Below are 57,671 nucleotides of genomic sequence, written 5' to 3' on the forward strand. Positions count from 1 at the left end.
TCCATGCCGATGCCGTCATCGCTAATTACAAATATGGCGTCCATGCCATTATTCCAAGCGGCAATCGAGATGGTTCCCGGCTTCTCCTGCTTCTCCAGTCCATGAAATACCGCGTTCTCTACAATCGGTTGAAAGATCAGCTTGATGATCGACAGGTGATAGAAGGTATCCGGGACGTCGATACGGAAGTCCAATTTGTCCGGAAAACGAATTTGCAGCAGCTGCAAGTAGTTCCGGACATGGTTTAGCTCCTGCTCGATCGTTACCGTTTCATCGCTTCGTGTGATGCTGTATCTTAGGAGCAGCCCAAGCAGGTAGGTAAGCTCGGCCACGCGATCGTCGTCATTTAGCTCGGCCAGCATGCGGATCGATTCCAGCGTGTTATATATGAAGTGCGGATTGATCTGGTTTTGGAGCGCCAGCATATCCGCTTTTTGTTTGCTTTTCTCGGTTTCGTATACTTCCTGCAGCAGACCTTGAATCCGGTCAATCATGCGATTGAAATGACTGCCGAGCCTGCCGATTTCATCGTTATATTTCACCTGAACCTGGACGTCCAGATTGCCGCGCTGCACCTGCTTCATTAATCGTACCGTTCGGGTGAGCGGCTTGGTCAGAGCATAAGAAATGAAAATAGCTACCGCTAAAGCGAAGAAAATAATGATCAACGTCGTAATCATAAGGGCGTTGCGGCTTTGCTTCATCGGAGCGAGCAATTCGGTAAGCGGGATGTAGGTTATTGTTTTCCACCCGGTGCTTGGAGACGCGCTGAACACCGAGATATACGGCTTGCCTTCGATTTCCAGTTCAAAATGGCCCCGCTGACCGGTGGCTTGCTCCAGCAGAGGACTGCCGCTTAAATCTTGACCCAGCATCGAAGGATCGTTATTATAAACGACTTTTCCATGCTCATCGACAATCAAGGTGTTGCCGTGGGTAACTGTGTTTAGCGGCTGGATGATCTCCTCGAACAGGCGAATATCCACATCGATAACGATGATCCCAATGTTCTTCAGCGTGCTGACCGATTGAATGGCCCGCATCATCGTGAACACCTGCCTTTGCTCCGAGCCGTTGATGCGAATCGGGTACGTGCCTAGCAGGACAGGGGAGACGCCGGCCTCTCGTGTCCGGATCTCCCACTCTGCAAGCCTTTCTTCGGGATACATTTCGTTGATGCCGGGTTTTGTATTATAAAAAATCGTTCCAAACCGATCGGTCATATAAACCGCGGCAATTTCCTCCTTCATGTTCGCCAGGTACATCAGAAACATATAGATGCTCGTGTTTTTATCCCAATCCGTTTCGCGCTGATCCAGGTGCTTCTCCACGTCTTTGTTGTATAACGGAAGTATGGTATACCGTTTCAGATCCGCGATGTATCGATCCACCTTATCCATCGCGTTGTCGGTCATTTGGCCAGCCGAGCTGGTCATATTGTTCAGGATGGAATTGGAGTTCGCCCGGTAAGAGGAGTAGCTGACATACGTGATGGGCAGGGATATCAGAAACACGAAGATGATGACCAGCTTTTTTTGCATAGACAGGTTAGCGAAGAACACCCAGGCTTTTCGGAATAAGTAGGAAATGAATGAAATCATGGGGATATCGTCCTTCCTTCCTGTACAGAATGCCGATTATTTTACCGCACCGCTGGTTACGCCTTCAAAAATGTATTTCTGCAGCACAAAGTACAGAATGACGGTTGGCAGCAAAATCAATAATATAGCCGCACTAATCAGGTTCCAGTCTGCGATGTTGACGCCTTGGAAGCGCATGAGCACCGTTGTGACCACCCCAAGGCTTTGCTTCGGCATATAAAGGTAAGGGGTGTACATGTCGTTATAGATGCTGATGGATTTCAGAATGACGAGCGTGGCCGTGGCTGGGGTCAGCAGCGGGAAAATAATCGAACGATAAATCCGGAACAAGGTTGCCCCTTCCGCCATGGCATTCTCGTCGAGGTCGACAGGAATGTTGCGGATAAACTGCAGGTACAGAATGATTTGAATGACGTCGGCTCCGATGTACAGAATAATCGGTGCCCCCAGCGTATTATATAGTCCCAATTGCTTGATAATTCCGAACGTAGCAACCTGGGTAGTGATGCTTGGAATAACCGTGGCGAACAGGTAGGCTCCGAATACCGCTTTTTTCAGCTTGAAAGTAAATCTGCCCAGCACGTATGCGACCATGGTTCCAAAAATGATGTTGAATAGGAGAGTAACGCAAATAATGATCAGCGTATTGCCGAAGCCGTTCAGCAGTCCGCCCCGTTCGAAAACGATCTTGAAGTTGTCGAAATTAAAAAAACTGTCAGGCAGCGCCATCGTACTGGCTGTATTGAACTCGTCACTTGATTTAAAGGAGTTCACGATGATCACATAAGGAGGGAACAAGACGACAAATACTCCGATCAGCAGAGAAAGGTATTTAATGATGTCAAGGCCGCTGAATTTTTTTGTGTTCACTTGCTGCTCCCTCCTCTGCTAAGAACGAATTGCTGAAGACCCACCACGAGAATGACAAAGAACAACAGAATGATGCTCATGGCTGAGGCCAGGCCGTAATGATTATAGGCAAAGGCAGTTTCTACGACGCGCTGCACATAGGTTTGCGAGGCTCCGGCTGGTCCCCCCTTGGTAAGTACGAAGGGCAGATCGAATACTTCTAGAGCTCCGGTAACGGTAAGGAACAGATTGAGCTGGATGACCGGCTTCATATTAGGCAGCGTAATCCGCCAAAAGGTCTGCCAGGCATTGGCACCGTCAATCTTTGCCGCTTCATAGATATCGCGCGGGATGGCCTGCAGGGAGGCGATGTAAATAACCATGTTGTAGCCCATGAACCGCCAAAGCCCGGTGGAAGCCAGCGAATAGTTGACCAGGCCGGGCGTGCCGAGCCAGCTGGTCTCGCCTAGCTTAGTTAACCCGAGGCTCTGCAGCAGTAGATTGAGCGAGCCCTGGGTCGTATCGAACACGTAGCCGAACATGAAGGCTACCGCGACGCCGTTCATAATATATGGAAGAAACAGCAGCAGCCGAAATACGTTCCTTCCACGCAGCCGGCCATTCAAGAGGACGGCGAAATAAATCGCCACGATATTTTGGATGATACCCATAACAAAATAGGCGAAGTTATGAGTGAACACGCCGAATATATCTGGATTGGAGAACACTTCTTTATAGTTATCCAGACCTACCCAAGGCTTTTCCGGGCTATAGCCGTCCCAATCGGTGAAGCTGAACCAGACCAGCTTGAGGGCCGGATAGTAGGTGAAGAGCAGCAGGAGTGCAACCGGTATAAGTAAAAAGGAGAAGATAATGATACTTTTCTGCGTTTTATATGACAAGGTTCCAAACATTTTCGAATCCCTTCTTTCTATCCGCCGAATTGACAGCAAAATGGATTATCGTCAAATCGATAACCCATTTTGCGTGATGTTCAAGGTTCTGCTAATTGATTAAAAGATTAATATCCGAGATCCTGTTTTGCTTTGGTCCACGCTTTATTCCATTTATCAAGCACGGTTTGCGGATCCTTCGCCAGCACGAATTCCTGGGCGATCGCCGGCAGATCGATTTGTGCCTTGTTGGAAATTTCAATAACCTTCGGATCGTCCGGTGCGCCTTCCTGGAGCTCCACTCCGGTAGCCTGGAATTCGGCGAGCTGAGCCAGCTTGGATTCACGACCTTCGAGCGGAGAGATGAATCCGGCGAAATCCTCATAGCCGGAGTCCTCCAGCATCCAGGTCAGGAATGCTTTGGTGGCTTCTAGATTTTTGCTGTCTTTGCTCACGGCATAGAAGAAGTCTGGATTGAAGGCTGCCCTGATTTCGCCGGAGTTGTCAAAAGGAAGCGGGAAGAAGCCGATGTTTTCCGATTCCGCGCCTACGCCGATAACCTGGTTAATGACCCAGTTGCCAAGGAAATACATGCCCATCTTGCCGTTCGCAACATCTTTCTTGGATTGCTCCCAGTTGGTAGAGTTAATGTCCTTCTCCAGATAGCCCTTCTCGGCGAGCGTTCTAAGCAGGGACATTGCCTTACCGTATCCGTTGTCCATCGAGAAAGGAGCGTCCATATTCAATCTGGCATTAGGAAAGTCTTTATTGTTCTCGATTACCCTTGGCATATCGTAAACCCAGTTCCCTAGCGGCCATTTGTCTTTAAAGTTGGAGGAGAGCGGAATAACGCCGTTTTGCTTCAGCTTCTCGCAGGCCTCGAGGAATTCATCCCAGGTTTTTGGAATCTCTGTAATTCCGGCATCGGCAAACGCCTTTTTGTTATACACGATCCCAGATGTCGAATTACCTGTCGTTATTCCGTACAGCTTGCCGTCATAAGACTTGAAATCTTTAAAGGTGACCTCCGCGCTTAAGCCCAGATCATCGAGCGGCGCAAAATATTTAGGCAAGTCAGAGTTTGGAATGTCCGGGATGAACATCAGATCCGGCAGCTCGCCGCTGGCCATGCGGACTTTGATTTGCTGATTGTAATCCGTCTGGCTTGCTTCGAATTCGATTTGAATGTCAGGATACTTCTCATTGAAGCGCTTGACGTACTCGTCATATTCTTTGCCGATCATGTCTGTCCGGTTGGTTAGGAAGGTCACCTTTCCGCTAAGCTTTGCGGATACGTCTTTGTCGGCTGAATTTGGCTCTGTCGTATTTGTCGAGCTATTGTTCGTTACGCCATTTCCGCCATCTCCGGTGTTGTTCTTGCCTCCGCTACAGCCTGTTAGTGCGGCGGTTAGTGCAAAAGCCATCATGAATGCGATCAATAAGCCTTTCTTTTTCATCCTGTTATCGCCCCTTATACCTAATTTGATAGCGCTTACAGTTGAATTGTATCGCTTTGTTATTTCGCTTTAAATGCACTGAGTTGCTATTTATTGTCTTTAATTGGCTTGTTATAGGCGGGAAGGAAAAGCATAGCTACAAATGGGGTTATTTTGTTTTGTTAATAAGATAACAAAATGATAACAAATATCTTCGATAATGTAATATAATAAATCATAATTCAAGTGAAGGAAAGAGGAACTTGAATAAGCGATGTGAAATAATGAAGTCAGGAAAATCACGTTATTTGATGGAGGACTTATGAACATTCAACAGCTGGTATTGGATCATTGGAGTTTTAAAGCTAGTGATGAGATGGAGTGGCTTTCCGCTGCAGTTCCGGGGACGGTACATACGGATTTGCTCCGGCATGGCTTGATCCCAGCTCCGTTTTACGGCACGAACGAGCATGATTTACAGTGGATCGATAAGAAGGATTGGGAATACAAATCGAGCATTGTGCTGCCGGACGGGTGGCAGGAAATGACTCGGATTGAGCTCGTATTTGACGGTCTGGATACATACGCGGACGTATATGTAAACGGGCAGCATGTACTATTTGCCGACAATATGTTCAGAGGCTGGCGGGTGGATGTCAGGAAGCTGCTGATCGCGGGGAATAATGATATCCTTATTCGATTCCGTTCGCCGATTATGGAGGATTTGCCCAAGCTTGCACAGCTTGGATATGATCTGCCGGCTTCGAATGACCAATCCGAGTTAGGGGGCTTGGAGGAGAAGAAGGTCAGTATTTTTGCTCGTAAAGCGCCTTATCATTATGGCTGGGATTGGGGGCCGCGCTTTGTGACCAGTGGCATTTGGCGGGAGGTTCGCCTTGAGGGCTGGTCAGTTCCTAAGATTAGCGATCTATTTATTCGGCAGGAGGAGGTAAGCTCGGATAAGGCTAAACTCACAGGCATAATCGAGGTGGAGGCCGCAGCTGCCTGGAGTGGGAGGATACGCATCGGGACGGAGGACATGAGCTGGGAACAAGAGGTGGAGCTTGAGCCGGGGCTGCAAACGATAACGCTGGATATGCAGGTTGCTGAGCCAAGGCTATGGTGGTGCCGTGGGCTCGGTGAACCGTCCATGTATTCATTCCATGCAGCCTTGCTGCAAGACGAGGAGATTGTATCTGAGCGAAGCGTGCGAACGGGACTGCGCCAAATTGAGCTTGTTCGCGAGAAGGATGAGGCGGGGGCATCTTTTTACTTCAGGCTGAATGGAGTTCGGGTATTCATTAAAGGCGCTAACCACATTCCTAATGACAGCTTCGCGACAGAGGTTACACGTGAGCGTTATCGCCATGAAATCGCCTCGGCGGCAGAGAGCAATATGAATATGCTGCGCGTCTGGGGCGGGGGAATCTATGAAGAGGATGCTTTTTATGAGCTTTGCGATGAATACGGGCTGCTAGTGTGGCAGGATTTTATGTTTGCCTGCAGCATGTACCCGGGGGATGAAGCGTTCCTTGGCAACGTAGCCGCCGAGGCTGAGTATAATGTAAAGCGTCTGCGGAATCATCCTTCTATCGCTTTATGGTGCGGAAATAATGAGATCGATTCGGCTTGGGCTCATTATACCTGGAATACAGGCTGGGGCTGGAAGGAGAAATACGACAGCTCCGAGATTAGGGATAAAATTTGGGCCGACTATAAGGCGGTGTTCCACCGTATTCTGCCGGAAGTTGTAAATGAATGGGCTCCGGGCACTGATTATTGGCCGTCCTCGCCGCTGCGCAGTCTCACAGGGGATGAGAATCAGCATGCTACCCAAATAACGGGGGAAGGGGATGTTCATTATTGGGGCATATGGCATGCGGTGGAGCCGTTTGACAATTACAATATGAAGATAGGCCGTTTTATGAGCGAATATGGCTTTCAATCCTTCCCTGAACTGAATACCGTGCTGAAATATGCGTCGGAAGAGGAACTGGAGCTGGAGTCCGAGGTCATGCTAGCCCACCAAAAGAACGGCAGAGGCAACCAATTGATCAAGGAGTATATGGGGCAATATTTGCCGGAACCCCGGGATTTCAAATCATTCTTGTATATGAGCCAAATTCTGCAGGCTCAGGCGATCGAAACGGCCATCGAAGCCCATCGGAGGCATAAGCCTTATTGCATGGGAACGCTGTATTGGCAGATGAATGACTGCTGGCCTGTCGCTTCCTGGGCGGGCATGGACTACTATGGTCGCTGGAAGGCATTGCAATACACGGTACGCAGAAGCTTCCGGGATGTGATCCTGTCGATGGACGGAACAGAGAAAGGAGAAGTAGCGGTGTATCTAGTTTCTGATCGCCAGCAGTCGATAGAGGGAGTTTTGAAGCTGAGACTATACGATTTCAGCGGCCAGCTGCTTCATACGATGAAGCAGGAGGTCACCGTCGGTGCGGATGCTGCGGACAAGGTGCTTTCTGCCCGAACAGACGAATTGCTGGGAAGTCATGATCCCAAGCGTGTAGTTTTGCTGGCTCAACTGGAGCAAGACGGCGCGGTGCTGGATAGCAAGCATTATTATTTTGAGAGCCTGCGTGAAATAGAGTGGCCGGAAGCGGCCATTACCGTTGAGGAGGTTCCAGGAAGCGGCGGCACGTCCTTTATGCTTAAGAGTGATGCACTCGCAAGACAAGTTTGGCTGTCGGCTGAAGAGGAGGGGATCTTCTCCGATAACTTCTTCGATCTGATCCCAGGGGAGCCGCATGTGGTAAGCTTCCACCGCCGCAGCAACGGAAATGAAGCGTTTAGTCAGGGCAAGCCGGGATTGTTGACAGTAAGATCAATGAAGGATTTTATAATCTAGAAACGCAGGCTATGAATTTCTAGCGCCAAGCCAATAGCATTAAAGCCCTCAAGAGTCCGAAGCAGTGCTTCAGGCCGCTTGGGGGCTTTTTGCAATGACTGAGAAAATGGAGTTCTATTCAAACAGTCCTAAGGCTTCATATACTTTCAGTGAGACGACGCCGTTAGGAATGAAACCGTGTTTACGTTGATATTGTTTTAGGGCAGCCGTCGTATCGGCGCGGAATTTACCGTTGCAGACTCCGTTGAAATATCCAGCGCTTTTCAGCCGGGTCTGGATGAGTTGAACGTCTCCGCCGACATCTCCTTCAGCTAAGGCCCTGGGATCATGCTTGGCATTGCCCAGAACATGTCCGTAAATCGTCACTTTGGTGCCTACCGGAATCATATCGTACAGTTCGAGCACGTCTCGATTACGCATTCGTACGCAGCCATGACTTAAATGCTGACCTATCGAATAAGGCTTATTCGTACCATGAATGCCGTAGGTTCCCCAAGGCACGTTCAATCCCAGCCAACGAGGGCCAAAGGAAGGGCCCCAATCGGTACCCTTGTAAATGACTTTGTATTCTCCGACGGGCGTAGGCGTGGCCGGGTTTCCGACTGCGACGGGATAGGTTTTAAACATTTGTCCTTGTGCGCGAACGATAAGCTGATGATCCTGTGGATAAATTTCAATCGTATAAAGACCCTCGTCCGCAACGATTGGCAGGGAGGGATCTTCATAAGCGGCAGCGTATAAAGGTGTTCCCCAACCGCAACTTCCCATCCAAATAAGACCAAAGGCTAAGACAACGGATCTAAGCGGTATACCGATTTTGGCTATGTTTTTTAGATTCATAATTTCACCATAGGTTGTATTTTAATTATAGAATTCATAAGTTTTCAGCGGAGCTGAAGGATTCTATAATCGCAAGAATAACTACCGTTAAATGCGGTCTGTCTTCTCAGAAAGTACATCGAAAGACGTTCTTCCTTTGTGTAGTTTGTACCGAAGCCGGATTTTCATACCGTCTCGAGAAACAGATCAAAAAAAGGAGAGCTTTCGCTCTCCCCTAAAATCACTGCTTATTCAACTAATCCAGCCTGGCGAAGGAATTGACGAAGCGCTGCAGCCGCTGTTTCTCGTGTTGTTGGTGCATTAGGAAGGAAGCTTTGGCCATGGTCTTCGGGATCGCCGCTGATGATGCCTGCAGCAGATAGCTTCTTGACGCTTTCTAAAGCGTAGCCGGCGATGCTGCTTTCATCTTTGTAAGCTTTTATAGACGGATTGGCTGTCTTAAGCTCTGTGCCTGTAAGCCTCAGGGCTCGAGCTAAAATGGTGCTGAGCTCCTGGCGGGTGACGTTGGCATTCGGCGAAAATTTGTCATTGCCTGTGCCCTGGATCAGCCCTGCCTCAAAGGCCGCTGCAACATCACTCGCATACCAAGCCGTAGAGGACACATCCGAAAATGTCACGGATCCGCTTGCTTTAAGGCCCAGCGATCTTACAAGCAGGGAGGTGAACTCGGCGCGCGTCAAATTGTTTTTCGGCGAAAACGTCTCCGCTGAGGTTCCCTGAATGATAAATTTGTTCGCTAAAGCCGTAATGTCGGATGCAGCCCATGAACTGGCGATATCCTTGAATTGTACGGAACGGCCGGCCGCAGCATATACGGAAAAGCCGGGACGGCTAACCGTCACTAGCGTGGAGCCATCCGCCTGCGCTTTGACTACGGAAGCTACGGGGCTGATCTTACCGTTGCCCTCGTAGAGGACGCCTGCCTGATTAGCCCCGATTTTTCCTGGGATTGTAAAGGAACGCTTGATGAATGTGCTGCTTGGTACCTCAATCGATTTCTTTGCTGAGCCAACAATCCAATTTGCCTCGAATGCAATTGGAGAACCGATGACCTTGCCTCCGGAAACATTAGAATTGAATTTCGATCTGCTGGACTCTGCTTGCGAAATATGAATTTCGAGCTCAGCGCCAGACGGAGCCCCGTTCAGCAAGGATGCTGGAACCGCAACGGCCGAGCCCTCAAAGCTAACGACGATCGTACTCTTTGCGTTCAATTTCTCCAACAATTGCTTGATTTGATTCGAGCTAAGCCTTACCTCGCTGCGATGATCGTCATTATCGGGAACTGGAATGATCAGAGCTGCTGCCTCATCGCCGATGGAAGAGAGCGCGGTTTTTAAATCACCGTCATGAATAGTCAAGATCGTAGAACTCCCAGCTTCATCAGCAATCGGTGCGACAACCACTTGCTTCTGCCCTTGTTCAATCACTGCACTAGCTGCTTGGCTAACGTCAGCCGTCTGATTCGGTGCGGGTTTGGCCGGGGCGGTTGGTGTTTGTGCAGGATCTCCGCCACCAATTCCCCCGCCGCCAGCGCCACCACCACCGCCGCTTCCTCCGCCAGTACCGCCTCCGGAGCCCCCGCCCTCGTTGTTCACGCTAAGGTCTACCCGAAAAGGGGAAGCGGCCTGGTACACAATCTCTCTTTCGCCGTCCTTGGCTATATTACCATCTGAGGTGATTTGAGCAGCGTATACGACAACTTTATAATTTCCATCACCGAGCTGCGCTGTAGTCGACGTACCGTTAGAGTTAATACGGGTATATGTTCCGCCTATGCCTGGAACAGTATACACGCCAGGTGCTAAACGCTGGTTCAGATCATCGGTCGTATCACTCGCGAAATAGCCCAGCGTTTCACCCTCCAAGCTTACTACTTGAATGACATAATAGTTCGTGTCTGTTGCGGTTAATTTAAAAGTTAGATCCATAGTTTTCTGGCTGCTGCGCTTTGGATAGATGATCGAATTCGTCAGCTTTATTTCCTGAATGCCAAGCCCCTTTTCCGGAAGCTTGCTGCCTACATATATCGTAAAAGGCAAATGAAGTGCAGGTTGACCGAGGCTGGTCAGGTTAACTTGTCCTTGATAAAAACCTTCTTTCGCCTGATTCTCAACATTTAAATCTAGCTTAAGAGTAACAGACGATTTAGCTGCTGCTGAGATGATGACTTTATCAAGCGATACTTCTACCCCCGAATGAGCCTGATGCCACTCTACGGAAGCTTCATAGGTTACATTCTTCCCGGAAGTGTTCTTCAGCTGCAGAGTTTTAGCCGATATACCTCCCGGAGCGATAACGCCAAAGCTTGCAGAGGAGTTGTAGTTAATGACATTTTTCGGCGAATAATTGTGGTCGAGAATCGTAATCGGCTCAAGAGCTTGCAGTAATGCCGGGGTATTGATCGCATTTCCTGCATTGACGCGTCCGGCTCCCTGCTGATACACATCATAGAGATCATTATTCTCATCCCTAATCACATCTGCCGTATTGGCTAGGGCAGCCCGAATGTCAAACGGCGTCCAATCCGGGTGCTGCTCTTTGAGAAGAAGCGCTAGACCCGATACATAAGGGGCAGACATACTGGTGCCGTTGGAGCGCATATAAGCCTCATCATAAGAAACGTTTGTATTTTTTTTGCCATAGGCCGGATAAGTGGACAAAATATTTACGCCCGGAGCCATGACATCCGGCTTAATGCTCAGGTTTGCATCTCCGTTTGGCCCCCAAGCGGAGAAGCTGGCCAAGGTATCCCCGGGAGTAATTATGGCTTCATAATTCGGCCCGAAAGTAAACTGTAGCGATAGCTCCGGGTTCTCGATAATGGCTTTAGCTAAAGCGCGCCCCTCTTTTCCCTTCATGTCAAAAGCAGGTATAAATAAAGGGTTGTCGCCGAGAAAAGTGTCGATATGGCCGTCTCTGCCCGGGATGGACAAGCTTAAGTCTACAGCATTCCCCTTTTCTATTCCATTAAAAATAACGACTGCTTTTGCGCCGAACAATCCGGCATAAGCTACTTTCTCAATAAGGGATTGCTTGCCGCGAGAGACGAGGACGACTTTACCGGCCACATTCTTGTTGGCGTAATCTGAAACCTCTCCAAGGCCTGCATAAACCACATCAATGGGGTCAGTTCCGAGAATAAGCCCCAAATTCTCTTTTCCGCTCTCCCAGCCAAAGGCAAGAAGGTCGGTCGTTTCATAGGTGCTTAACGTCGCAGAGGTTGGAACCTGGATATAGGTTGCGTCTGTTGCTGACCTGGTTTTATCCACGAAACTATAGGATAACTCGTTCTTATACAGCCTGCTTTCGCTCGTAACCGCTCCAACGGCAATGGCCAGCTGCGATGTTGCCGGTGATCCCATCGTGTAGTAGCCAGGCCCGGCATTGCCGTTTGCCGAGACAACGATTACGCCGGACAGGACGGCGTTATTGATCGCGATGGCATCCGGGGAGTTAACGTTCTTCTCCTCGTCCGAGCCCAGAGACAGATTGATAACGTCCATGCCATCCTTGACAGCACGCTCAATGCCGTCAATAAGCTGGGCGGAAGTGCCGGTTGCTGTTAGAGGCTTTTCCAAGTCGCGCCCAAGCACCTTGTAGGCGTAAAGCTCTGCCTCGTAGGCAACGCCTTTCTGAGCGATGCTGCCCGACGAATTGGCGGCTCTTCCGACGAGGATTCCCGCAACGTGGGTTCCGTGCGATGTTCCGCCGTATCCTTTCCCATAAGGGTCTTCGGCAGGTGTAAGCGGGATCTCCTCATAGGGATCATCGTCGTTGTAAAATGAATCATATCCGCCTTTAAAAGCATCCTTCAAATCAGGGTGAGTATAATCTACCCCTGTATCAACGACGCCGACTTTGAGGCCTTTGCCTGTCAATCCTCTAGCCCAGGCAACATCGGCTCCGATTTGCTTTAGCGGCGTGTCGTCATAGTTGATCGCCTCGTCTAAGGAGGTAGAGGCAATCGGAGAAGGATACCAAATACTGTTTTCTTGGATGGACTTGACTCCCGGAATTTGGGCAAGGGAAGGGATCTCGTTGGCAGGAATCGTTACTTCGAAGCCGTTCAATACCGTATTATATTGATAATTCACTTGCAGATTCAGCCCTTGGTCTTTTGCTTCATCAAGAAAATCCTGCTGCTCAAGGCGAACTGCAGACTCTGTCGCTGTCGAAGCGAGTGATCTTATGCCTATTTTGGCAGCGTATTTGCCGATCGCGGCCGGCTGGCCATCGAGCTGTACAATGACCCGAACCTTGCTTGCTGAGCTGGTATCAATTTGTGGCGAAATGAATGTCTCTGCTTGTTCGGATTGGATAAATAATGGATCCATTCCCTGCAGCGGTGGCGACACAGAAACCGTTGCGCTGCTGCCAACGGGAAAAGCTCCGATTAGTAGTCCGAATGCTAGAGTAACAACAAACCATTTACGAATCCAAAAACTTTTCTTCAAATAACTCCCTCCACTTAGTTCAATAGATTTGGATTGAATTTCAATTTGTGTTTGATAAGACATGATGGACTAGTGTAAAAACAGTACCAATTCCCCTCGCACGAAACTGCTTAAATTTTCCTAGATTAATAGGGAAAAAATACTAAAGAAGATTTTACCATCAATAATAGAGAATTACCATCTACACTTATAGGTTTACAGAGCAGTATTTTGTATTTTTTTGTCACATTATCGGATATAATGAAATAACTATATAAAAGGGAGGTTTTTCCTATAAGTTGATAGGATTGTCATGACTAATGTAATAATGATAATGAATGAGAGGGACGTGTAGCTTTTGGAAAGGAATGAAACGTACAGAAACATGCAAGAACCGCCACTAGGTGTATCGGGCCTAGGAGGATGGTTGGTTTTAGTACAGATTGGTCTGTTTATTTCGCTTATCACAAGAGTAGTGACGATGTTTCAAGCCATGTCTATCATGGGAGGGTCGGAAACCGGAAATCTTCTAACCTCACCTAGTTCGCCGTATTATCATCCGCTTTGGAAAACTTCCTTTATTATTGAAGGAGTATCCTCGGCGGCCATGCTTCTATTTACAATTATTATTCTAGTGAGCTTCTATCAGAAAAAAAGAGTGTTGCCGCGTCTAATGATCATTTTCTATGTTGTCAATTTCCTATTGCTTTTGATAACTGTCTTAATACTGAATCAAATTCCTCTCGCCAAGGAAGTGCAAGGCGTAAACAGCATTTCTACGTTGATTGGCGGTATTTTGGGCTGTGCGATATGGATCCCGTATTTCATCAGATCAGAACGCGTCAAAAATACATTTAGAAACTAATCGAATTAAGTACATAATTCTATCGAGAAAGCTTAAGAGAGGGTGAGAATTTATGATCAATTACAATGGTAAAATATTCGCCTCCGTGCAGACGACGGAGAACGGCGAAGTTAACGGCAATACGATCTTCAAATACTATCAGGAAGGCAGCGTCGTCTGGGCCGACTATTCGGGAGGAGGGATCCTGAAGGGGCATCTGATCGCCACCGTCAACCAGCACGGAGAACTGGATATGCGATATCATCATGTGAATGAGAAGGGGGAAATCATGTCAGGCAAATGCTATTCCCGTCCAGTCCTTTTGCCTGAAGGCAAGCTTCAACTGCATGAGGAATGGCAGTGGACCTGCCGCGATTACTCGAGTGGCCACTCCATCATTGAAGAGCAATAAGCCCGGCTGATCTCTGCAAAGAGATTCGCCGGGCTGCTGGCGTTTACTCGGATAATTTTCCTTCCTGGATATAGACGATTCGGTCGCAGAGATCCTGCATCCGCTGATCATGCGTCACCATCACGGCGGCTTTGTCGCGGAGCTTCACTTCGTCCGCCAGCTTCTGCACGACATCCCGGCCGCGATCCGAATCAAGACTGGCCGTCGGCATGATAATAGAATTCAATTAGCGAATTGGAAGATATACGTGAAACGTAGTTCCCTTATCCAGCTCACTGGTCACTTCGACGCGGCCTTGATGCAGCTCAACGATTTTCTGCGTAATGGCCAGCCCAAGCCCGCTGCTGCCTTCCTTGCGATCCCTCGCTGGGTCTACCCGGTAGAAGCGGTTGAACACGTATGGGAGATCCGCTGCCGCTATGCCAATGCCGGTATCTGCGATGTCCACGCGGCATTCGCTTTCCGTCTGGCGCAAGGAAATCGCGATGGCTCCTCCGGGTTCCGTGTATTTAATGCTGTTCGTAATGAGGTTAATCCATACCTGATGCAGCAGCTTGTCATCGCCGGCGATGAAAGCGGGAGGGAGGTCGAGCTCGACCGCCAGCTCCTTCTCGCGCCAGCTCCATTCCAGCATGAACAGCACCTGCCGGATTTGGGCAGACACATCGAACATCAGCTTGTCCAGAATGGTCTCTTCCTTATCAAGCGAGGCGAGCATGAGGAGCTGCTTGCCGAGCTGGGACATACGTCGGCTCTCGTTCTCGATGATTGCCAAATAGCGCTTCTTCTGCTCCTCCGTCAAGTCGGCGGATTGCAGCGTATGCGAGAAGCCTTGAATTGAGGCAAGCGGCGATTGGATTTCATGCGACACGTTCGATACGAATTCCTGGCGCATTTGATCGAGCTGCTCCAGGCTTCTGGCCATTTGCATAAAGGTTCCGGCCAGCGTGCCGATCTCATCCCGTCGCTTGACCTCCAGCTTGATGTTGTATTTTCCCTGGGCGAGGATTTTGGTCGCCTCGGTCAATTTCACGATCGGGTTCACGATATAACGAGTGCTGATGACGACGAACAGGATGCTTAACAGAACCGAGAGAATAACCAGCACCGCGAAAAAAATTCGCAGCTCGCCGAACAGCACGCCCACGTTCGGTCTCAAGAACAAGGCATAATCCTGCCCGCCAGCGTGCAGCGGGACTCCGACTGTGTTGATCAGCACATTGTCAAAGAAGCCGGTCACGAACGGCCCCGTGGTAAATTTGGAGACGCCGTGGTACTCCTCGCCCCGGATAACGCTTTGGACGACGGCATCGTCGAGCTCCGTCTCCCGGAAAGGGCCGCCGTAGAATTTCCCTTGCTCCAACGTCTCCACTAAAAACATTTGGAAGCCGAGCTCCCCGATATGGTTGAAATACGACTCCGGATGAAGCTCTGGGTTTTCCTCGTAAAAAGTGCTGATGCCCTTGGCCATGGCCGTAATCTTCTGATCGTTAAAGGGCTTCAAAAGGTGCTGGTAATATAGATTAGAGCCGATAAAGGCGATGAGAAAGCTTAGGATCATGACAAAGATCGTGGTAATGACGATGCGCAAATACAGCGTCTTCATTGGGACGCAACCTCCAGCTTGTAGCCTACGCCTCGTACTGTAGTGATGCGGAAATCCTGATTCCGCTCCCCGAAACGATCGCGCAGGCGTTTAATATGCACGTCCACTGTTCGGTCATCCCCGTCGAAGTCGGAGCCCCACACGAGCTGAATAAGCTCTTCCCGCGTGAAAATCCGGTTCGGATAACTGGCGAGCTGAGACAGCAAATCAAACTCCTTCATGGGCAGCATGAATAGCTTGCCGCTGCTGTGCACCTCGTAGCTTCGCCGGTCAATGACGGTATCGTTCAGCCGGATCGTCTCGGAGTTCACCATTTGATAGCGGCGCAGCAGGGCTTTAATGCGGAATAGAAGCTCCTTGGGTTCAAAGGGCTTCGTCAAGTAATCGTCCGTTCCCACGGCGAAGCCTCTCTCCTTGTCCACCAGCTGATCTTTGGCCGTGAGCAGAATAACGGGGAAGTCATAATATTGCCGTATCTCCTCGCACAGCTGGTAGCCATCCTTGTCCGGCATCATCACGTCCACGACGGCAAGGTGGATTTGCTGGGCGGCAAGGCGCTCGGAGGCCTCCTTTCCGTCAGCCGCTTCAACTACGGCATAGCCTTCCGATTCAAGATAATAGCGCACAAGCTCGCGAATATGCGGGTCATCATCGGCAATAAGAATATGGATCACGTATTATGCATCTCCTTAATTGAACTATAGAGCGGTTAACTTCATCTCCAACTGATGCCAATATACCGCAACTCCCGGCTTTTTCACAATTAGAAGGCGGCAATTATGAAGTTTTTGCAAACGTATGTGTGCATCGTTATGGTAAAATAATGCTATTCCTGTATTTGAAAAAAAAGGAGGTTCTTTATTAATGATGATAACCAAAGCCGAGAGAGCCGATTTGCCTCATATTCTAAAGCTCCAATATCAAGCCTACGAGAGTGAAGCTCAAATTTATAACGATCACCAAATCCCCCCGTTGACACAAACCTTGGAGCAGCTCGTTGAAGAATCGCACTCGCAGATCATTCTAAAGGCGGAGCAAAGCGATGGGCGAATTATCGGTTCGGCAAGGGCCCATGAGGGGAATGGAACTTGTTTTATTGGAAAAGTCATTGTCCATCCAGATTATCAGAATCAAGGGATCGGCACTGCGCTCATTCGAGAACTGGAGCAGCGCTTTGCTCACTGCGAAAGAATAGAGCTGTTTACGGGACATCAGAGCGAAAGAAACCTGTACCTTTATAAGAAGCTCGGTTATAGCATTTACCGTACGGAGCCGGTGCATGACCGATTAAATCTCGTATACCTGGAGAAACTTATGCACAAAGATGAGAAAGCGGAGCTTCTTGCCTCGTTTCAAGACTGGATTCACTTCATGAGAAAGCGACGAGAGCAGAGCGATAGCGTTTGGGACGTGCCCCTCTCCCCGGGAAAATGGTCTTTGCGTGCCGTTGTCAGCCATATTATGCTATGGGATAAATATTTCTACGACCATGCGATCGATAAGGTACGGAATCAAGAGCCGCTTACCTTGAAACATACCGATTACGACGAATTCAACAAAAACGCGCAATCATATAGCGAGCAAGTAAGCGTAGAGGAGCTGATCCGCCAGTCCATCTTCTATCGGGAACAGATCATAGCTGCCATCCAATCCCTCTCGGATGAGCTATATGAAAAGGAATATGTGGACGGGGATGGACACCCTTTTTTCGTAGCACAATATTTAAAGGATTTCATCTGGCACGATCAGCATCATATGGCTCAAGTAGAGAAGAAGAATGGGGAATAATATGCATACGTTCCGGACTTTCCGCCACGTGTGCTTGAGATGGGGAAAACGGCTGTTGAAAGCGAACCTGATAGCGATTTTGATTTTATTCGGACTCCTCAGTTTTCTGCAAATTGCATTCGCCACTGTCATGTGGCTTTACTCGATCAGCTAGACATACGAACAGACAGGAGGCAGTTTCATGAAGCAGTGGTTACGTTCAGGGTTGATTATTTTATTCGTGCTTGCATTAACGACGGCCTGTGCGCCAAAGCAGGCTCCGGGTGCGAACCAGGGTTCAACGGCGCCGAATGCCCCGCAACCGGATACTTCGGCGTCTGATGCCGGATCAGGATCGGGCTTGGCGGAGGGCGAAAATAACGGCGGCCAGGAGAAGAATTCCGTCCGAAGCAAGCTGGAGCAATTAAGCACGGCCGAAAAAATCGGCCAATTGGTATTGGTCGGGGTAGAAGGCACGGCACCTGATGATACGGCTCGGGAATTTGTGGAGGAGTATCATGTTGGCGGCTTTATTTTTTACAAAAATAATATGGAAAATGCCAAGCAGGCAGCTGCCTTCTTCAATCAGTTGAAAAAAATGAATGCGGGGAACAAGGTACCTCTATTCCTGAGCGTAGATGAAGAGGGAGGCCGCGTTACGCGAATGCCCAAAGAATTCAAAGCACTGCCGGCTGCGCAAATTATCGGTGCTTCGGGAAGCACAGAGCTGGCGTCCGGTCTGGGAAGCGTGATTGGCAAAGAGCTGGCCGGCTTCGGCTTGAATATGGATTTTGCTCCGGTACTGGACGTAAATAGCAATCCCGATAATCCGGTCATCGGCAGCCGTTCCTTCGGAAATAATACTGAAATCGTCAGCGAAATGGGCCTTGCCATGCTGCAAGCGATTGAGCAGGAAGGCGTTATCCCGGTAGTGAAGCATTTTCCTGGACATGGCGATACTTCGGTCGACTCCCATTTGGGTCTGCCCGTCGTGAAGCATGGTTTGGAAAGGCTCCGGGAGCTGGAGCTCCTGCCCTTTGCCAAAGCTATTGATAATGGCGCGGACGTAGTGATGATTGCCCACTTGCTCATGCCGGAACTGGATAGCGAGCACCCTGCCTCGTTCTCCAAAGCGGTAATAACCGATTTGCTGCGCGAAGAGCTGGGCTTTCAAGGCGTAGTTATTTCCGATGATATGACCATGGGGGCTGTTGTCAAGCACTATGACATCGGGGAGGCTGCGGTCAAATACATTCAGGCCGGAGGCAATGTCGTACTGGTCGGACATGAGAAGGACAGACAGCTCGCGGTCATCAATGCACTGACCACAGCGGTGAAGAATGGCGAAATTCCGCTAGACATGCTGGATGAGCGCGTATATTCCATTTTGAAGCTGAAAGAAAAGTACGGCCTGCGTGATGAACCGGCAGCTGGCCCGGATATCAAAGCGATCAATCAAGAGATTACGGATATTTTGAACAGGCACGAGATCAAGCCAGTAAAGTAAGCAACAATTCCAGCCCCTTTTTTTTCCAAACATATGTTTGTAAACAATTGTAACTTTCCGCCTTCGTATAACGTTTAAAACCTGATGGAACATAACAGCATATTGAAAGCGTTGGATATGGAGGAGGCATCGCAAGTGCAGGGATGGAGACAGCTCGGTTACCCGGGCAAATGGATGTTGTATATGATTCTTTTTATCGCTACATTGATCGGAATGAAATACGTTCTACATACACAGCTGCCGGACGGGGGAAGACCCCCTTACTTATTTATGCTTTGGAATACCTTTTTGGCATGGATTCCTCTAGGCTTGGCCGTTGTTCTGGACATGGTCAGCCTGCTTAAGGGAAAACTGCCAAAGGTTCTGCTCTTTCTCGGGGTCGGCTTGCTGTGGTTGTTTTTCTATCCCAATGCAGCTTATTTAATTACGGATATGCTTCATCCTTTTCATCGTTACCCGATTACAGGTTCTGGAGCGCGATTCTGGGAAAATAATTTATTCTGGGATCACCTGTTTACGATGTTCTTTGCCGCATTGCTTGGCCTTGCCATCGCAACAGCTTCTTTAGCTTCGGTTCATGCACTCGTCCGCAAACACCTGGGTACGGTTATAGGCTGGATATTCGTGGTTTGCGTTTTGCTGCTTAGCAGCTTCGGCGTGTATTTGGGACGGTTCATCCGTTGGAATAGCTGGGATGTGCTCCGGGATCCATTGCGTATTATCGGCGAAACGATCATCTATCTGATGGATTTAGAATATTTGCGTCATGCATTTGGATTCTGTAAATGGATATTTTTGATAACATTGTTCTGTTACGTGTTTGTTTATTATTTTGGCGCGATGCAGTGGAATAAACAGGAGAATAAATGAATGTGCTCTAGCCGCTTCTTTTTGGGTAATGTTAGGTAGATTCAAAAGCCTGGCCTTACTGGGAGGGAGCAAACGTGCAACCATGGTTGATTTGGTTAAATGTCATCGGCATGCTTGCCTTGGTCATCATGCTGTATATTTTGAATAAACGGGTAACAAGCCGCTTTATTTTGCTTGCTCCGATCGTCGTATACGTGATCATATCCCTGGAGGATTTGTTCGGCTGGATCGACATTGCTTCGCTATTGGAATCAGAGGGGGCACTGCGTGCGCTAATCGTGTTGTTCGTCCTCGGTTCGGTCATCCTGTATATTCTCTATATTTTTCGGAAAATCGCCGACACGGCCAATAACGAGATAGGCTTGAAGGCAGTAGTGATCCGCATCAGTACCGCAACCCTGTCCTGCATCTTATTTTTCACGATTGTGTACACATCCATTTACAAGCTGTTCAAGGGCGGAAGCTTTATGGGGGAAAATATCGGCAGCGATACATTGTCTCAGTTGATCACGTTCCTGTATTTTAGCGCGGCAACCTTCACGACGGTGGGTTATGGAGATATTAGGCCGGTTGATAATACGTCCAGGCTGGTTGTCGTATTGGAGCTGTTCTTCAGCTTTGTTACCGTAGCTTACGCCTTGTCCATGCTGGGCGTATTTCGTCAAATTTTCAAGGATATGCCGGGGGCGAATGGGAATCGGAAGGCGCGAGAAGAGGCGATTAAAGATGAATAGGGAGGGGGCCATGCGGCATGGCTATTCATGTCAAAATGGAGATCAGCCAAACATTTCCGGTGCTGGAGAGTCCGCGTCTTATATTACGCCAGATTACCCTAGAGGATTGCAAGGACTTGCAGCATTACATGACGGATCCGCTGGTTAAGAGCCATACTTCCTTCGAGCCGCAGACCATGCTGTTTCCAGCCCGGCTTTTTCGTTATTTTACCGAATGCTACGAGACGCTTCGCGACCTGCATTTCGCAATAGAATTGAAGCAAACCAGCCAGGTTATCGGCGTCTGCTCCTTGCAGTATTGGGATCGGGTCAAGGGCAAAGCGCGGTTAGGCTATTTATTGTCACCGCCATGCTGGCGGCAGGGATATGCGACGGAAGCAGCCCGGGCTTTGATTCAATTCGGCTTCGAATCCTTGGAGCTTGGCCGAATTGAGGCCCGCTGTTCCCGAGATAATCCCGCATCAGAGCGCGTCCTGCAGAAGTGCGGAATGGCCTATGTCAAAGCGGTGCCAACAGGTTTTAGGATGCGAGATGATGATACGCTTAAACTATATGCGATCAGGCGTGGTGAAATTGCGGATTAGTTGTTAAATGTATATCGTTTGTTACATAAATGAAATATTACTGTGATCGTTCTCTAACAGTAAGGGGGTACACTTAATACATGACCCCCTTTTGAATATATTTGTCTTTGGAACCCAGCGCCGTATCGTGTGGGTTCTCTTTTTTTGTTTTTTTGCTCCTATAGCGATACGGTTTGCTTTGTCTTGTTTTTGTAATACACCCATTCTCTGAACCCGATTTCCTTAAGACGTGCCGCAACCTCTTCCCACTCGTCCGCAACACGCCATGGCACGTGAGCATCCGAGCCGAAAGTGACTTCGACCCCGAAATGCAGCGCTCTTTCCAAAATGGAATCCGAAGGATACCAGCCGCCGGACAGCTTAGTTTTGCCGGAGGTATTGATTTCTATAGCGACTCCTTGCTCGGCAATGACTTTAAGCGTCTCATCGATGGCTTCTGCGGCAGGGATGTCCGAAAAAGCGGGGTAGTTTCCTTTCATGGCATCGATATGCCCCAGAATTTGAAACATGCCGCTGCGGGCCGATTCTTGGATCAAAGCGTAGTAGGCTTTTTTATCGGCGATGTGCTGCTCTTTACTTAGCTTTTTCCAGCGATTTTTATTAAAAATGCTTACGTTACCGACGCTATGAACGGAGCCGATGACATAATCAAACGGATATTGGGCCAGTGTTTGGCGATAAATTTCGGCATGCTCCGGAAAATAGTCAGACTCGATGCCTAGCAGAACATCGATTTTCCCTTCATATTCCCGCTTAAGCTGCAGTACTTCCTCTACGTAATTTTTAAGCTCTCGCTTGGCCATCGCGATGCGAGGAAAGGGCTGCTCCTCCGGGCTGCCGAAGTAAGGAGTGTGATCGCTGATGCCAATGACGGATAATCCTGCCTTGATTCCAGCTTCAATATAGTCACGGATGTTGCCGTCGGCATGGCCGCAGCGGAAATGGTGAGTGTGCAGATCAAATTTCATGGTGATACTCCTTTTATTTAGAATAGATTATTCGGAACTAATGAAATTAGTTTCCGGCATTCCTTTTAAATCACCCAGGAATTGCTGCATGGCCGAATTAATGTATCGGCTTGATTTGTAAATGACGCCGACTGGATGGGTCGTTTCAAGCTCAGGGATCGGGACGATCTTCAATGTGCCTTGACGCAGCTCACGCATGACGGATTGCTTGGATATGATCGCGGCTCCTAAATTGATTTCCACCATTCGCTTGACCTCTTCGCTGCTGGACAGCTCCACGACGATTTCAGGCTCAATGCCGTGCTTGCGGAAAACTTCATCCACGAAGCGTCTGCCCACGGTATCGGGGGACAGCATAATCATCGGCACCTCCCGAAGCGAATCCAAAGTTGGCGATTGCGCCCCTGCAAGCGGATGACGCGGAGACACGACAAGCTCGAATGTATCGTAGTACAGCACGGATGCAAGAACCTGTGGATTGTTTTCGATCAAATAGCCGATGCCGATATCAACGAGTCCTTGCTCAACATTTTGATAAATTTGCGAGGAGGGCATAGATTGAATCGTCGTCTTGATCAGAGGAAATTGGTCTTGGAAATAGGATAAAATCCGCGGCAAAATTTGTATGGCGATCGAAGTGGTCGTACCCAGAACGATATGTCCTTGCGGTATATGCTCCATATCGGATAGCTTTTGCTTTAATTCCTCAACAATATCAAGAATAGCCTCGGCACGATCCAAAAATACCTGTCCGCGATCCGTCAATGTCACCGGCTGATTACGATTAACAAGCACCGTGTTGAACTCGTCCTCCAGGCTCTTGATTTGCGCGGAAACTGCGGGCTGAGTCAGGTTGAGCATTTCCCCCGCCTTACGAAAGCTTTTGGTTTTGGAAATCATGAGCAGTGTTTCCAATTGGCTTATGTTCATCCGAACTCTCCTTTCGCAGCTGTTGTTCAGCTTATTTTGCTGCCACGACGGCGAACATGTTCATTTCATTAATTATAGGGGATTAGTCCTTCATAACGCAATGTAAGCCATCACTTCCAAGGAGGAAACTACGCTATGGGGGAAGGATGCAGCAAATTGTATTATCCGATTTTTAATGACTTATCACTAGGAATAAAGTATAATGTTGTACAAGTGAAAACACGGGACTTTTGTAGCGAATTAATTACTTCCAAGTGTAAAGGGGCGCATAAAATAGTGAAAGCGGAAGTGATAAATCCTTTTCTGGAATCTGCACGGTCGGTCATTGAGCAGGTTATTCAAATTTCACCTTCTACCGGAAGTCTTGGTGTCAAGGACATTAAGCCGGAGCACGATCATATATGGATACAAATTGGCATGACGGGCCACTACAGCGGCATGGTTGTGTTTGGTCTGCAAGAGACGGTGGCATTGCGTATCGTGTCCGCCATGATGGGCGGATTTGTACTTACCGAAATGGACGAGATGGGTCAAAGCGCTATTTCGGAGCTAGGAAATATGATAAGCGGTAATGCCAGTACGATTTTATCAAACCAGGGCTACGCCGTCGATATTACTCCTCCCCAGGTTATCAAAACCGACACAGCCATGAACGGCACACTCCCTCGCAAAGCACTCTGCATCCCTCTAATGATGGATGGTATCGGAGAACTGGATATTCAAGTCATGATCTCTTAGAATAGAATGATGGAACTGGGAACTAGCTCTAGAATGTTTGTTACAGGGGCTAGTTTTTTATTTCTGTGTGGATTACCCTTTGAAGGGATGAGGAAAAGATCATGTCGCTAACGAATCAGGTTGTAGTAGTAACAGGAGCTTCTAGCGGAATTGGAGCCTTGACGGCCCAGATGTTGTCGGAGCGAGGCGCTAACGTTATTCTTGCGGCTCGATCCATGGAGAAACTGGTGAAGATCGGTGCTGGGCTTAAAGGCTCTTACAAGCTGCTATCGATGGATGTCGGGGACGACCAATCCGTTGCCGATGGTTTCAGGGAAGTCTACTCGCAATATGGTCGGGTGGATTGTTTGTTGAACAATGCCGGGTATGGCAAGTTTACATATTGCGATGATATGCCACTAGAGGAATTCTCTGCGATGATGAACGTGAATTATATGGGAGTCGTAAGATGCACTAAGGCTGTCCTTCCTTATATGAAGCAAGCCCATAACGGGCGAATCGTCAATGTCGCTTCGATCGCCGGCAAGCTGGGAACGTCAAAATCCACCTCTTATACGGCTACCAAGCATGCGGTGCTGGGCTTTAGCAGTGCGCTGCGCCAGGAGGTTCGGGAATACGGTATTAAGGTAACAACGATTAATCCGGGCCCGATCGATACGCCATTTTTTAACGTGGCCGATCCCAGCGGACATTATGTGAATAATGTGAAATGGTTTATGATGAAGCCTGAACGGGTCGCGAGAGCTATAGTATCTGCTGTGGAAAAAGGACCAGTGGAAGTGAATTTGCCTTGGGTCGCCGGGGCAGGCGCTAAGTTCTATCAGCTGTTTCCCCGACTTGCGGACATGCTGAGCTACCGGATGTTAAATAAGAAATAGCAGCAAAACCGGCTGAATTCAGTCGGTTTTTTTGGCGAATTTGGTGGGATTTGCTGTTATCGCATATAATGTAAGATATGACTTTTACGATGAGGATGAAATATATGAATACGACAAGTTTTGCCGGATTAGGGATAGAAGAACCGTTGTTATCCAGATTAACGGAATTCGGGATTTCCGAGCCTTCGCCCGTACAGGCTGAGACCATTCCCGCAGCGCTGAGCGGCCGCGACGTGCTGGCCCAGTCACAGACCGGGACGGGAAAGACGCTGGCTTATCTATTGCCGGTATTGCAAAAAATTAAAGCGGACGAGAAAGCGCTGCAAGGTCTGATTTTGGCGCCGACCCAGGAGCTGGCCATGCAAATTTACCGTGAAGCGGAAAAATACGGTGAGGTACTGGGCGTAGGCGTACAAGCTCTGATCGGCGGGGCAGCGATTAAACGGCAGCTCGAGCGGCTGAAGCAGCATCCGCAGCTTGTTGTTGGGACGCCGGGGCGAATTCGGGAAATACTGGCCTTGCGTAAGCTGAAGCTCCATACGGTGGGCACGGTTGTAGTGGATGAAGTGGATCAAATGTTCCAGCTCGGAGGAACCGCTGATGTAGAGCATATTTTGCGGGGGACACTTCGGGAACGCCAGCTGATGTTCTTGTCGGCTACGATTAATGAGGAGATCAGAAAACTGGCCGGTCAGGAGATGACGGATCCGGTAGAGATCGGGATTGAGCCGGAGCAGCGCACCGCCAAAAGCCTGGAGCATATTTATTTTATCACGGACGAGCGTGACAAAATCGATATGCTGAGAAGAATTATCCGGTACTATGATCCGGCAAGAACGATGGTGTTCATCAATCATACGGACAATATTGCCGAGGTCGAGGCGAAGATGAATTATGTGGGCCTCAGTGCTGGAGCTTTATATGGCGATGCGGACAAAACAGTAAGAAGCGCGACTTTACGACATTTCCGCGAAGGGAAAATCCGCGTGCTCGTCGCCAGTGATATTGCAGCTCGCGGGCTGGATATCGAGGGGCTTGAGCTTGTAGTTAATCTCGATCCCCCACTGGATACCGAGCATTATGTACACCGTGTCGGCCGGACGGGACGGATGGGGCGCAAAGGTTTGGCCGTTTCTATTATTACGGCTAAAGAGGAATTTATTATCCGTAAATTTTCGAGAGAGCTGAGGATCAAAATTTCGGCTCGGGAAATGTATGCCGGTAAAGTAATGGAGACGGATTCTCCTTCTGGCGGACGGGGCAATGCTGCCAAAGGAGCAGCAGGTGCTTCCAAAGGGGGAACTACAAGGCAAGGCTCCGCAAGAAAAGGAGCTGAGAAAAGGGCAGATATTTCTACCGTATCCTCTGGAGCGAAGGGTTCGGCAAAGCGACTTGGCCCAGGAGCGGCTAAAGGAAATAGTCGAGCATCCGTCAATGGCGCAAGGAAGAATGAGCGCGATCAGGATCGTAAGAATAAAGGAGCCCCTCGCTGGCTGAAAGATAAGCAGAATAAGGGTTAAGAAAATGATACAACGAATACGCAACGATTAACGATGATATATGGAGAATTGACGTTAGGGGGGAACGATTGTGAGTGAGACGCCCGTATTGCAAGTGGAAGAACTGAGCGGGGGATACAGCCTCGGTCGTCCTGTGCTTCACGATATTCAATTTGAGGTGCAGCCCGGAGAAATGGTCGGTCTTATTGGGCTGAACGGCGCGGGCAAGAGTACGACGATGAAGCATATTTTGGGGCTGATGACACCTCATCGGGGCGGCGTTGTTATTCAAGGCAAGACGCGGGACGAGGAGCCGGAGATATACCAGTCATCCTTGGCTTTTGTCCCGGAATCTCCGCTATTATATGAAGAACTGACCGTGAGAGAGCATTTGGAATTCGCCGCAAGGGCGTACAATGTGGATCAGAAGGATTATGCCGAGCGTTCGGAACGGCTGCTGAAGCTCTTTCATATGGAAGAGAAGGCGGACAGCCTGTCGATGCATCTATCCAAAGGCATGAAGCAGAAGGTTATGATTATGTGCGCTTTTGTAGCCCGGCCTCCATTGTACATCATTGATGAGCCTTTTCTGGGTCTTGATCCGCTAGGCATCCGTTCCTTGCTGGACTTCATGCTGGAAATGAAAGAGAGCGGCTCTTCGATTCTGCTGAGCTCGCATATTTTATCGACCATTGAAAATTATTGCGACCGATTTATCGTATTGCATAAGGGCCGGGTCATCGCCCAGGGAACCTTGCATGAAATTGCGGAACAGGCCCAAATGCCGGGGGCATCACTTGAAAATATCTTCTATGCCTTGGTCAAGGACGGGGAGTAATGATGGAATTGAGGACGCTGCGTAGCCAGCGAAAATCATCGTTCTGGGGACAAATTATTCCTTATTTGCCTTATGTATTTCAGAGTGGAGTCGCCGTGGTGCTTCTAATTCTGATTATCGTTTTCTCGGCATGGTACACGACATTTCTTCAGGCGCTGCCGCCTGATCTGCCCGTTCGCTGGATCATGCTCCTCCTGCTGGGGCCATTGACGGTATATTCGAGTTTTCGAACCTATATTCAGCCGGCGGACGTTGTTTTCCTGCTTCCGCAGGAATCGAAGATGAAGCAGTATTTAACTCCTGTCTACTTTAGCGGCGTGATTTACAAATTGCTGGGACTATATCTAATTGCCCTTACAGCATGGCCGATGTATGTTCGAAGCGGTGCAGCAGCGATCCCGTTGTGGGCCATGTTCATTGTACTACTGCTACTGAAAATATTGAGTGCATATGGAGCGTGGCAAGAACTTAGAATAACGACTTCCCGGGCCCGGGCAGGCTATCGCTTGCTCCGTTGGTGCTTTATTCTGCTCATGCTTGCGGCTTGGATATGGCAGCCGGCGTGGTGGAAGAGCCTGCTGTTTATGCTGCTGCTGAGTGTGAACTACGTTCTCGCTTTGCGATTTCCGATGAAGCATACTTTAGCTTGGGAGAATTTGATTGCGAATGAGAAGGCAGGGGCAGCACGGTCGATGATGATTCTCGGCTGGTTCGTGGAGGTTCCGGCGGAAGGGCAGAAGGTCATTCGCCGCCGCTGGCTGTCCATGGCCGGCAGCCGCATCCCTTGGAAGCAGAGTACTTCGTATCGTTATTTACTGATGAAAACATTCGTAAGGAGCGAGCTGTTAGGTATTATATCCCGCTTAGCGCTTCTTGGCATGCTGATCATATACTGGACGGGTCATACCTGGATGGGGGCTGCTGTGTATGTCTTCTTCATATTTATGATCGGCACCCAGCTTACTGCCCTGCGCTATGTCCACCGAGATTCTCCAGCGGCCTCCTATTACCCGATCATGCAGGGAATACGGATCAAAGAGGTGCTGCGGCTTATTTCGCGGTTGCTGCTAATTTTAGCGATCCTGCTTTGGCTGCCTTTGCTTGCGGCCTCGGCAATGACTCCGGGTTCCAATCTGATGGTTAGTTTAGGGGGATTGGCGGCAGGCGTGCTGCTTGTGGTCTATCTTCGTTCCAATTGGACCAAGAAGTGGGGCATGCTTGAGGAAGACGAATAGAGTAGACCTTTATAACAACCAAACGCCCTGCAGCTGCAGGGCGTTTGGTTATTTGTTGCTTAGTCAATGGATTCCATTAGACGAAGGCACGGCTCACAATGACTAACAGAATAAAAAGTACAAGGATTACGCCTGTGCTGGTGAACAGTCCTGCGCCATATCCGCCGTACCCGCCGCCACAGCCGCCTCTTTCCTCGATACCGCTCATATACATACCCCTTTCCAACTAACAATGTGTAAGTCACTACATCGTATTGTATGACTAGGGGCTTTATTATGCTTGGGCGATTGTGCCCACTTTACCGGATGTTATTTGGACTGTAAATCCAGTACCGCCTTGTAAATGATATCGAACAGCTCTTCCAGGTTATCCTCGGCAATACAAGAAAATGCAATGCGGAGATCGTGATCGCCAAGGGCAATCGTTCCGACGCCGTATTCATGGAGCAAGTGCTGGCGAACCGCCTCGGCTTGAACCTGTTTTAGCTTAAGACACATGAAGTAGCCCGAGTTAAATGGATAGTATTCCCACACATCGCCGTATTTTCCGCTGTCGAGCAGGGATTTTACCTTATTGGCCCGGCCCTTCATGACATGGAATTTCTCTTCTTTTTGCGCTTCGAAATCCGGCGATTTCAGCGCTTGAAGAATAAATGTTTGAGATGGGTGCGCGCCGCTCGAGATGGTAGCACGAATGATGCCCAGTGTTTTTTGCTCCAAAGCGGTGAGCGCTTCCTTGCTTTCAGCCGCAAAGGTAATGAAGCCGACTCGGAAGCCCCAGACGTACTCTTCCTTCGTGGCGCCGTCCACCTTCACGGGCAAAATGCGCGGATGAAGTCCAGCAAGCTTTCCAAAGAGGGATTCGGACAAGGAGTTCTCGAAGAACAGGCCGAAGTATGCATCATCAGTAACGACTACGACGTTGATGCCTGCTTCCGCAGCCTCCTGAATGGCAGCGACGATTTGCTCTCCTTCCTTGGCACCCGGGGTATAACCTGTCGGATTATTCGGAAAATTCAGAATAACAATGGCTTTGCCTTTGTCCTTCTGAGCAAGGAGCGTCTCGCGGAGACCTTCGCTGTTGAACTTCATATCTTCAGTAAATAGCGGATAATTAACGATATAACCGTGACGACGGATGCCGAAGGTCAGCTCGTAGTTCTCCCAATTTTTGTCCGGATAGATGACGGCGTCCCCTTCATCTACGAATAAATCAGCTACAATGCTCAGCCCGTGGGTAAGCGCATTGGTCACGACAGGGTTGCCGAAGCTTTTGCCGTTTAGGGAAGGATTCTCGCGGATCATCTTCTCACGCCAGACCGATCTCAGCTCGGGCTTGCCGGCAGGCGGGGCGTAAGGATACAAATCCTGCGGCTTATAGGCGGACAAGGTGTCTTGAATGACAGCAAGATGCATGGGGCCGCCGTTTTCCGTGGCAATACCGATCGTGGCATTGAACTTCTTGGCATGGCTTGCAGCTTCAGCCGACTGGCTAAGAATTCCTTCCTTTGGGAAATAAATCTCCTTGCCCAGCGTGGACAGCATTTCGTATAAATGGGCGTTACCTGCTTTAAGATTTTCGTTCAACTGCTCCGCAAGTGGGTTCATTGCGTAATCATCCTTCCGATCAGTTTGATATAATGGATAGCTTCCGTTTTAACTGCCTAACATTATATCACTTTGATATTATGGAGTCGATGACTTCGTGCTTTACCTCCCGGCGTGGAAAGGGCAATATTTATGCATATGCTCCACGGTTTCCTGGTCAAAATTCCTGTTTCTTTCCTGGAGTCCCTGAACAACCTGATCGAAATTATTGTTATTTAAATTTTGTCCGAATTTGAATTTGGCCCGGATCTCCTCGGGAACGATGCGAAGTAGAGCAACGGCCTTTAATTGTCCAGCATATTGCTGTTCTCCGGGATCAATAGGTTCATAACCTCCTTCCGGCTGCAGCTTTTCCATGAATAGGGTAAAGGCTTCGGCCTTCTCCTGTAAATCATTTACGATTTCAACATGGCCCCGAACCATCACGCTTTTAAAGTAAGCGGAAGCCGGACAGGCCAGCTGCGGGTGAGTGAAGTAGGATGGAATGATCGCGTACTCTTTAGCCACTGTGAAGCTGACATTCGGGTTGGATTTTAAATGCTTCATTTTCTCTCCGGCTCGACTGCCGTGAAAATAAAAATAGCCATTCCCATATACATAGTTCAAGGGGGTGACCCGGCATAGGCCATCGCTTCCTACGGTTCCCAGAAAACCGAAGGTCATCTCCTGCAGGAAGTCAACCACTTCCTGTTCATTTTCGTTCATCGAGAACTCTTTTCTCCTCATATTGCAAATTCCCTCCATCTTCTATGTTTAGCTTGAAACTAGTTTATGGGTTCGATTGACAATAAAAAAGAACCAATTTACATTAAATTTATTGATCCACTTTAGCGAAGAGAGGGTTGTTCATCATGGATTTCATCCTTCCGATGGAAAGACAAAGTAAAATACATCGTTATAAATATTTAGCGCTCTATCATGCGCTGCGCGAGGCGATTCACGACGGTACGCTTACGGAGGGAACCCGGCTTCCTTCTACGCGAGAATTAGCCGAGCTATACGGTTTATCGCGCGGAAGCGTCTCTCAGGCTTACGATATGCTTCAGGGAGACGGCTATATTCAATCGGTTATGGGAAGCGGAACCTATGTATCCAATACGGTTCCCAGACTCATAGAGCAGCCCCGCCAAGGTGCAGCGATCGAGCTGTCTGCCTGGGGGCGCTTTGTCACCGAGCTGCCGCAGACGGAACAGGTTCAGCCATCCCCGGAAGATCTAATTTCATTTTGCGATTCGGGGCCTTCCCTCGGCTTATTTCCGCTCGCTGAATGGAAGAGCGCGATCGCCGCGGCCGTCAGAGAGGAGCTTGATTCCTCCTCTCTGGTGCTTGGGGACGCGGCTGGCGATATCGAGCTGCGCGAGGCAATCTCGGCCCATCTGCGGCGCAGCCGCGGCATTGCGGCAGATGCGGAGCAAATCTGCCTGTTCAATGGCTCGATGCAGGCGCTTGTGCTCCTGACCCAGCTGCTGCTGGGGCCAGGCCAGCCGGCGGTGCTGGAGAACCCGTGCTACACGGGGATCTCCAGAGCCGTTGCCGCCTGCGGAGGCATTGCCGTCGCCGCCCCGGTCGACGGCAACGGCATCGTGCCGCGCGACTGGGACGCGCGGCTGCTGTTCGTGACGCCGGGTCGGCAGTACCCGACCGGCGCAGTGCTGTCCCCGGCGCGGCGCCGGGAACTGCTCGCGTGGGCGGCGCGACGGAACGCAGTCATCATCGAAGATGATTATGACAGCGAGTTCCGCTTTGCCGGCCGCCCGCTGGAGCCGCTGAAGGCACTCGACCGCGAGGAACGCGTCGTTTATGTCGGCTCCTTCTCCAAGACGATGTTCGCAGGGCTTCGCATTGGCTACGCTGTGCTGCCGCAAAGCCTCGTCGAACCCGCGGCTCGGGCCAAGGCGCTATACGAGCCCGTGTCGCCAGCGAGGCTGGAGCAGCGCGCGCTGGCCCGCTTTATGCGGCGCGGTGAGTATGCCCGTCATCTGCGGAGAATGCGCAGGTACTATGGGGACAAGCATGATTGGTTCCGCGCCTCAATGCAGGAGCAGGCTGGGGAGCTGTTTGAGCTTCAGCCATCCGATGCGGGCCTGCATGTTTACGCGCGCTGGCGCGGTTCTGCGGAGGATTATGCGATTTTCCGCGAGGCGGCGCTCGCGAGAGGGGTACAATTTAGGGATGCTTCAGTCTATCATTTATCAACCGGGGCGCCGGCGGCTTGCTTTTGCTTCGCCCATCTGGAGCATGCACAAATTATGGAGGGAATCCGGCGAATGGCGGATGTGTGGAAAGTTGTTTTAAGCGGACGCAAGTAGGCGATATAATATAAATAGGAATGATCAGTAGGGATACTTTGATTCAAGGGGGAAAAGGACATGCTCCACGTTTCACCGTCCTCGTTCATATTGAAGCCTGCTTTTGCGAAAATCGTGTGCGAGCCAGGCTGGAAGTGGCATAAGCGGGATAAGCCGTTGGACAATTACGATTTATTCTATGTATGGAGCGGGGAAGGCACGGTTACCTTGAATGATAAGCCTATACCTGTCGCTAAAGGAAGCTGTTTCCTGTTCCGCCGCGGCGACCATACAAGCGCCACCCATAACCCGCAGCGTCCGCTCGTGCTGACCTATATTCACTTTGACCTGGATGAACCCGTTAACGAGGTGCCGGGCTCTTATCGCATGCTGGAGGATACGCTTGACTTTGAGTACATGCTGTCCCGCTATGTGCGTCTTTTTTTAATCAAGGCATACGCCTTCGAGGAAGAGGCCCGGCTGATCCTGAAGCAGCTGCTTATTCACTTGCTCCGCGAGGAGCGCTATGTTCCGGTGGAAAAAAAGGTCAGCAATCAGCTTGCGGAAATTATTTTGGAGGTAGCTAATTACGTCGTGCAGCACCCCGGCCTGCCGCACAAGGTGGACAGCTTAGCGGCACGGGCGGGACTTTCACCGCGTTATTTTTCCATTAAATTCAAAGAGTTGATCGGCATGCCGGTGCAGGCTTACATCATTAAATCAAGAATCAATCGAGCCCAGCATTTGCTTCTGCATGCGGGGATGAACGTGACCGAGGTAGCTGACGCGCTAGGATATAAGGATATATTTTTCTTTAGCCGCCAGTTTAAGCAGCATACCGGAAAGAGTCCTTCGGAGATCAGATAGGCTAAATTTTTTTAAAAAGGGGTGTTTCAAACGCCTTCGATAAGGGTAAGTGTTTTTATATTTGCGTCTTAGAGGAGGTGACATGTAATGGGACAAAGACGGCGGATTCGCAGCCGTCAGTGCGTAGCGGCTGGCAGCAACATATTTCGAAATCGTATACGTCGCAACAGACCATCCGATAACGATGGAGATTATTGGTTTTAACTACTGGTGCTAAAAGCTGAATTTAGCTAAATATAGTATTTCAATAGAAGCAGCGGCTCAATGAGTCGGCTGCTTTTTTAAATATAAACTTTGAATTTCAGCGGAGTTCTGGACAACGGCATAATCATAGTGAAAATGTGCAGATCGTAGAAATAGTATTATATTTTGTTGGCGCGCTGAATCCTCGGCCTAATTCTTTCCTACTACAATAGATGCAGAGAGACGATCATTGGGGTGTTATTCAAAAAGATCGTTTCATTTCCATGCAACTACAATATGGGGAGGAAAGCAGGATATGAGAACAATGCAGAGGGTTCAAAGGCCGTTCATCATTTTTTTGATTGCTTTATTGGCGTTTTCAGGTGTTCAGTTCAGCCATGGCACGAGGTCAATTGCAGCAGCGGGAGCAGGGGCGAGTACGAATGCGAGTTCGAGTGCGGCATCCATGGACATCCCGTTAGAGAACCCGGGATTTGAAAGCGGCGACCTGACGGGCTGGACGGTGACTGGGGCGACTTATGCAGCTTTGGTAAAGAACAGCGCCAATGATGCTCATAGCGGAAGCCATGCTTTTAATTATTGGTTTGATGATCGCGGCTATGAGCTTCAATTGTCGCAGACGATTAACGGTCTTGAGGACGGCCGTTATGAACTGAGAGCGTGGGCTTCCGGAGAATTGGATGCTGCGGACTTGAAGTTGTTTGCCAAGACGAATGACGGCAGCGGTAATCCTTTCGTTCAAAGCGTGGCGATAGTCAATGCGGGATGGAACAACTGGCGGGAGTACATCGTCCAGGACATCGAGGTAGTCGGAGGGGAAATGACGATAGGATTCGATGTGGCTGCTCCGGCTAATTATTGGGGATATTTTGACGATGTCGAGCTGGTAAAAATTACGGGGGACGAGGAACCGTTTCATCCAAACGAATTCATCAAAGGCGTAGATATCTCTACGCTGCAGGCATTGGAGGATGCTGGAGTCAAGTATTACGAAGGCGGAGTGGAGAAGGATCTGCTGGAGATTTTAAAGAATCACGGCGTAAACTACGTTCGTTTGCGGGTTTGGAATGACCCTGTGCAAGCGGACGGCTATAATGACAAGATCCACACGATCGCGATGGCGCAGCGGGTTAAGGCTGCGGGCATGAAGCTGCTCGTAGACTTCCATTATTCCGATTTCTGGGCCGATCCGGGGCAGCAGGTAAAGCCGGCTTCCTGGCAAGGGCTTAGCTTTCCGGAATTGAAGCAGGCGGTTTACGACTATACTTCGGAAGTATTGTCGGAGCTTAAGGCCGTGAACGCATATCCGGATATGGTGCAGGTCGGAAATGAGATTAATAGCGGGATGCTGCTTCCGGACGGATCGACCAGCAATTTCAATAATTTGGCCGAGCTGCTGAAGCAAGGGATTCAGGCGGTTCGCGACACGACGCCGGCCAGCCATCAAGCCCAAATTATGATTCATCTCGCTGAGGGGGGAAGCAACGGCAAGTTCCGCAGCTTCTTTGATCAGATCAAAGCACGCGGCGTGGATTACGATATCATAGGCCTGTCTTATTATCCGTATTGGCATGGGACTTTCCAGGATTTGAAGAGCAATTTGAATGATTTGGCATCAAGATATGGCAAGCAGGTTGTTGTCGTAGAGACCGCTTATGCGTACACCTACGAAAATGGGGATGATCATGGAAATATCGTGAACGAGAGCGAGACGGACATCGCCGGGTTTCCGGCTTCGGTGGACAATCAGAAGCTAGTAATTGAAACGGTATTCAACACCGTGGCCAGCGTCAGAAATCATCAGGGGCTCGGCGTTTTTTATTGGGAGCCGGCCTGGCTTCCCGGGGTAGGCTGGAAATCGGGAGAGGGCAATGCGTGGGAGAATCAAGCGATGTTTGATTATAATGGCAATGCCTTAGAATCGCTGAATGTGTTTCGATTTATGCCGGGAAGCATAAGTGAAGTGCTTCCGATTCTGGTCTATCCTGCCGACAAAATGACGGTCGCCAAAGGGATCGTCCCTGTGCTGCCGGCAACGGTGAAGGTGCTGTACAACGAAGGGTCGATTTTATCGACGTCCGTAACTTGGGATTCTATAACAAAAGAGCAGCTGCAAACGCCGGGAACATTTACGGTCTATGGCAAGATATCAGGCATGGAGCAAAAGGCCAAGCTAGAAATTACAGTACTGGAACAGGAGAACATGGTCACAAACGCTGGCTTCGAGAGCGGTGACCTGAGCGATTGGACACTGACTGGTACGAGTGCGGCGGGCAAGATTGATAACAATGCCGGCAATGCCCATTCTGGAAGCCATGCCTTTAATTATTGGTACGGTGAGCCATACGCCTTTCAATTGACGCAAAGCATCACTAACCTGCCAAATGGAACCTATGCGCTTAAAGCCTGGGCTTCTGGAGGAGGCGGGGATACGGGGCTGAAGCTGTTTGCCGAGGATGGCGCAGGGGTCATCCATAGCAAGGATATGGTTAATAACGGATGGAATAATTGGGTGCAGTATGTCGTGGAAGACATTGAAGTAAAGGATGGAAGGTTAACGATTGGATTTGAGGTTGAAGCACCGGCTGGAACTTGGGGATATTTCGACGACGTCGAGCTTGTTATGACAGCAGCAGAGCCTATAACGCCACCCACGCCGATGCCACCTACAACTCCTACAGCACCTGCAGCCGGTGGGGGAACAACCTCTATTTCAAGTCCAGGAGCAAGCAATACTGAACCGATAAAAACCGATGCTGATCCAGAGCAAGCAACAATTTCGCCTGAGCAAATCCAGATCAGTGAAACAGGGATTGGACGGGTGACAGTAGCGTCGAAGGTGAGCAAGATTATTTTGACGGAAGAATCTATTGCCTTTCTGGGCAAGCGTCAGTTAGAAGTGACAAACGGCAGATTGTCGCTGGTGATTCCGGCGGATGTTCTGCAGCAGATTATCAGGAGCGGGGGAGTTTCCTCCGGCTATGCGGTTGAGCTGCAGCTTACCGCGGTGGATCAAGAAAACGTGGAGGCTGCTCTGAAGCTGGGAGCCATTCGAGATGAATTTACTTCAATCAGAGTTTTGGGGCAGGCCTATAATTTGAAGCTCGTCGTGGTGAGAAGCGATGGTATGAATAAGGAACTAACGAGCTTCTCATCTCCGATTACAGTACGGATTAAGCAGGATGCAGTAAACCATATCAAGCACACGGGCATCTTCTATATTTCTGATGAAGGCAAACCGGAGTACGTAGGAGGCAAATGGACTAACGGAGAAATCAGCGCAACAGTCAACCACTTCAGCCAATATGCGGTTCTGGAATTCACGAAACGGTTTGCGGATGTCCCAGAAACATACTGGGCTTATGATGCGATCTCTGGACTGGCATCAAGGCAGATTGTTGTAGGAACGCCAAACGGTTCCTATGAGCCGGGCACTGCCGTCAGCCGTGCGGAGCTTGTAGCGATGCTGGCACGCGCGTTGAAGCTTGAGCCAGGGGAGATGGATTCGTTCGCCGATGTATCCCCGGACGCATGGTATTTCAGTTCATTGTCGGGAGCTTATAAAGCCGGACTCGTGCAGGGACGAAATGAGGGGACATTTGCTCCGAGCACGCCGGTTACTAGGCAGGAGATGGCGATAATGCTAATGAAGGCTTACGCATTTCAAGGAGGAGCAGCAGCCGTGCAGGAAGCTTCGCACACCTTCGCAGATGCAGTTCAAATATCGGATTGGGCCGCGGCTTCTGTAAACTCGGCCTATTCTCTCGGGTTGATCGATGGAAGAGGAGCCGATGAGTTTGCCCCAACAGCTTATTTAACCCGGGCCGAAGCAGCGCAAATTGTATATCAATTATTGTCTAAGTAACATAATATAGCTTTACTTAAGAAGCTGGCATCGATTCGGATGCCGGCTTCTTGGCTTCTTTATTCCGCCAAAGCTTAAAGCGATTAGGAAAGGAGCTTCCTTTCCTAGGCTCAGGTCGAGGATAACTCCAGTCTCTAGCCCGTGGAGCTGCGAAAATAATCAGATACAATAAAGGAGTACACAAATGAAACGTTGCTTGGTACTTACATAACAATTGTAACTGTAATATACTGCATTGCATTCGGAAGAAGATACGGAAGAAGATAGGGGAGGCAAGGGTCATGAATAGGAGCGGGAGTATGAATAGAAGCAGAAGCAGAAACAGAACTAGAGGCAAGGGCAGATTGAATTCCATAACATTGACTGCCGCGGCGGTATCGCTGATCATGCTGGCGGGCTGTACAAGCATGAAGGAGAAATCCGATGAAGCGATTGGCCAAGCGGTAGGCTCGCTGGAGCAGTCGGTAATCAATGTGGCCGAAGAATGGGGGCAAAGAAGCAAGGAAGCAGGATTGTCCCGGGATATTTCGACGAGCCGGCAAGTGGGCAAGGCTACGACGCTTAGTCTCGATCATTCGGTAGGAAATATTAAAATCAGTGCCTACGACGGGGAAGAAATACGTATCAACACTACCGTTTGGTTCGGTAAGTCGACCAAGCTGGAGAGCAGGCAGCGCATTTTGGATCAAGCAGAGGTGTCGGTGACCGAGAAGGGTGATCAATTGGCGATCGCAACGCATCCAAAGGGGGAGCCAAATACAAGCCTATGGGCTTGGGCCGAGAAGAAATACGGGATTTCTGATTTCATGATCGATTATGTTATTGAAGTGCCGGCTACGATCGACAGCTACGATATTCATAATGATGTCGGTGTCGTTGAGCTTGTCGACCTGAAAGGAAGCTATAGCCTGAGCAGCGAAGTTGGATCGATTCGAATGGATAACGCGGTCATTACAGGGAAATCGTCGATAAAAACGTCCACGGGCAGCGTTGAAATGCATATTGCGGAAATGAACGAGGAAAGTCAGCTCAACGTCAAGACAGAGGTTGGCAATATCAATGTAGCACTGGACGATTCTGTACAGTGCACCCTCGTAACCAAAACCGAGGTAGGGGGAATTAGCGGCGCCCCGGAAGGAACCAGTGAAATTAATGGAGGCGGGGGAGAGATCACGCTCCAATCCGAAATCGGTACGATCGTGGTGAACTAATGCGTACATTAGAAGATGGATTCAATCCAGTTAGCCTGATTTTTAAGTGAATTCGAATACTAGATGTATTTTATGCTGTTAGTTAAGCTTCTTTTATAAAATATGCCTGTGCTAAATAGAAGTTATGCAGTTAGTTTGCTCTATTCGGATCAAATCGTCGTAATAGTCCGAAACTAAATGTAGGTATGGACTTCTGTCAAGAAAGTGGACACCTATTAAGTGAAAGTTTATGCCGTCTTACAGTTAGTTGTCCCTGACATGGCAAATGTCAACAAACTAAGTGTATGAAATACATTTAGATACACTTTGAAACGCATTCAACACAGTTTGTATAAATTAATGCCTTAAGAGAAGCAGGCCGTCCCCAGTATTAGGGAACGGCCTGCTTTCACCTCTATCGCTATCCAAGATGAGGCCCATTGCCACGTTTGGTCTTATTCGCGGAGTAGAATCTCCCCAAAGGCTCGCCCATTTTAACCTTGCAGCCCTCAGCGAGCTCAGGAAGCGGCTCGAATGTGCCGTTTTCGATGAGCAGGACGACCGTCGAGCCGAATTCGAAATAAGCCAAATCATCACCGCGGTTCCATTGATTTGCCTTGGCATCTGTATATTTAATGCTGCTAACATTCATGGCGCCCACTTTAACGACGGCAACTTCGCCGAGATCATGGGAAATATAAGTGATAAGCCGCTCGTTTCGGCTGAGTACGGTTCGCATATGCCTCATTCCAAAGTCATTGACCGGATAGACCTTTCCCTTAATATGCTCGCTTTCCAGCTTGCGTCCCGTTACGGGGGCATGAATGCGGTGATAGTCCGTCGGACTAAGATAAAGCACGAAGAAGTAGCCCTGGTTATATGTTTCAATGCGCGGGGAGTGATTGAGCAGTTCCTCCAGCGAGTAATCCTGGCCTTTGACGTTAAGAATGGTTCCCGATTGAATTTCCCCCATGGCCGTAATTAACGCATCGACGGGACTGATCAATCCTTCCGGCAGGGCGTGAATCGGACGCATATCCGGCTTCAGCTTGCGCGTAAAGAATTCGTTCAGCGTCCTGTATTCTTTAATGTCCTTCTCCGCCTCATGCAGCGGAATGCCATAGGATTTAGCGAAGGCAGGTATAAGGAGTCGGCTTGCTTCCGAATGAGAAAACCGTCCCATCAGCCGGGAGATCCATTTCCGGGAGGTAAGCTCAGTCATCCATTTCATCCATTTTGCGGTCAAATTTGTTCCCCCTAAATTACTGTGCTGAACAAGTATGCTGCCGTTTTCCATTTCCGATTATATTGACATATAATATAAACTAAATCAACAACGAAGCTGTAATAATTAAATTATGCTTGCTAGTATAGCAGCTCTTGTTGTATGGTTAAGTCAATCGCATAGTGATACGGGAGCTTGAGATGAATCAGGCTGAGATTACAGCATAAACCGCTGTTGACCGTTAATCTGATCTGGATAATGCCAGCGTAGATAATCCGTCGTTCAAGGTTTTCATGTGCCTATGAACTCTTACAGCCGCCTGAGCATATCCAGTCGGTTTTTTTATTTTTTAGCCATACTAATCTAAGAAGCAAGAAGAAGGGGATGACCGTAATGCAAGAGGCAGTACAAAAAAGAGGTGGACGAGGATTGAAGCTGAGCGATCTGCTCGTAACGATCCTGGTGTCGCTCGTTCTGGGAGTAATTTATTATTTCTGGAGCGCTGTTTATAATTTATTTTCGTTTTTCCCGCAGGCGGATGAGCTCGTCTATGGTATGTGGTTTATGGCTTCTACGCTTGTATATTTGTTGATTCGCAAGCCTGGCGTGGCGTTAATCGCCGAAATCGCCGCAGCGCATGTATCGATATTGTTCGGCAGCGAGTGGGGAATACAGCTCGTCATGTATAGCGTGCTTCAAGGCCTCGGGGCTGAGCTGGTCTTCGCAGCGTTCCGGTACAAAAACTACTCGGCATCCGTGGCGGCTTTGGCCGGAATAGCTGCGGCGATCGGATCATTGATTCCGGACATTTACTACGGCTACATCCAGGATTATCCGACCTGGCTGCTTTTAGCCAAATACGGGATGCGCGCGGTCAGCTCGGCTCTCATTTGCGGATACTTGGCGTTTGCCATAGTTAAAGCGGTAGAGGCAACGGGGGTAACTAATCTTCTTCGTCCTGTGGAAGATAAAGATTATGCGGCGCTGGACGATTAGGCAATGATACCTATACTGACACATGAGGCCGCAGCAAGCGACCAACAGAACCAGGCAGCGGCCATAGCAGCGGGCGTAACCGAGCTGCGGCTTAAATTTCCGGGGGAAGACCGTTTTGTCTTTAAAGATTTTACTATTCATGTACGGCAGGGCGAGAAGGTGTTGCTGCTTGGCCCCAGCGGAAGTGGGAAATCAACGCTGCTGCAAGTGCTTTCGGGCATTATCCCTTCACTTGTCGAGGTGCCGATGCGCTGTCAGGAACAAATTCAGCCTGCATCCTGGGGATTCGTATTTCAGGATCCGGACACCCAATTTTGCATGCCCTATGTGGATGAGGAATTGGCATTCGTTCTTGAAAATTTAGCGGTTCCCCAAAGTGAAATGCACGGAAGGATGGAGGAGGTGCTCCGCGCGGTCGGACTTCGTCTGCCGGAGCTGCATGTACAGATCGACTCCTTGTCCCAAGGCATGAAGCAGCGGCTGGCGCTGGCCTCCGTCCTGCTCTCTGATCCACAGGTGCTGTTTCTTGACGAGCCTTCCGCGCTGCTCGATCCGGAAGGACGGGAACAGATTTGGGATACGGTGAAGAAGATATCGCCAGATCGGACGCTCATTATTGTAGAGCACCGGATCGAGGAAATTGCCGGCTTTGTCGACCGGGTCATTCTGTTTGGCCCGGAAGGACAATTGCTTGGCCAAGGAACGCCGGAAGAGGTGTTCGGCACCTATCAATCCGAGCTTAAGGAATTCGGAATTTGGTATCCCGGCGTATGGGAGCATTATTTTACTTCTCCGGAAGGGGAAGCGCTCCTAGAACCTGTTCTAGCGGAACGGCCCTTGCCTGAGCCAGCGGAGAAGCTGCTGGAGTTGGCTCAATTCCGGGGGCTGAGATACGGCAAACCGGTTATTGAGGTGGAGGAGGCCAGTATTGCTCCGGGGGATTTCATTGCGGTGACCGGGCCGAATGGCGCAGGCAAGAGCTCCCTGCTGCTAAGCCTGATGGGCTTGCTCAGCTCGGAGGGAACCTATTTGCTGAAGGGACGGCCCTTGGATGGCGAGCAATTCGGTCAGACAGGGAAATCTCCAGGACGAAGGCGGTGGAGAAAACGTCAAAATCAGGTAAAACAGGCGGCCTCTTATATCAGCTTTGTATTTCAGAATCCTGAATTCCAATTCGTAGCTGAACAGGTTGCGGAGGAAATCGCCTTTTCCTTGCGGCAGGAAGGGATGGATGAGGAGGATATATCGAAGCAAGTAAGCGAGGCTTTACTTACCTTCGGTCTGGAGGGCTTGGGTCACCGCCACCCCTACCAGCTTTCCCTGGGACAAAAGCGGAGATTAAGCGTGGCGGGCGCTGCAGTGTTGAACAAGCCCATACTGCTTCTGGACGAACCGACCTTCGGACAGGATGCCGTAAATACTTTTGCTATTTTACAAGTATGCGAGGAACTGCGCCGTCAGGGGACGGCGGTCATCATGGTTACGCATGAGGAGAAGATTGCGGAGATTATTGCCACTAAGCGCTGGGAGGTAAGGGAAGGAAGAATCGTTTCCCAACAGCTGACAGAGCGTGGAGATGAGATGAAGCAGTTGAGGAACAGAAACGTACTGGCCTCGCAGGAAGAGGGAGACCGATGAGACAATTTCTTACGCCGACTAGATTAACCTGGTTGCATCGGGCTAATCCTGCCGCCAAGCTGGGCATGATTTTGCTGCTGTTTCTGCTGACCTTGTTTACGCATAGCTTGGATTTTATCGTTTATCAGGCAATCGCCGTCTTCCTTGTCCTATTCTTGATGAGTGGACATCCTCCGTGGAAAATCATGCTGCTGATTCTCCCGTTGTTGCTTGTTTTCGTATCTTCGTCCATTACGATGATTTTGTTCGGCAAAGGGGATACGCTCTGGTGGAAGTGGGGGATCATTCGCATTTCCGAAGAGAGCTTTTATCGGGGGATTCACATCGGCTTTAAGTCGGTCACATTTGCGGCAGAGGGGCTGCTGTACGTGCTGACGACCTCCTCGGTGGCCCTGTTCTATGCCCTCATGCAGAAGGTGCGGCTGGCTCCAAAATATGCTTATAGCTTTATGGCCTCCGTACGGCTGCTGCCAATGGTTTGGGAAGAGTTCCAAATTCGGCGCAATGCGCTTGAAATTAGGGGCGTTCGGCATGCCCGGGGCATGCGCGGCTGGATTGAACAAGCGAAGCTGTATGCGGTGCCCCTGCTGTCCCAAAGCATTCGCCGCGCTCATCGCGTAGCGGTCGCGATGGAATCTAAGGCATTCCATAATAGCCGCCGGAGAACATATTATTATAAATCCGTATTTACGCTATATGATTTAGGAGTGCTTTTATTGCTGGCCTTGGCTTTGGCGGCAGCTTACAGCTTGTCGCAGCTGTATCCGTTGTTTGGCATTGCAGATGTACGATATTAGCAAGAAAGAAAAGATAGAAGTCCAGATTCGCCTCAGGCGGGTTTGGACTTCTATTTTTTGCGCCGCCCCACGGCTAGTCGAATACAAGAACAACGATCACCTCGTTTTACTCAAGCTTTCAATCATCTCAGACTGATTGTGGTCATATAAATATCTAGCAAAGTCCATCGGTCGTTGATACGTTTCCTTCCATATATCCGTCAACCCGGCTTTTCGAAATCCGTAACGTTGATCTCTGCCATTGCATTCAATGAAGTAGGGCTGCCCATCCAGCGTCAACCCGATGTCTATTCCGAGATCGGCGAGCAGAGGCAGGCGTGATGATAAATATCGGGCTATGGAGAGGGAAAGCATTTCTACGTGGTAAAGGGCAGTCGGCACGAGCCTTGCAGGTATGCATTGGGTTAGCAGCTGAACGGGATAAGGACAGCCGCCTTTGCTAATGTTGGAGAGAAAGCTGCTTTGCGGAGCAATTTTAATGAACATTCCGGTGATCCCCCATGTGCCCAATGCACCGCGCTGAACGGTAACCCGCAGATCCAGGGGCCGTGATTCATATTCAGCAAGCGGAATGCGCTCCTGCACAAGATAAGGGGTTTGAATAAATTGGCGGTGAAGCCAAGCGGGCAAGCTATCCCGGCCGATTCTATCGGTGATCCAGCCTCTCCTTGCCTTGGCAGGATGCGTTAACTTCCAACCCAGGTGATCCCGCTGCAATCTCATGATTCCGTGCCCCACCGATCCGCGTACAGGCTTTAAAATTAAGTCCTCATATTTCAACATCATGTTGTGCAGTGATTCGGGGGTAGCCTCGGCCGTATCCGGAAGGTAATCGCGTAATTGAGGATCATCCTGCAAGAGGCGATGGATAATGTTTTTCCCATAGCGGTTGTTGGCATTAAAAATGTAAATGCCTTGGGTTGCGAGGCTGCGAAGCTTACGGTGGACGGATGAGTCTCTATATAGAGCGCGATTGTGAATGACCTTCGGCGTAGGAATTGTCATTCTAACGTAATCATAGCCGCTTTTCACGTAGGCAATACTACGATTTCTTTCGGTATCCATATCTCCTATTCTTAGAAAGCAAGGAATGAATCCGTTAGCCCGTGCCGCTTCTTCATAGTTGGATATCGATTCCTGGCCGGTTTTGCGTTGGGGAATTCCCCGGTACATGCTGGAGTTAAGCAGAATACCGACACGGTCTTGCCCCATGGATTTTCCTCCTTTGTATGTCCGTCTCTTGGTTCAATTTATGTGGAAGCACCTGAAAGGCGTGGACGACTGCTCTGCTTCAACAGCCTGTTTTGGTCATGGTAGCCAGTCACGGGGCATACTTTTCATTGAAAATTAACCTCGGCGGAAGACAGTGCATATTTTAGAATACGGGTTTATTTTGGTGAGAGGAGGCGGGGCACATGAGCAGACAAAAAGTGGCGGTCATTACTCCGGGAACCTTCGTGATTCCTTCGGGACATAGCAGCTCCGTCGAGCGCGTCATTGAGAAGGTGGCTCCTCTGGCTGCGGATGAATTGGAAATTCGGATATTCGGTCTATCGGACGGTCAGGTTCCCGCTCTGGGGCAGCTTGCCTCTATCCCATGCTTTCGCATGCCTGGAGGCAAGCAATACTTAATCTCGCTATTGCGTCATTTAAAGAAGTGGCATCCTGACATGATAGATGTTCATAATCGCCCTCTGCTTGCTTTTCAATTGAAGAGCAGGCTCCCGATGGCCAAGGTGTTCCTGACCCTCCACTCCACCACATTCTTTGCAGTCTCCTACCAGCCAGCGACGCGGATGCGTTATATATTGGATGGCGTGGATCGGATTATAGTTAATAGCCAGTATTTGAAAAAAGAGCTCCAGCGGCGCTTTCCATCGATCCGGACTCCAATTTCGGTTAATCCATTAGGGGTAAGTCTGGAGGATTTCACTCCCCGTTGGACCTCTCCGGGGGAATATTTGCGGCAGGCTAGACTTGCCAACTTAGGGTGGAGCCGCCGGAAAATTGTCATGTTCATCGGGCGCTTGCTTCCTTCCAAGGGAGTTCATCATTTGCTGAACGCCCTTCCGGTTATATTGAAACAGGAGAAGGAAGCGATGCTGGTCATCGTCGGCAGTGCGTATTACGGGGTAAACCGGGAAAGCCAATACGTCCGGCGCTTGAAAAGGATGGCTGAGCCCTTTAAAGATAGGGTGGCATTTCTTCCTTATGTCCCTTATCCGAACATAGCTGATTGGTATAACCTGGCGGATCTTGTAGTCGTTCCTTCCGGGGAAGAAGAGGCCTTCGGCCTGGTAAACGTAGAGGCGATGGCATCGGCGGTACCCGTTGTAGCCAGCCAGGTCGGAGGCATACCCGAAGTGGTCATCGACGGAGAGTCCGGATTGCTGCTGCCCCAGGCCTCGTTGCCCAAGGATCTGGCCAAGGGAATTGTAGCCATACTCGGAAGCGAAGCGCAGCGCAAAAAGATGGGGCAGGCGGGACGGGAATTGGCCCGCCGCAGGTTTCGTTGGCAGCATACGGCGGCACGCTGGGTTCATTTGATGAAAGGCCAGGATGCAAAAATATAGCAAACGAATAGATAAAGAGACTATTTTCGCGGGTGGATCGCTCATTCGCGAGAATAGTCTTTTTCTTTAGAGCTGAGCTTGATTTATAAAAGGAAAGGGTCTGTACGTTTGCCGTTGCAACGCCCCTGGACCAACATACACTGTATGAGGTAGTACAAAAAGCCCTATTGGTTCTACTTTGCTGCAGTTGGAACTGGGAGGTGACATTATGCTCAGAAAGCGCAGGCTGGTTGGCCGCGCTGCACGGCAGAATAGAAATTACAAACGGCCGGACTGGCGCGTGAACAATCATCCCAACCCAGTAGTGTCTATTATTATTCCAGCGATGAACGAAAAAGCTACACTAACGGGCGTTCTCTATGAAGCTAGCAGGGTTCATCCCCAAAGCGAAACCATCGTCGTGGCTAACGGATCAACGGATGGGACGCCAGCCATAGCGAAAAAGCGGGGAGCCCGCCTCATCACGGCTGCCGAGCCGCTTGGACACGACGTAGGACGGCGAATCGGCGCAGAAGCTGCAAGAGGGCAAATATTGTTGTTTATTGACGCCGATATGGTCATTCCAGCCGTAGAGCTTCGCCCCTTTGTCAAGGCGGTAAAAGAGGGAGTGGATGTGGCTCTCAATGATTATTTGGGGCCTACGGGAGGACGGGAGGTTCATCCGGTCGTTCTGGCCAAACATTCCCTGAATGCGTTGCTGGGCCGTTCCGATTTGAAAGGGGCATCCCTGACGGCTGTTCCACATGCCATGAGCCGCGTTGTAATCGAAGCCCTCGGTTATAGGACGCTTGAAGTTCCGCCATTAGCATTAACAATAGCTGTGCTTCGGGGGTTTAAAGTGCAGGCAGTTCATTCTGTACAGGTAGGAAGGATAAATCCGACTAAATACAGGGGCAAGAGGGAAGACCCGCTGACCAGCCTGATCGCAGGAGATCATTTGGAAGCCGTACATCGGCTCATTCTTGAACGAGGGTCGCGCGGGGGATACGGTGATCTCGGGCGCCAACGAGACAAGGTGAGGTGAGGGGCATGCCAAGGAAAAAGCCGGGGAAGCCGATGAGACAACAACGATCTGCGGTCACAGCTCACGCCCGCAGCCGCTATAAGCACTCTCTGCGATTGCGGAAATCAGGAAAGACTGAAATGCAAGGCAAAGCTAAATTGGGAGAGCTTGAGCATCGAGCCAGTGAGGCAGGTTATCTAGCTGCCTTTCGGCATGCGGAATGCTCCCTTTCGTATGAGCATTTGCAATCCTCTTACTGGGAGTGGTTCAGGGAGGCCCTAGATACAAAGCTGTCTTGGCGCAGTATCCTATCCATTTCCATGGCTTACCGCCATGGCTACAACATGATTGCCAAGCAGCCGATGCTGGGAATTCCACTGCCGATCCGGGGAACGGTAACCGCGGTCGTCTCTGCCAGCAATGAGGAGAAGACGGTTGCTGCCGTCATTTCGGAATTATGCCGGCTGCCCATTCGGGAAATTATTGTCATATTAAATGGTTGCAAAGATAGCAGCTTTCAATCCATAGAAAGGAATGAACGTGTAACTGTAATTAGTTATCCCAAGCGGCTGGGACATGATGTTTCCCGTGGAATCGGCGCTTCATTGGCTACCGGAGATGTCGTGTTGTTCACGGATGGCGATATCGTGCTTGCTGCAGAGGATTTAGTTTCTTTTCTGCTGGAGATTGACAAAGGGACAGATGTTGCTCTGAATGATATCTCCCCTTACCTGCCCCCATTTTCAAAGCAGGACGCGGTCACTCGCAGCAAGATGTTTCTGAACCATATGCTTGGACGGCCCGACTTGAAGGCAAACTCCCTGACGGCAGTTCCTCATGCCATATCCCGCCGGGCTATTTCAGTCCTGGGAGCCCAATCCTTTATCGTGCCTCCCAAAGCACAGGCTCTGGCCATCGTGCAGGGACTTGCGATCCGGGCGCCGCAGTCGGTGGATGTCGTCAGGAAAAATAGGATACGCAGCGGAAACGTCGGTGCTGGCAATGAAGTAGCTCAGCTCATCATTGGAGATCATATCGAAGCGCTGGAAGCGGTGATGGGCTTGCAAGGGAGCAGGCTGAAAATGACGAGGCTGCCACGCAGTGAACTGGCGCGGAGGAGGAATCGCCGATGAACGAAACGAAGCTGACGAGCATCATTATTCCAACGCATAACGGTCTGCATTTATTAACTTCTTGCATCGAGTCGATTCACCGGCATACCGAAGTACCGTATGAAATTATTGTCGTCGACAACGGATCTACGGACGGAACGCAGGAATACTGCATTCAAGCGGATCTCACGCTTGTGGCACTGCCAAGAAACGAAGGGTTCCCGGCTGCCTGCAACCGGGGGTTGGCCATTGCCTCCGGCGAGCAGCTGCTGCTCCTGAACAATGATGTCCTCGTCACACCGCGCTGGCTGTCAAACATGCTTCGTGCCCTGTACAGTGCGGATGAGGTTGGCATTGTCGGACCGCTGACGAATTATGCGAGCGGACGCCAGCAAAAGGACATTGAATGGGGAACGCTGGAAGAATTTATGCAAATCGCTGAACGGCATAATCAAGCCGATTCCGAAAAGTGGCAGGAGGTTCAACGCCTTGTCGGCCTATGCTTCTTATTTAAACGAAGGCTGTGGGAGATCATAGGGCCGCTCGACGAGCGATATTCGCCTGGGCATTACGAGGACGATGATTATTGCTACCGGGCACGTCAGCATGCATTTCGGCTGCTGATTAGCGGAGATACGCTCGTATATCACGCGGGGAGCGCCAGCTTTGCGGCAGAAAATCCTGGCGGCTGGAATTCACTTATAGAGCGTAATCGCAGGCAATTTATCGATAAGTGGGGGATTGATCCGTGGATATATATGTGAACAGGAAAAATCAGCTTTAGGGGAGGGGAGCATATGAAAGGTGTAATTTTGGCGGGAGGGACAGGAACTCGTCTTCATCCGTTGACTCGAATCGTTAATAAGCATCTTCTCCCGGTCGGGAGCTATCCGATGATTAGCTATGGTATTGAACGGTTTCGGCAAGCAGGAATAACAGACGTCCTCCTCGTAATCGGCAAGCAGTCCGCGGGATTGTATACGAATTATTTAGGAAGCGGGGAGAACTTTGGTGTAAGCCTGACCTATCGCGTACAAGAGACCGCGGGGGGCATTGCCGAAGCGTTAAATTTGGCTAAAAGCTTTATCGTGCCGGGTGAAAAATTCGTTGTGCTGCTGGGCGACAATTTGTTTCTGGACGATCTAACGCCTTATGTGCAGAGTTTTGCGAAGCAGACTCACGGAAGCGCTAGGGTGCTGCTGAAGCCGGTGGATGATCCGAGAAGGTATGGGGTTCCGGTATTCGATAAGAATCGCCCTGACCTGATTTCTTTTATAGAAGAGAAGCCGGAAAAGCCGCAATCCAGCTATTCGGTGACAGGAATATATATGTATGATGATACGGTTTTCGAACGCATTAACACGATAAACCGCTCTGCCCGCGGTGAGCTGGAAATTACCGATGTGAACAATTTATATGCCAAGGACGGGAAGCTGGAGTACGATATCCTCCAATTATGGTGGGGGGATGCCGGAACGTTCGAATCCTTATTGGAAGCCGGGGTAAAGATGAGAGGGGTGCTTCCTTAAGGTTGAATCAAGATCATGACGAGTGAAAGGAGGGAGCTTGCATGGAAGGCAAACGCCACAAACGTCCAACACGCCGCAAACGTGATTTGACCAGGACTAGAAAACGCTTTGGTAAGACAGGCAGGCGAACGCCGCTCCGTGAACGTGTAAGCTCAACAAGGGGACGGCTTCGCAAAAATACTCCGGCGTCTCTTCCCGAATATAACTTGAGCCGGAACGTGAGAGACGATATAGAAAAAGAGGCGGAGACTTGCCCGGGGAATATGGCCTCCTCTGAACGGGACGACAATATCGCCTATGAGGAGGGCTATAACAAAGGCTACTATGAAGGCGGAGAAGCCAAGCTGACGCGGCAGCTCCCTCCCCATACCGTGCTGCCGGATATGACCCTCGATGATGTGATTGCTCTTGGGGTTCGGCAAGCAGCTTCTTCGCTTATTCCTATCCTGCCCCCGGCCGCTGTATATACGGAAATCATTCAAGCCCTGGATCAGCGGTTGCCATTATCGGTCATTCGCCTTGGCGACGGCGAACTGCTCACTTTGGCGCATGATATGGTCATTTCCGCGGAGCAGGCCAGGCATATGGGGCCGTTTTTGCCTTACGCTGGGGTAATTCTTCCTGATGGGGCGGCCCGCAAGGCATTAGCCGATTCCCTTCGCCAGGCGAGCATTGTGGGAATTCCCGAATCACGGCATCCCTCCTTCCAAGGGCTGCTATTCCCGGTGCTGAAGCAGTTGGGCATCCCCTACTACAATTTGAGAATGACCTCCTCCACGGTGAATTATGCGTTACACGAGCAAGGTCTACTCTATCAAATGCTTCGAGGCCGCAAGCTGCTTCTTATAGGGAATAAAGCCGCCGGATTATCGAATGTGCTCAGCGGGCACGGCTTGGAGGTTGTCGGAATCGTTACTCCGGTTAACGGGGTGCATGACGTGCGTCGTATTATGGGACAAATTTCGGACATGGATTTTGATCTCGCCCTTGTAGCGGCAGGCGTTGCCGCTGTTATGATTTGTACAGCCATTGCCAGAGAGCTCGGCAAAGTATCGTTTGATACGGGGCATTTGGCGAATCTTCTGGAGAGCGGGGAATCTCTTTTACTGCCTGGCTTGGGGGTGAATGGATGAGTAGAGATGGACATAGAGCGTTGCGCCAAGCAGTGCAAAGGGAACGGGCAGAAGCGGTAAGGCGTTCAAAGATAAAATCCGCAGAGAGGTATGAGAAAGGATATCAAGCCGGATATGAACAGGGAGTAATGGAGGGACGGCGGACTTTTGCTCTTCCTTTTGAAGGTACGAGTATCATTATTCCTACTTACAATCAAAAGAATTTAGTGCTGCAATGCATTGCTAGCATTGAAGCTCACACGGAGCTCCCCTATGAGATTATCGTTGTGGACGACGGTTCAACGGATGGAACCAGCAAGGCGCTGCAAAAGCGAAGAGGAGCGATTCGCGTCGGAATCCACCAGCAAAATTTAGGTTTTGCCAGCGCAGTTAATACCGGATTAATGATGGCAAAAGGCCGCACAATCGTGCTGTTAAATAATGATGTCCTCGTAACTGAACGCTGGCTGAGCCAAATGCTAATTGCCCTGAACAGCAGTTCAGCGGCAGTGGTCGGCCCGGTTACGAACTATATTAGCGGAGAGCAGCAAATAAATACTTCCTATAGCAGCCTGCCGGAGATGGAGGCGTTCGCAGCGAAGTACAATGCGAGCGATAGTTTGAAATGGCGGTATACCGACCGCCTTGTTGGTTTTTGTCTTTTATTTCATCGGCATGTGTTTGAAGAGGTCGGCTACTTCGATGAAGGTTATGAGATCGGCAATTTCGAAGATGACGACTGGATCCTTCGGCTGCAGCTGCAGGGCAAGCGCCTGATGATTGCCGGCGATACATTCGTGCATCATATCGGAAGCGTAACGATGAAGAGCCTGGGTGAAGAAGGCTTTGCTGCTGTTAACGATAAAAACGAGCACTTTTTTCGTGAAAAGTGGGGCAATTTCTCAGAGCTCTCTCAGCGGATGAAGGAAAAAGACGGGGGATTGCGCAATAGACGGTCTGTTGATTTTTTTCCTACGCATATTTGGGTGGAGGGAGGCTCCGGCAAGCGTTTTTGGCTGGAGCACGGCGTGAAGTATCCGTTATCCGGGTCGTTAATTACAGGAGCAGTGCCTAATAAGACGGTCAGGCTGTCGGTTATCGATTTGTTGCAAATACCGACGGGAATACAGCCCTCGAATATCGGGTTTAATTATTCCGGAGGAGCCCGCCTGCGGGAGGGAATGGTCGTGCATACCGGAAATGGCAGACGTTATCAGCTTGACCGGGGGCAATTGCGTGAAATTGCCTCCGTTTACGCATGCAGGCTTTGGGGGCTGCCAATGGAGCCGGAGCTAATTACGTTAGAGGAATTGAAGCAGTATGAGGAAGGCACGCCGATTGTGCCGCCTCCCAGACTTAGATCGGTAGAATTATAATCCTGGTTATCAGTAACGACGAACCTGGCCTCCGCATATGCTGGAGCAGGTGAACCCGGGAGCGGTTATCAGTTATACTGTCGTGCCCGGCATAATCGAGTGAAGTAGGAGGAATCCGGGTGGAACAAAAAATTACGGATATGATCATTCATATCTCCCACTCCCATGGGCAAATCGCGCGAATTATCGATGCTGAGCGGCAGGTTGCGGTTCGTATAGCGCAAATTATTCATGCTATTCCTGATGCTGAACCGGCCTTTGACGGAACGGACGGGTTGATCGAAAATACGGGACGCATTAATAAAAGCGTTGTCTCCTATTTGAATTCAATTGCTGATTTTGAGGAGGCCATGGCTGAAAACTTAGGACTCGTGATCAAGGAATTAAAAGATCAGGATGAAGAATAGGTTGATACGAGTGAGGATGATACGATGAGCAGAGAACAGTCTTTTTTGAATGTGTTGGAGGCGGCAGCGAAGGTTCAGTGGAATGTTTCTATGATTCTGGAAGCGAAGGCGGTAGAAGCTGAAAAGGTTCGCAACTGGGTACTGAATCATGTGCACGGCGGGAGCTTCGAGAGCCATGAAAAAATGCTGTCTGAACCGCTTGATATCCATGAGCAGCTGGTTGAAGTGATAGACGGTCTAACTAAGCTGCAGAACGGATTCTGCAGCAATCTGAAAGCCGTGCTCATATCGGAGGAAGAGGAATCGGGCTCTGGCGATGGTGATGGGTTTGACGGCTTGTTCAGCGGCTCCTTTGATTTGGAGGATTCGGAGAAATGATGACGGGAATCGGCTCCGCCGAGGCATCTAAGCTGCGGTTGATAGATTCGATCGCCAAGAGTCAAACGGCGATGGCACGGATTCTGGACAGCTTGGCGGATGTGTCAGACCATTCGGCTGAGACGGCTCGTCATTTGGCACAAAATATTCAAGTATTAACCAAGTATCAGCAGGCCATAGCTCAAACCGTATGCGGTATTACGCTGCATCAAGTACATTATGGAACTCCTTCAATGCCCTGGATTATGGACTCCTGCTATCCAGCAAATATTGCAGCCCGAGGAGAACGGGAGGATAATGAATGTTAACGACCAAACCTTGGCGGAAACGTCGATCAAAGCTAGTTAAAAAAAGAAGAGCAGGCTCTGGCAGCAAACGTAAATTGTCACTTCGACGAAGACGCAGGCTTCTAGGCAGAAAAACAGGCCATCGAACCAGGTATGGACGATTACGGAGAAGAAAAAAACGCCTTCCAGCACCGGTACAACAGGCTGAGAATGTCCTTCCAGTGGCGCCCGAGCCTGTACATGAGGTTCCTCCACAAAGAGTTCCTGTAGATGATCCGGCTTTATATCAGCAAGCTTATGATGAAGCTTACCAGGAGGGATTTAATTCGGGATTCTCGAAGGGCTTCGAAGATGGTCACAAATTAGCCTATAAAAATAGAGTTTGAGTGCAATCAGCGGGCTTCAGCCCCGGGTTAACCGGTGCGGAAGCCCGCTTTTGGTTTGCCGCTTTTGCAGTAGGCCAGGCGGTTGTCCTTTCATGGCATTCGCCAATTTATGAAGCTTCCGGGTAGTCGTCCATGATGCACATGCCCTCCGCGCATATATTTATACAGACCTATGAAATTCCACTATAGATAGGATGAATGCCTTGAAGAATACGAACAAGTCGGATGCGAGCGAAACTTTTCAGGCTGGGTTCCTTGAAGGCTACCGGTTCGGAGGATGCCAGGCCGTCCTTGAGCGGATTCCAAAACAAAGATCCCCCAGTAAAAGCAATTACCGCGTTCTTTATATCCCCCAAGGCTTTGAGGCGATCGATCGCGGGGTGGTGGAAGCGTTGAGCGAACTGACAGCAGAATGTATCGTGGCAGACCCAGAGTCAGCTTTAACCATGGCCGTAGCCACTCGACCTGATCTGGTACTCGTGATGAACGGGCTGCACGTATTTCCGCCCGATCATGAGAAGCAGATTCTGGCTATTCGCGAGCGGGGGATTCATACCGCCATCTGGTTTGTAGATGATCCTTATTTCACAGACGATACGGTACGTATTGCTCAGTGCTTTGACGAGGTGTTCACGCATGAACTGGAGTGCGTAGCGCTTTATCGGCGAATGGGCTGCCCGAATGTTCATTACCTCCCTCTTGCCGCAAATCCGCAAATATTTCGTCCGGTACGGACCCTGCCTGAATATCACTACGATATCTGCTTTATCGGCAATGCATTCTGGAACCGGGCAGAGATCTTTGATCAAATGGCTACGTATCTGCAGGACAAAAAGGTGCTTATTGCAGGTGGACACTGGGATCGCCTGACGAAATATGACCAGCTGTCACGCTTCGTCCGCAGCGGCTGGATTCCGGTAGAAGAGACGGTGTCTTATTATAACGGTTCTAAAATCGTCATTAATCTCCATCGTCCTACGACGGCAGGATCGGATAACCGAAATAGCATGGATATTCAAGGGGGTTCAATCAATCCGAGAACCTACGAAATCGGAGGCTGTGGAACACTGCAAATAACGGATGTCCGTGGCGATTTAACTGCGCATTATGAACCAGGGTATGACATCGAGACATTTACTGATGCGGCAGAGCTACAGACGAAGATCGATTATTACCTGGAGCATGATCAAGAGCGTCTTCAGTTGGCCTGGCGTTCTCTATGGACGACTCGCTTGAAGCATACGTTTCATGAACGTATTGGACGCTTGCTTGCCGAAGTGAAAATCCTTTAAGTGCTCTTATTAATTATTCAGAAGGAGTGACAGTATGTTCGTTCATTCAGAATCCGAGTCGGTGCCTCATACTTTGGAGGGAGAAGTTTATGATTCAAGGTGGAAAGGAAGGGAGGCCGGGTTAAAGGACGGCTTTGACGAGGGGTATTTACGCGGGCGGGCGAAAGCAATTATGGAGGCTCCTCATACCTCATTTCCAATCCGGCCGTTGAATGTACTTTATGTATCCTCGGGCAAGGGATTTCCTTATTCTCCTATTGATGAAGCGATCATAGCCACGCTTCACACACTGGCAACTGGGGTAAGCGTAGCGGAGCCTGGGCAGCCGGTTTCTGAGCTTGCAGTGAATGTTTCAGCCGATTTAGTACTTGTACTCGATGGAATGGAACTGCCCGTCGAAGAAGTAGATGCGATACGGGCAAAAGGAATAAGAACCGCGATTTGGCTGACGGATGATCCCTACTATACCGATATGACCGTCAGAACTGCACCGCATTATGACTATGTTTTTACCCTGGAACGCAATTGCCTGGATTTCTATCGTTCTGCAGGCTGCGCAAATGTGCATTATTTGCCTTTTGCAGCCTATGTTCAGCATTATCGTCCAACGCTTACCCGTTCTCCTGTTCGGCGGGAAATCAGCTTTATCGGCTCCGCCTACTGGAATCGCGTTCAATTCCTGCAGCCGATTATCGGCGGGCTTATTGATAAAGGCCTGATGATAAATGGAATTTGGTGGGATCGGCTGCCTGAATACGCCTCCTACCCGGATCGAATTGAAATTGGAAAATGGATGGGGCCCGGCGAGACGGCAGAAGTTTATAGCGGCTCAAAAATCGTACTGAATTTGCATCGTTCCCCTCATGATGCGTCTGTGAATAACAATACGATCGGCCTTACGGCAGCTTCTCCGAACCCCCGCACCTTCGAAATATCCGCATGTGCGACATTGCAGATTGCCGATGTACGGGATGATCTGAGTAATTTCTATACTCCTGGACAGGAGATTGTAACCTTCAGCAGTCCAAATGAACTGCTTGAAAAAGTGAATTACTATTTGACCCATGAGACGGAACGTCGTGAAATTGCCCTTCGAGCCTTAGAGAGAACCTACCGGGAGCATACGTATTCCCATCGTCTCCACGAAATGCTAAGCCGGATCTTCGGTTAGTCTGTCATTCGATTACCGAAAGAGGAGGTGAGGATCTCCATTTGACCCTGAAGAGGAGAGAGCGTTATGTCAGACATGAAGAAGCTGTTATTATTCTCGCACGTTTGCAACAAGAGAAATATAACAGGAGCAGAGAAGCTGCTGCTCTTTCTGGCCAAGAAGCTATCGGGCTACTACCAATGCGCCATAGTTGTTCCTAAGGAGGGCGAGTTATCCCAACTGGCTGCCCAATGCGGCATAAGGACAATTATCCAAAATATTCCACTGCTTTACGGGATGTGTTTACCGGATGAAGGGCTTGCTCATCAAGCCGAGGCATTTCTAAAGGACGCTTCGTTCAAAGAAACCACGCGATTATTATCTGAAGAACAGCCGGATTATGTGCTGGTCAATACGAGTGTCCATGCTGTTCCGGCAATGGCAGCGAAATCTATGGCTATACCCGTGATTTGGCATATTACTGAAGTCATCGCCAATAACGAGTATTTGATGACCTCTGCTGAGATCATTGACCGGTACAGCGATTGGGTCATTTGCATTTCGGAATCGGTAGCAGCTCCCTTACGCGAGTGCTCGGGCAGGAAACTAAGCCTCCTGTACCCTTCCTGGTCTTGGAATGATTTTAATCCGCATTTATGGCCGCAGATGCGGGAGCAGCAAAGACACGAGTGGAAAGTAGACTCTGCGGAGAAGCTGATTGGCTATATATCGTCCTATCTAACCGCCGAGAAGGGGGCAGACCATTTTATTAATGCGGCCCTAGAGCTAGCAGGAAAGTACAGGGATACCAAGTTTGTGGTGATAGGCACCGAAATCAATAAGCTGTTTTATCGAGGGCTTAGACAAAAGGTCAATGATTCTCCTTATGCCGAGCGTTTTATATTTATCGATCATGTATCTGATATCGAAGCTGCTTTCAACGCAATGGATGTCGTTATAGTTCCAAGTGTACGGGATGAAGGCTTCGGCCTTACGGCCATGGAGGCAATGATCCTCAGTAAGCCCGTCATTGCTTACGCATCTGGAGGCTTGAATGAAATATTAAGATATACGGGCAATGATCCGTTTCTAGTTGCCCTCGGGAATTATCAGGAGCTTTGTGCCAAAGCATCCTTGCTCCTTGAGGAGCCTGGACTGATGGAATCTGTAGGCGGCAGCAACCGAATCCAGATTGAAGCCTGCTTCGGTCCAAATGCGTACGATGCTAATCTCCAGGCTGTAGTGAACTGCATCAACGGCCTAACAAGCAGTAACATTTCGAATTCGGATCCGCCAACGGCTCAGCCTAAATCCAAGCCGAGGCCAAAGGCTCGCCGGCTTGGCAAAAAGGCCAGATTATATCGTCTTGGCCGAGGGAAGCGGAGTCTGCGGCGCCGGCTGAAGGGAAGCAAGACTCGAACGAAGCGAAGAGGCAGAACCCAACGTCGCCCAAAACGGGCTAGCCGAACGAGAAAGAAGCAAAGAAAAGGGCTGAGAACTTCAACAGGGAGATGAGATAGTGAGAATTATGACGATACTCGGCACACGTCCGGAAATCATTCGACTCAGCTTGATTATTCCCCTGCTGGATCGTTATGCCGACAAGCATGTGCTGGTGCATACAGGGCAAAATTTCAATTCAAGCCTCAGCGATATTTTTTTTCAAGAGCTTGGTCTCAGACAACCGGATTATATTCTTCAGAACCGAAATACTTCCCTGGGGCAGCAGTTGGCCGCGATGTTCTCTCAAATGGAGACGATTCTAAAATCGGAGCAGCCGGATCGGGTTCTGTTGTTAGGAGACACCAATAGTGCGCTGTGCGCCATATTGGCAGAGCGGATGGGAGTTCCGGTCATCCATATGGAAGCCGGAAACCGTTGTTATGATCTGGAGGTGCCCGAGGAGAAGAATCGTAAGCTGATTGATGCGATTTCTACTATAAATATGCCATACACCCCTCAAAGCAAGCAGCACCTCATAGCTGAGGGAGTGCCGAGTCGGCGTATTATTCTGACAGGCAATCCGATTTATGAGGTGATGAATCATTACGAGCCGT

50 protein-coding genes and 1 pseudogene (2 of these 51 cut by a window edge) are annotated in these 57,671 nt (G+C 49.7%); 34 read left to right on the top strand and 17 right to left on the bottom strand.

The features are described 5' to 3' along the window. The 4 genes from ACE3MQ_RS21845 to ACE3MQ_RS21860 form a co-directional block, all read right to left on the bottom strand. Positions 1 to 1,601 carry the 5' portion of a cache domain-containing sensor histidine kinase gene (locus tag ACE3MQ_RS21845; protein ID WP_379396682.1) on the bottom strand. The gene continues 193 nt to the left of window position 1, outside the view, so the window shows 1,601 of its 1,794 coding nt (coding positions 1-1,601); its start codon is at positions 1,599 to 1,601; its stop codon lies off the left edge, out of view. A gap of 36 nt (positions 1,602 to 1,637) precedes the next feature. Then, positions 1,638 to 2,471, bottom strand: coding sequence for a carbohydrate ABC transporter permease (locus ACE3MQ_RS21850; protein ID WP_379396684.1), 834 nt, complete (start codon positions 2,469 to 2,471; stop codon positions 1,638 to 1,640). Continuing rightward, positions 2,468 to 3,364 (bottom strand): carbohydrate ABC transporter permease, encoded by an 897-nt coding sequence (locus tag ACE3MQ_RS21855; protein WP_379396686.1) that lies wholly within the window; start codon positions 3,362 to 3,364, stop codon positions 2,468 to 2,470. Before ACE3MQ_RS21855 ends, ACE3MQ_RS21850 begins: the two co-directional genes overlap by 4 nt. A 107-nt stretch (positions 3,365 to 3,471) precedes the next feature. Next, a complete protein-coding gene (locus ACE3MQ_RS21860; protein ID WP_379396688.1) occupies positions 3,472 to 4,800 on the bottom strand; it encodes an ABC transporter substrate-binding protein in 1,329 nt (442 codons plus the stop codon). 301 nt (positions 4,801 to 5,101) lie between these two features. On the opposite strand from ACE3MQ_RS21860, the gene ACE3MQ_RS21865 reads away from it, so the two are divergent. Beyond that, positions 5,102 to 7,645: a beta-mannosidase gene (locus ACE3MQ_RS21865; protein ID WP_379396690.1), complete on the top strand. Its 2,544-nt coding sequence runs from the start codon at positions 5,102 to 5,104 to the stop codon at positions 7,643 to 7,645. 114 nt (positions 7,646 to 7,759) lie between these two features. Here the strand turns inward: ACE3MQ_RS21865 and ACE3MQ_RS21870 are convergent, their stop codons facing one another. Together ACE3MQ_RS21870 and ACE3MQ_RS21875 are read right to left on the bottom strand one after the other, a co-directional pair. Then, on the bottom strand, positions 7,760 to 8,413 hold the full coding sequence (locus ACE3MQ_RS21870) for a L,D-transpeptidase family protein (RefSeq protein ID WP_379396840.1): 654 nt from the start codon (positions 8,411 to 8,413) through the stop codon (positions 7,760 to 7,762). Between the two features lie 299 nt (positions 8,414 to 8,712). Further along, complete coding sequence (locus ACE3MQ_RS21875) at positions 8,713 to 12,942, bottom strand: S8 family serine peptidase (protein WP_379396692.1); 4,230 nt, start codon at positions 12,940 to 12,942, stop codon at positions 8,713 to 8,715. Between the two features lie 364 nt (positions 12,943 to 13,306). Between ACE3MQ_RS21875 and ACE3MQ_RS21880 the strand changes: the two genes are divergently transcribed. Then, complete coding sequence (locus ACE3MQ_RS21880; RefSeq protein WP_379396842.1) at positions 13,307 to 13,786, top strand: DUF2569 domain-containing protein; 480 nt, start codon at positions 13,307 to 13,309, stop codon at positions 13,784 to 13,786. 52 nt (positions 13,787 to 13,838) lie between these two features. After that, positions 13,839 to 14,177, top strand: a complete 339-nt coding sequence (locus ACE3MQ_RS21885) for a n-acetylglutamate synthase (RefSeq protein ID WP_379396694.1) — start codon at positions 13,839 to 13,841, stop codon at positions 14,175 to 14,177. Positions 14,178 to 14,220: 43 nt separating this feature from the next. Here ACE3MQ_RS21885 and ACE3MQ_RS21890 read toward each other — a convergent pair. From ACE3MQ_RS21890 to ACE3MQ_RS21900, 3 genes and pseudogenes are all read right to left on the bottom strand, one after another. Then, a pseudogene (locus tag ACE3MQ_RS21890) lies at positions 14,221 to 14,385 on the bottom strand (hemin ABC transporter ATP-binding protein); the annotation flags it as partial. An 18-nt stretch (positions 14,386 to 14,403) separates the two neighbouring features. Further along, positions 14,404 to 15,783 (bottom strand): sensor histidine kinase, encoded by a 1,380-nt coding sequence (locus ACE3MQ_RS21895; protein WP_379396696.1) that lies wholly within the window; start codon positions 15,781 to 15,783, stop codon positions 14,404 to 14,406. After that, a complete protein-coding gene (locus tag ACE3MQ_RS21900; protein ID WP_379396698.1) occupies positions 15,780 to 16,457 on the bottom strand; it encodes a response regulator transcription factor in 678 nt (225 codons plus the stop codon). Before ACE3MQ_RS21900 ends, ACE3MQ_RS21895 begins: the two co-directional genes overlap by 4 nt. 190 nt (positions 16,458 to 16,647) lie before the next feature. Here ACE3MQ_RS21900 and ACE3MQ_RS21905 point away from each other — a divergent pair, with 190 nt between their 5' ends. The 5 genes from ACE3MQ_RS21905 (at position 16,648) to ACE3MQ_RS21925 (ending at position 21,245) form a co-directional block, all read left to right on the top strand. Then, positions 16,648 to 17,571, top strand: coding sequence for a GNAT family N-acetyltransferase (locus ACE3MQ_RS21905; protein WP_379396700.1), 924 nt, complete (start codon positions 16,648 to 16,650; stop codon positions 17,569 to 17,571). A gap of 181 nt (positions 17,572 to 17,752) precedes the next feature. After that, the gene (gene nagZ, locus ACE3MQ_RS21910) at positions 17,753 to 19,057 is read left to right on the top strand and encodes a beta-N-acetylhexosaminidase (protein WP_379396702.1); all 1,305 of its coding nucleotides are present in this window, start codon (positions 17,753 to 17,755) and stop codon (positions 19,055 to 19,057) included. A 135-nt stretch (positions 19,058 to 19,192) separates the two neighbouring features. Continuing rightward, positions 19,193 to 19,927 carry a DUF1361 domain-containing protein gene (locus ACE3MQ_RS21915; protein ID WP_379396704.1) on the top strand — a complete coding sequence of 245 codons (735 nt, stop codon included), beginning with the start codon at positions 19,193 to 19,195 and terminating at the stop codon, positions 19,925 to 19,927. Positions 19,928 to 20,001: 74 nt separating this feature from the next. Then, entirely contained in the window at positions 20,002 to 20,661 is a 660-nt protein-coding gene (locus tag ACE3MQ_RS21920) for a potassium channel family protein (RefSeq protein ID WP_379396706.1), read from the top strand. A gap of 17 nt (positions 20,662 to 20,678) precedes the next feature. Next, positions 20,679 to 21,245 (top strand): GNAT family N-acetyltransferase, encoded by a 567-nt coding sequence (locus ACE3MQ_RS21925; RefSeq protein WP_379396708.1) that lies wholly within the window; start codon positions 20,679 to 20,681, stop codon positions 21,243 to 21,245. A gap of 158 nt (positions 21,246 to 21,403) precedes the next feature. On the opposite strand, the gene ACE3MQ_RS21930 is transcribed toward ACE3MQ_RS21925, so the two are convergent. Together ACE3MQ_RS21930 and ACE3MQ_RS21935 are read right to left on the bottom strand one after the other, a co-directional pair. Beyond that, positions 21,404 to 22,213 carry a histidinol-phosphatase gene (locus ACE3MQ_RS21930; RefSeq protein WP_379396711.1) on the bottom strand — a complete coding sequence of 270 codons (810 nt, stop codon included), beginning with the start codon at positions 22,211 to 22,213 and terminating at the stop codon, positions 21,404 to 21,406. A 27-nt stretch (positions 22,214 to 22,240) separates the two neighbouring features. Further along, positions 22,241 to 23,143, bottom strand: coding sequence for a LysR family transcriptional regulator (locus ACE3MQ_RS21935; protein ID WP_379396713.1), 903 nt, complete (start codon positions 23,141 to 23,143; stop codon positions 22,241 to 22,243). A gap of 276 nt (positions 23,144 to 23,419) precedes the next feature. Here ACE3MQ_RS21935 and ACE3MQ_RS21940 point away from each other — a divergent pair, with 276 nt between their 5' ends. The 5 genes from ACE3MQ_RS21940 to ACE3MQ_RS21960 all read left to right on the top strand — a co-directional run bounded on the left by ACE3MQ_RS21940 (position 23,420) and on the right by ACE3MQ_RS21960 (position 28,331). Beyond that, entirely contained in the window at positions 23,420 to 23,881 is a 462-nt protein-coding gene (locus tag ACE3MQ_RS21940) for a chemotaxis protein CheX (RefSeq protein WP_379396715.1), read from the top strand. A 98-nt stretch (positions 23,882 to 23,979) separates the two neighbouring features. Then, entirely contained in the window at positions 23,980 to 24,759 is a 780-nt protein-coding gene (locus ACE3MQ_RS21945; RefSeq protein ID WP_379396844.1) for an SDR family NAD(P)-dependent oxidoreductase, read from the top strand. Positions 24,760 to 24,863: 104 nt separating this feature from the next. After that, complete coding sequence (locus tag ACE3MQ_RS21950; protein WP_379396717.1) at positions 24,864 to 26,279, top strand: DEAD/DEAH box helicase; 1,416 nt, start codon at positions 24,864 to 24,866, stop codon at positions 26,277 to 26,279. A gap of 70 nt (positions 26,280 to 26,349) precedes the next feature. Then, positions 26,350 to 27,096, top strand: a complete 747-nt coding sequence (locus ACE3MQ_RS21955; protein ID WP_379396719.1) for an ABC transporter ATP-binding protein — start codon at positions 26,350 to 26,352, stop codon at positions 27,094 to 27,096. Continuing rightward, on the top strand, positions 27,096 to 28,331 hold the full coding sequence (locus ACE3MQ_RS21960) for an ABC transporter permease (protein ID WP_379396721.1): 1,236 nt from the start codon (positions 27,096 to 27,098) through the stop codon (positions 28,329 to 28,331). The genes ACE3MQ_RS21955 and ACE3MQ_RS21960 overlap by 1 nt, the downstream gene beginning before the upstream one ends. A 76-nt stretch (positions 28,332 to 28,407) precedes the next feature. Here the strand turns inward: ACE3MQ_RS21960 and ACE3MQ_RS21965 are convergent, their stop codons facing one another. The 3 genes from ACE3MQ_RS21965 to ACE3MQ_RS21975 form a co-directional block, all read right to left on the bottom strand. After that, positions 28,408 to 28,539 carry a YjcZ family sporulation protein gene (locus ACE3MQ_RS21965; protein WP_379396723.1) on the bottom strand — a complete coding sequence of 44 codons (132 nt, stop codon included), beginning with the start codon at positions 28,537 to 28,539 and terminating at the stop codon, positions 28,408 to 28,410. Positions 28,540 to 28,640: 101 nt separating this feature from the next. After that, complete coding sequence (locus ACE3MQ_RS21970; RefSeq protein WP_379396725.1) at positions 28,641 to 29,939, bottom strand: aminotransferase class I/II-fold pyridoxal phosphate-dependent enzyme; 1,299 nt, start codon at positions 29,937 to 29,939, stop codon at positions 28,641 to 28,643. A 102-nt stretch (positions 29,940 to 30,041) separates the two neighbouring features. After that, positions 30,042 to 30,665: a pyridoxamine 5'-phosphate oxidase family protein gene (locus ACE3MQ_RS21975; protein WP_379396727.1), complete on the bottom strand. Its 624-nt coding sequence runs from the start codon at positions 30,663 to 30,665 to the stop codon at positions 30,042 to 30,044. Positions 30,666 to 30,790: 125 nt separating this feature from the next. Between ACE3MQ_RS21975 and pdxR the strand changes: the two genes are divergently transcribed. From pdxR to ACE3MQ_RS21995, 4 genes are all read left to right on the top strand, one after another. Beyond that, positions 30,791 to 32,248, top strand: coding sequence for a MocR-like pyridoxine biosynthesis transcription factor PdxR (gene pdxR / locus ACE3MQ_RS21980; protein WP_379396729.1), 1,458 nt, complete (start codon positions 30,791 to 30,793; stop codon positions 32,246 to 32,248). A 60-nt stretch (positions 32,249 to 32,308) separates the two neighbouring features. Next, positions 32,309 to 33,094 carry an AraC family transcriptional regulator gene (locus ACE3MQ_RS21985; protein WP_379396731.1) on the top strand — a complete coding sequence of 262 codons (786 nt, stop codon included), beginning with the start codon at positions 32,309 to 32,311 and terminating at the stop codon, positions 33,092 to 33,094. A gap of 499 nt (positions 33,095 to 33,593) precedes the next feature. Further along, complete coding sequence (locus ACE3MQ_RS21990; protein ID WP_379396734.1) at positions 33,594 to 37,163, top strand: glycosyl hydrolase 53 family protein; 3,570 nt, start codon at positions 33,594 to 33,596, stop codon at positions 37,161 to 37,163. 299 nt (positions 37,164 to 37,462) lie between these two features. Further along, positions 37,463 to 38,374 (top strand): DUF4097 family beta strand repeat-containing protein, encoded by a 912-nt coding sequence (locus tag ACE3MQ_RS21995; RefSeq protein ID WP_379396736.1) that lies wholly within the window; start codon positions 37,463 to 37,465, stop codon positions 38,372 to 38,374. Between the two features lie 400 nt (positions 38,375 to 38,774). Here ACE3MQ_RS21995 and asd read toward each other — a convergent pair whose 3' ends face one another. Further along, complete coding sequence (gene asd / locus ACE3MQ_RS22000) at positions 38,775 to 39,599, bottom strand: archaetidylserine decarboxylase (RefSeq protein WP_379396738.1); 825 nt, start codon at positions 39,597 to 39,599, stop codon at positions 38,775 to 38,777. Between the two features lie 372 nt (positions 39,600 to 39,971). Between asd and ACE3MQ_RS22005 the strand changes: the two genes are divergently transcribed. The 3 genes from ACE3MQ_RS22005 to ACE3MQ_RS22015 are packed head-to-tail and all read left to right on the top strand — an operon-like array spanning position 39,972 to position 43,009. Next, positions 39,972 to 40,574: an ECF transporter S component gene (locus ACE3MQ_RS22005; RefSeq protein ID WP_379396740.1), complete on the top strand. Its 603-nt coding sequence runs from the start codon at positions 39,972 to 39,974 to the stop codon at positions 40,572 to 40,574. A 3-nt stretch (positions 40,575 to 40,577) separates the two neighbouring features. After that, positions 40,578 to 42,212, top strand: coding sequence for an ABC transporter ATP-binding protein (locus tag ACE3MQ_RS22010; protein WP_379396742.1), 1,635 nt, complete (start codon positions 40,578 to 40,580; stop codon positions 42,210 to 42,212). Next, the gene (locus ACE3MQ_RS22015; RefSeq protein ID WP_379396744.1) at positions 42,209 to 43,009 is read left to right on the top strand and encodes an energy-coupling factor transporter transmembrane component T family protein; all 801 of its coding nucleotides are present in this window, start codon (positions 42,209 to 42,211) and stop codon (positions 43,007 to 43,009) included. The genes ACE3MQ_RS22010 and ACE3MQ_RS22015 overlap by 4 nt, the downstream gene beginning before the upstream one ends. Positions 43,010 to 43,105: 96 nt before the next feature. On the opposite strand, the gene ACE3MQ_RS22020 is transcribed toward ACE3MQ_RS22015, so the two are convergent. Further along, a complete protein-coding gene (locus ACE3MQ_RS22020; protein WP_379396746.1) occupies positions 43,106 to 44,221 on the bottom strand; it encodes a YheC/YheD family endospore coat-associated protein in 1,116 nt (371 codons plus the stop codon). Positions 44,222 to 44,424: 203 nt separating this feature from the next. Here ACE3MQ_RS22020 and ACE3MQ_RS22025 point away from each other — a divergent pair, with 203 nt between their 5' ends. The 10 genes from ACE3MQ_RS22025 (at position 44,425) to ACE3MQ_RS22070 (ending at position 52,807) form a co-directional block, all read left to right on the top strand. Beyond that, on the top strand, positions 44,425 to 45,582 hold the full coding sequence (locus tag ACE3MQ_RS22025) for a glycosyltransferase family 4 protein (RefSeq protein WP_379396748.1): 1,158 nt from the start codon (positions 44,425 to 44,427) through the stop codon (positions 45,580 to 45,582). A gap of 208 nt (positions 45,583 to 45,790) precedes the next feature. Further along, positions 45,791 to 46,606: a glycosyltransferase family 2 protein gene (locus ACE3MQ_RS22030; protein ID WP_379396750.1), complete on the top strand. Its 816-nt coding sequence runs from the start codon at positions 45,791 to 45,793 to the stop codon at positions 46,604 to 46,606. Between the two features lie 5 nt (positions 46,607 to 46,611). Then, positions 46,612 to 47,718 (top strand): glycosyltransferase family A protein, encoded by a 1,107-nt coding sequence (locus ACE3MQ_RS22035; protein ID WP_379396752.1) that lies wholly within the window; start codon positions 46,612 to 46,614, stop codon positions 47,716 to 47,718. Beyond that, on the top strand, positions 47,715 to 48,461 hold the full coding sequence (locus ACE3MQ_RS22040) for a glycosyltransferase family 2 protein (RefSeq protein ID WP_379396754.1): 747 nt from the start codon (positions 47,715 to 47,717) through the stop codon (positions 48,459 to 48,461). The genes ACE3MQ_RS22035 and ACE3MQ_RS22040 overlap by 4 nt, the downstream gene beginning before the upstream one ends. A 33-nt stretch (positions 48,462 to 48,494) precedes the next feature. Further along, the gene (locus ACE3MQ_RS22045) at positions 48,495 to 49,226 is read left to right on the top strand and encodes a sugar phosphate nucleotidyltransferase (protein ID WP_379396756.1); all 732 of its coding nucleotides are present in this window, start codon (positions 48,495 to 48,497) and stop codon (positions 49,224 to 49,226) included. A 41-nt stretch (positions 49,227 to 49,267) separates the two neighbouring features. Further along, a complete protein-coding gene (locus tag ACE3MQ_RS22050) occupies positions 49,268 to 50,359 on the top strand; it encodes a GT-D fold domain-containing protein (RefSeq protein ID WP_379396758.1) in 1,092 nt (363 codons plus the stop codon). Further along, a complete protein-coding gene (locus tag ACE3MQ_RS22055; protein ID WP_379396760.1) occupies positions 50,356 to 51,714 on the top strand; it encodes a glycosyltransferase family 2 protein in 1,359 nt (452 codons plus the stop codon). Before ACE3MQ_RS22050 ends, ACE3MQ_RS22055 begins: the two co-directional genes overlap by 4 nt. 119 nt (positions 51,715 to 51,833) lie before the next feature. Further along, complete coding sequence (locus tag ACE3MQ_RS22060; protein WP_379396762.1) at positions 51,834 to 52,121, top strand: nucleoside-diphosphate sugar epimerase; 288 nt, start codon at positions 51,834 to 51,836, stop codon at positions 52,119 to 52,121. A 24-nt stretch (positions 52,122 to 52,145) separates the two neighbouring features. Next, the gene (locus ACE3MQ_RS22065) at positions 52,146 to 52,499 is read left to right on the top strand and encodes a restriction endonuclease subunit S (RefSeq protein ID WP_379396764.1); all 354 of its coding nucleotides are present in this window, start codon (positions 52,146 to 52,148) and stop codon (positions 52,497 to 52,499) included. Beyond that, entirely contained in the window at positions 52,496 to 52,807 is a 312-nt protein-coding gene (locus tag ACE3MQ_RS22070; protein WP_379396766.1) for a hypothetical protein, read from the top strand. The genes ACE3MQ_RS22065 and ACE3MQ_RS22070 overlap by 4 nt, the downstream gene beginning before the upstream one ends. Positions 52,808 to 52,843: 36 nt before the next feature. Here ACE3MQ_RS22070 and ACE3MQ_RS22075 read toward each other — a convergent pair whose 3' ends face one another. Continuing rightward, entirely contained in the window at positions 52,844 to 53,041 is a 198-nt protein-coding gene (locus ACE3MQ_RS22075; protein WP_379396768.1) for a hypothetical protein, read from the bottom strand. A 325-nt stretch (positions 53,042 to 53,366) separates the two neighbouring features. Between ACE3MQ_RS22075 and ACE3MQ_RS22080 the strand changes: the two genes are divergently transcribed. The 4 genes from ACE3MQ_RS22080 to wecB all read left to right on the top strand — a co-directional run. Next, positions 53,367 to 54,464, top strand: coding sequence for a CgeB family protein (locus tag ACE3MQ_RS22080; RefSeq protein ID WP_379396770.1), 1,098 nt, complete (start codon positions 53,367 to 53,369; stop codon positions 54,462 to 54,464). 34 nt (positions 54,465 to 54,498) lie between these two features. Next, on the top strand, positions 54,499 to 55,635 hold the full coding sequence (locus ACE3MQ_RS22085) for a CgeB family protein (RefSeq protein ID WP_379396772.1): 1,137 nt from the start codon (positions 54,499 to 54,501) through the stop codon (positions 55,633 to 55,635). 66 nt (positions 55,636 to 55,701) lie between these two features. Next, positions 55,702 to 57,129, top strand: a complete 1,428-nt coding sequence (locus ACE3MQ_RS22090) for a glycosyltransferase (protein ID WP_379396774.1) — start codon at positions 55,702 to 55,704, stop codon at positions 57,127 to 57,129. Positions 57,130 to 57,133: 4 nt separating this feature from the next. Then, positions 57,134 to 57,671, top strand: partial view of a non-hydrolyzing UDP-N-acetylglucosamine 2-epimerase gene (wecB, locus tag ACE3MQ_RS22095; protein WP_379396776.1) — the start only. 557 nt of this gene lie beyond the right edge of the window; 538 of the gene's 1,095 nt are visible here — the first part of the coding sequence; its start codon is at positions 57,134 to 57,136; the stop codon falls past the right edge of the window.

Source organism: Paenibacillus lentus (assembly GCF_042714055.1).
Taxonomy (GTDB): domain Bacteria; phylum Bacillota; class Bacilli; order Paenibacillales; family Paenibacillaceae; genus Fontibacillus; species Fontibacillus lentus_A.

Coding starts and splice junctions, on each gene's coding strand:
- ACE3MQ_RS21855 (WP_379396686.1), bottom strand. CDS start 3,364: ATGTTTGGAACCTTGTCATATAAAACGCAGAAAAGTATCATTATCTTC.
- ACE3MQ_RS21860 (WP_379396688.1), bottom strand. CDS start 4,800: ATGAAAAAGAAAGGCTTATTGATCGCATTCATGATGGCTTTTGCACTA.
- ACE3MQ_RS21865 (WP_379396690.1), top strand. CDS start 5,102: ATGAACATTCAACAGCTGGTATTGGATCATTGGAGTTTTAAAGCTAGT.
- ACE3MQ_RS21870 (WP_379396840.1), bottom strand. CDS start 8,413: ATGGGAAGTTGCGGTTGGGGAACACCTTTATACGCTGCCGCTTATGAA.
- ACE3MQ_RS21880 (WP_379396842.1), top strand. CDS start 13,307: ATGCAAGAACCGCCACTAGGTGTATCGGGCCTAGGAGGATGGTTGGTT.
- ACE3MQ_RS21885 (WP_379396694.1), top strand. CDS start 13,839: ATGATCAATTACAATGGTAAAATATTCGCCTCCGTGCAGACGACGGAG.
- ACE3MQ_RS21895 (WP_379396696.1), bottom strand. CDS start 15,783: ATGAAGACGCTGTATTTGCGCATCGTCATTACCACGATCTTTGTCATG.
- ACE3MQ_RS21905 (WP_379396700.1), top strand. CDS start 16,648: ATGATGATAACCAAAGCCGAGAGAGCCGATTTGCCTCATATTCTAAAG.
- nagZ (WP_379396702.1), top strand. CDS start 17,753: ATGAAGCAGTGGTTACGTTCAGGGTTGATTATTTTATTCGTGCTTGCA.
- ACE3MQ_RS21925 (WP_379396708.1), top strand. CDS start 20,679: ATGGCTATTCATGTCAAAATGGAGATCAGCCAAACATTTCCGGTGCTG.
- ACE3MQ_RS21930 (WP_379396711.1), bottom strand. CDS start 22,213: ATGAAATTTGATCTGCACACTCACCATTTCCGCTGCGGCCATGCCGAC.
- ACE3MQ_RS21935 (WP_379396713.1), bottom strand. CDS start 23,143: ATGAACATAAGCCAATTGGAAACACTGCTCATGATTTCCAAAACCAAA.
- ACE3MQ_RS21950 (WP_379396717.1), top strand. CDS start 24,864: ATGAATACGACAAGTTTTGCCGGATTAGGGATAGAAGAACCGTTGTTA.
- ACE3MQ_RS21960 (WP_379396721.1), top strand. CDS start 27,096: ATGATGGAATTGAGGACGCTGCGTAGCCAGCGAAAATCATCGTTCTGG.
- ACE3MQ_RS21965 (WP_379396723.1), bottom strand. CDS start 28,539: ATGAGCGGTATCGAGGAAAGAGGCGGCTGTGGCGGCGGGTACGGCGGA.
- ACE3MQ_RS21970 (WP_379396725.1), bottom strand. CDS start 29,939: ATGAACCCACTTGCGGAGCAGTTGAACGAAAATCTTAAAGCAGGTAAC.
- ACE3MQ_RS21975 (WP_379396727.1), bottom strand. CDS start 30,665: ATGAGGAGAAAAGAGTTCTCGATGAACGAAAATGAACAGGAAGTGGTT.
- pdxR (WP_379396729.1), top strand. CDS start 30,791: ATGGATTTCATCCTTCCGATGGAAAGACAAAGTAAAATACATCGTTAT.
- ACE3MQ_RS21985 (WP_379396731.1), top strand. CDS start 32,309: ATGCTCCACGTTTCACCGTCCTCGTTCATATTGAAGCCTGCTTTTGCG.
- ACE3MQ_RS21990 (WP_379396734.1), top strand. CDS start 33,594: ATGAGAACAATGCAGAGGGTTCAAAGGCCGTTCATCATTTTTTTGATT.
- ACE3MQ_RS21995 (WP_379396736.1), top strand. CDS start 37,463: ATGAATAGAAGCAGAAGCAGAAACAGAACTAGAGGCAAGGGCAGATTG.
- ACE3MQ_RS22005 (WP_379396740.1), top strand. CDS start 39,972: ATGCAAGAGGCAGTACAAAAAAGAGGTGGACGAGGATTGAAGCTGAGC.
- ACE3MQ_RS22010 (WP_379396742.1), top strand. CDS start 40,578: ATGATACCTATACTGACACATGAGGCCGCAGCAAGCGACCAACAGAAC.
- ACE3MQ_RS22015 (WP_379396744.1), top strand. CDS start 42,209: ATGAGACAATTTCTTACGCCGACTAGATTAACCTGGTTGCATCGGGCT.
- ACE3MQ_RS22020 (WP_379396746.1), bottom strand. CDS start 44,221: ATGGGGCAAGACCGTGTCGGTATTCTGCTTAACTCCAGCATGTACCGG.
- ACE3MQ_RS22025 (WP_379396748.1), top strand. CDS start 44,425: ATGAGCAGACAAAAAGTGGCGGTCATTACTCCGGGAACCTTCGTGATT.
- ACE3MQ_RS22030 (WP_379396750.1), top strand. CDS start 45,791: ATGCTCAGAAAGCGCAGGCTGGTTGGCCGCGCTGCACGGCAGAATAGA.
- ACE3MQ_RS22035 (WP_379396752.1), top strand. CDS start 46,612: ATGCCAAGGAAAAAGCCGGGGAAGCCGATGAGACAACAACGATCTGCG.
- ACE3MQ_RS22040 (WP_379396754.1), top strand. CDS start 47,715: ATGAACGAAACGAAGCTGACGAGCATCATTATTCCAACGCATAACGGT.
- ACE3MQ_RS22045 (WP_379396756.1), top strand. CDS start 48,495: ATGAAAGGTGTAATTTTGGCGGGAGGGACAGGAACTCGTCTTCATCCG.
- ACE3MQ_RS22050 (WP_379396758.1), top strand. CDS start 49,268: ATGGAAGGCAAACGCCACAAACGTCCAACACGCCGCAAACGTGATTTG.
- ACE3MQ_RS22055 (WP_379396760.1), top strand. CDS start 50,356: ATGAGTAGAGATGGACATAGAGCGTTGCGCCAAGCAGTGCAAAGGGAA.
- ACE3MQ_RS22065 (WP_379396764.1), top strand. CDS start 52,146: ATGAGCAGAGAACAGTCTTTTTTGAATGTGTTGGAGGCGGCAGCGAAG.
- ACE3MQ_RS22070 (WP_379396766.1), top strand. CDS start 52,496: ATGATGACGGGAATCGGCTCCGCCGAGGCATCTAAGCTGCGGTTGATA.
- ACE3MQ_RS22080 (WP_379396770.1), top strand. CDS start 53,367: ATGAATGCCTTGAAGAATACGAACAAGTCGGATGCGAGCGAAACTTTT.
- ACE3MQ_RS22085 (WP_379396772.1), top strand. CDS start 54,499: ATGTTCGTTCATTCAGAATCCGAGTCGGTGCCTCATACTTTGGAGGGA.
- ACE3MQ_RS22090 (WP_379396774.1), top strand. CDS start 55,702: ATGTCAGACATGAAGAAGCTGTTATTATTCTCGCACGTTTGCAACAAG.